This window comes from Burkholderia sp. MR1-5-21 (assembly GCF_053427715.1).
In genome coordinates this window covers 1-56140 of sequence record NZ_JBSAXD010000004.1, presented here as the reverse complement: position 1 = coordinate 56140, position 56140 = coordinate 1, and the positions used below count along the sequence as shown (strand labels likewise).

Genomic DNA, 56140 nt, shown 5'->3' with positions numbered 1-56140 from the left:
CGCGCCGTCGACGTGGATCGCCTGCATCTTCTTCCAGTCGGCGAACGCGTAGTTCTCGATCGGGTTCACGATCTGGATGCCCGCGTTCGACACGAGGATGTCGACCGAGCCGAACGTCTCGGCGACCTTGTCGATGCCGGCGTTGACCGCGTCCTCGTTCGTCACGTCCATCGCGACGCCGATCGCCTTGCCGCCCGCCTTGTTGATCTCTTCAGCGACCGCGTTCGCACCGTCCTGGTTCAGGTCGGCGATCGCGACTGCCGCGCCGGCCTTCGCCAGCTCCAGCGCGATTTCCTTGCCGATGCCGCTTGCGGCGCCCGTGACGACGGCGGTCTTGCCATTCAGATTGCTCATGTTCGATTTCCCGTAGTAAAGGGTTTGACAGGAGAAAAGGACTGCGGACGGTATTACTGAGCCAGGTAATCGTAGACGACTTCGCCGAGCCCGAGTGTCAAATCTGCGACGAGATGGCGGGCCTCGACAATCTCGAGCACCGGGAGGTCGGCCACCGGCGCGAGCGCATGCGGCGACAGCTCGAGCGACGCGGGGCCCGTCCATGCGCCCTTCATCACGATGTCCTGCATGTAATAGCGCACCAGCTCGCACACGCGCGCAGTACCGTCGACGTGCGGAATGATCTTCAGCAGGAAATTCGGGCCGGCGAGGCGCTTCGTCTGCTCGGCGATGTCGAGTTCCTTGTGCTTGTAGCCCATCGTGCCGGTCGCGACGCGCACCTTGCCGTAGTCGAGCGTGCCGAGGAGGTGATCGGTGTTCACGTGCAGCGTCGGCGACGCGAGTTTCTTCGGGAATCCCCACAGCTCGCGGCCGCCGGCGATCGGCGGGTGGTCGTCGAGGTACATCGCGAGCGTGTAGCCGCCGGGCTGGCCGTTGTATTCGACGGGAATCACCTGGCCGCTTTCCGTGTAGTCGCCGAAGCCGGTCGAATCGGCCATGCGGATGAATTCGTAATGCACGAGCGGCTCGGTGATCTGCAGGGGTTCCGGCACGATTTCGCGCAGACGGGCCGGATCGGTGCGGTACGTGATGATCAGGAACTCACGATCGACGAATCGGTAAGGGCCCATCGGGAAGGCGGGGCTGGTCAACGGCATTGCAAATGCTTTCGATCGGACATCGCTGGGTTTCATGCGGACTCCTAGTTGTTGATCGGCTTCGTTGATGAGTGCCTGTAATCGTATGCCTGTGCGCAGCCGTTGTGCGATGCCGCAACTGGAATAAATTGTTGCAACAACCGAAGGATTGACTGCGCAAATGTTGACCCGAACAGCGCCAATGGCCTCGATGGACGCTCAGCGCCTTGATCGTCGCAGGCGTCGATGACGTTGCGATGTGGTCAAAGGTGAGCGTTTACGGGAGCGTTGGTGAGGCTTTACGGGAGACGCTCCGCGCGGAATATTGCAATTGTGTGAACTTGTGTTGCAATGCAGGTTCTAAGAACGTCCTTGCGGACGGTTCGGGCGTCTTCCGCCCGTGGGCCGGACGCCCGCAAGGACGCCATTCCGGACGTCATTAAGCATCGCTTAAGCGAGCCGCTCCTAGCATCGTGTGTGACCGAATGGCCGTTCATGCACCCCCGCCCCAAATAATCCGATTCATGCAGAACCTCAATCTCACCCTTTTTTCCGCCATCAACGCCGGTCCGGCGCCGCAACCGGACGTCGTGAGGCTCGCGATCTTCGCCGCCGACTGGCTCGTTTACGCGATTCCGGCGATGCTGCTGCTGACCTGGATGTTCGGCGCGCGCCCGACGCGGCGCCAGGCGATCGAAGCCGGCGTCGGCGCGTGCGTGGCGCTCGGGCTCGCGCAGGTGCTGTCGCATTTCTGGTTCTCGCCGCGGCCGTTCATGATCGGCGTCGGCACGCAATTGATCCCGCATGCGACTGACGGCTCGTTCCCGAGCGATCACATGACGTTCGCGTGGAGCGTGGCTGCCGGCATGTTGCTCGCCGGCACGACGCGCATGACCGGCTTCGTGATGGTGGCGATGGCAGCGGCGATCGCGTGGGGGCGGATCTATGCGGGCGTGCATTGGCCGTTCGACATGGCGGGCGGCGTGCTGGTCGGCACCGCGGGTGCGCTGGCCGCGCACCTGTACGCACGGCCTGTCACGGCGATGCTCGAGCGCATCGGCGAGACCGTGCATGCGGTCGTGATGGGGCGCACGCACGCGCCGTAATCCACGGGAAGGACGAGGCCGGGCGTTCAGCCCGGCGTTTTGACCGCTTCAGCGGCTGTGGCCGGGCCGGCTGCGCCGTGCAGCTCCTCGGCGGTGTCTGCCGGTTGCTGCGCGGTATCGCGCTCCAGCGCGCTTTCCTTGAGGATCGCGCACATCGCGATGAACAGCGCAAGGGCGACGGCCGCGAGGCCGCAATAGCCGGCGATCTTCAGGTTGCGAAGGAAAGGCGAAGCGTGGCTTTCTTTTGTCATGTCCCGGCGCTCCTGGGTCGGACAGCATCGGCTGCCTGTTTGTGCTGACAGTTTTCAGCGCAAACGTAGGTATATACCAGCCGCCGTGCCGATGCCAAGCCGTCCGCGCGCCGGACGCCGCGATTCGCGTCAGTCGTCGAGCGCTTCGTGCACCGCGCTCGCGCCGCGCTTCCAGTACGCCGCCGCGCGAATCCGCCCCTTGTCGACGCCGCGTTCGCCGGTCAGATGCTGGCGCACCGCGCGCATCGAGATTGCTTCGCCGGCTGCCCATACATAGCCGTCGCCGGTCGGCAACGGCAGGTCGCGGACGGCGTCCAGCAGCGCGTCGTCGTTGCCATCGGCGGCTTGCGTTTCGTCGCGAAAACGCCAGATCTCGTGCACTTCCGCGCGCGTGTCGAACGCAATCTGCGCGCTGCGATCCGCGACTTCCAGCACGACCGCCGCGCGCGCGCCGGCCGGCAATTCCTCCAGACGCCGCGCGACGGCCGGCAACGCGGTATCGTCACCGATCAGCAGGTGCCAGTCGAAATCGGTCGGCACGACGAACGAACCGCGCGGGCCGCCGATCCCGAGCCATTGACCGACGCGCGCCTGCGCGGCCCATTGCGACGCCGGGCCCGGGTGGTTCAGCACGAATTCCAGATCCAGCTCGCATGCGGCGCGGTCGAAGCGGCGCGGCGTGAAGTCGCGCGCGACGGGCTTCGGCTCGCCTTCCGGGAACACGGGGCCGTTCGGGCCCATCTCCGGCAGCGCGGGGCGCTCGGCGCCGGGCGCCGGCAGGAACACTTTCACGTGGTCGTCGAACGACGCCGATTCGAAATCCGCCAGATCGGGGCCGCTCAGCGTGACGCGCAGCAGATGCGGCGTCACCGCGTGAAGGCGCACGACTTGCAGCAGGCGGAACTTGAGGGTGTGACGCACGCGGGTTACGGTGCGTTCGGGGGCTTGTTGCATCAATCGGTTCTCCTATGTCGGCCCGAGTTGGCGCTTCGGCGCTTACTCGGGCCCCATGCTTCGCGGTCGGCCCGAGTTTGCGCTTCGGCGCTGGGTCGGGCCCGATGCTTCGTGGTCGGCGGCGCGGGTTACTCGCCCGAGCGGCCTTCGATCTCGGCGGTCGCGCGGCGCAGGATCGCCGCGATGCGCCGCTGTTCGTCGGCCGACGCGCTGCTCTTGTGCAGCAGCGCGTGCTTCAGCGCGACGCGTGCTTCGACGAATTCGGGCAACCAGCCGCCTTGCGACTCGTCCGCCGCCTCGCCTGCCGCCTCACCTCCCGTCTCGCCCGCAAACGCGCGACGCATGAATTCCATCTTTCGCGCGAGGTGCGTGAGGCGCGCAAACAGCGTGTCGACGCGTTCGCGCTGCGTGTCGAGGTGCGTGCGGCCAGCATCCGTCAGTGCGTAGCGCTTGCGGTTGCCTTCCGCCTGCGACGCGACGAAGCCGACTTCTTCGAGATACGTCAGCGCCGGGTAGACCATGCCCGGACTCGGGCTGTAGAAGCCGCTCGAACGTGTATCGAGCGCCTTGATGAGTTCGTAGCCGTGGCTCGGCTGGTCGGCGAGCAGCGCAAGCAGCAGCAGTTGCAGGTCGTCGGAGCTGAACTGGCGGCCGCGCGGCATCGCCTCATCGTCGCCGAAGCCCCCGAAACCGCCTCGGCCGCCGAACGGGCCGCCCCCGAACGAATCGCGGCCGCGACGATGGCGGCCGATCGCATGCCAGAAACCGGTGACCCAGAACGGGGCGGATTGCGCACCATGACCGTCGCAACGGGCATGGCCGCGGAAGTGACTGTGTCGCATGATCGAGTCCTATATGTCGGAAAACATATCTAAAGATATATATCGAAAGATAGGTCGTCAAGGCGATTTATTTGGGGTTGGATGGCGGGTCATTGAAAGAGCACGGATCGGCCAAAGCCAATCCGTGCTCATATCTCCGCTACGACGAGTGGTCCGTTAGTGCACGGCCCGTGCCCGGGCTCACGCCTTCTTGATCAACTCGAGTTGCGTGAGTGCCGTCACACCGTCGTCGAGGCCGAGTTCTTCGACGATCAGACCGTCCTTCAGGCGAAGAATCGTGGTCCCGGTGAAGCGCATGCGGCGGCCGGTCGCTGCGGGCAGCGAACCGATCAGGAAGTCGCTGAAAGCCTGGCCGGTGTGCGTGCCGCCACCTTCCCACTGACCGACCACGTAGTCGCCTTCGGCGATCAGGTCCGTGACACCCCAGAAATTGAGATCCGGGAAGGCGGCACGGAAGTCGGTCATGAATGCCTTGATGTCTTCGCGACCGCGGCGCGGTTCATGCAGCGAGTACTTCAGCAGCATGTCCGGAGCCGCAATCTCGTCGACGATGCTGAGGTCGCACTTCTCGCCCCAGAAACGCGTGAACCAGCGCCCGACGATTTCCTTGTTATCGTCTTCCTTATACATGTTGGACTCCTTATTGATCGCAGTTGATGGAGAGACGGAGTGGATCCGCTCTGAACGAACAATAGCGGCTGATGTCGCTCGCTTCTACTCGTTTCTTGCGGTGCGATTCAAAGAATCTGCATCGGACTTTCTGCTCGCAATGCCTCTGGATTTGACCGCAAGAAACGGATCGAACGATATGTTCGCGATGGTTATCGTTCTTTGCGAGACGGCGCATCGCGCGCGCTGGATATCGCGTGTGTGTACTCGTACACGTGATGCCGATGACGTACTCGCTATTCGGAATCCATCGACGGATCCGATGCCGGAACTTGCTCAGAAAGATAGTGAATGTGAAGACATGAGTACCGACTCCGAACGCGTTGCCGCATCCGCATACGAGGACACTGCGGGCGTCGTAGATACGATCCTGCGTGCGTTGCACGCACAGACCAATATTGCGACGTCCGAGCACGAAACGCGGCTTGACCGACTCGTCGCGTGTTCGCTGGACCTTGACGAGAGCGACGCGCTGTTGCTCGAGGAACTGGCAAGCGGCGCACACGCGAGTTCGCTCAGAGCGCCCACACACTTTTTCGCGGCCTTGAACCAGGCGATTGTCGAACTGCGACTGCCCTCGCTGTTCTGTTCCAGCACCCAGGGCGAGTTCCATCGCAGTATCTGCCCGGCCGCCTATAACGAACGCTCCGGGGAGCATCACCCCGTAGAGATGGCTGAATGGCGGGCAACCTTTCGAGCGATGGCGCCGGAGCAGCAAATGATCGCTGCAACGATTGTCTGGATGTACCGATCAGGTGCCGACTCCATATGGTTGCGGCGTGTTCCATGTACTTGGCTTGCAAGCGAGGCCCTGCGGTACATGCACGACGCTGGTTGCTTGCACATCTGGCTCAGGCTGGTCGCGAGATTTCCAGGTTGGTGAAATGAACTGAGGCGCGTGAGTTTCACCACCGAAACGCGGTCGGCGTAGGCGTGTCCCTGGTTTTGCCTACCCTTGGAGTGGTGCCCGAGCAACTGCGCGGCGAATGCGACTAATTGCTGGTCGAGCGGCGCTCCGTGAGAATTTCCTGCTGAAAAATTCCGATTGAAGATGTCCGACTCATCGATTTCTATAGGGAGAAGAAAGCGGATTCGCTGAGACCCTGCAGTGTTGGAGGTCAGGATGGGAACTCCCGAGACTCATGCCGGCCTCGGGATGCTTTCAATGTTCCAAGTTGCGGGCCGTGGTTGTCGTGTTCTCCGATGAACTCATTGCGACTCAGAATCGATGTCGAATACCGACGCGAGCAACCAGTTGACGATCGTTCGACGAGGAGTCGCTCGATGCGGGGTTGTAGGCGTCGTCCAGTGCCGTGCCGGTCGATCGGCCTGCCTTCATGTAGCTGCCCTGAACATACACGTCGGTTCGCTTCGACAGGTTATAGTCGGCCGTCAGCCCGACCATTTGCCAATGCGGCCGGGATTTGCCGCCGGACGCGTCCAGCGATCCTTGCGTGTAGTAGTACATGGCGCCGAGCAGCAGCGCCGGCGTGGCCTGATAGGTCGCATTGACCTCGTAGTTGTCGAACTTCAGGTGCGACACGGTCTGCCCGGTCGGCACGATCGAACCGGTGATGTACTGGAACGACGTCGGGTTCTTCAAGTCGCTGTGCGTATAAACGAAGCCGAGCGTCGCTTTGCCGAGCTGGTAGTTGATGCCAGCGCCGAACACGCGCTGGCGTTCCGCGAGAAAGCCCGCGTCGTCCGGCGTCACCGCGCCGGCTTCGCTGGCGCCGCCGCGATTGACGTTCAGGTACCCGACGCCGATCGTCAGCGGCCCCCTCGAGTAACCAGCACCAACGCTCTGTGCGTTGTTCAGCGAGAACTGGCCCGCGCTGTTCGAGAACGCGTAGGTCGCGCTCATCTGGAAGCCCGAGAGATCGGTGCTGTAGAACTGCACCGCGTTGTCGAGGCGGAAGAAATTGTCCGTGTTGTCGTTCCCGTACGGGTGATCGAAGAGAAAGCCGCCCCAGCTTCCATTCGCGGTCAACGGTCCGAGAAATTCGACGAGCGAGTCGTACTGCCGGCCGAATGTCAACGTTCCGATCCCGCTCTTTGCCAGCCCGACATAGGCCTGGCGGCCGAATTCGCGTCCACCCTGCGCCAGTCGTCCGCTGCTGGCGTCGAAGCCGTTCTCGAGCCTGAATACCGCCTTCAGTCCGCTCCCCAGATCTTCGTCGCCTTTGATTCCCCAGCGACTTCCCTGCGCGATGCCGCTCACCATTTGCCAGGCAGCGTGGCCGTTGACGTTGCTCGTGTAGTCGATGCCTTGGTCGATCAAGCCGTAGAGCGTCACGGTGCTTTGCGCGTGGGCCGATAAAGCTGCGCTGCCTGCCAGCAGCAAGCCGATCGTTCGTTTCTTCATGTTCCAGTCTCCTCTGATTGCTCTGATCTGTCGGCCGGACACGGCGCGCAAGCGTGCGATGCGTCTGTCGCAGGCGCGCGCCGTCTCCGGCATGCCGCGATGGATGCCGTGAATCGAAACTTTGCTGAAGGCTCGCCCGGGGCTCGGGCGTCCCGCTTACTCGCCGTAGATGTCGAACGAGAAATACTTGTGCGCGAGCGTGTCGTACTCGCCGCTCTTGCGAATGGCGGCGATCGCCTTGTTGATCTTGTCCGCCAGCGGCTTGTCGTCCTTGCGGATCCCGATCGCGACGCCGTCTCCCGATGCGCGCCTGTCCTTGATCTCCGCGCCGGCGAACGCAAATGCCTTGCCGCGCGGCGTGCGCAGGAAGCCGACGTCCGCCTGGATCGCCGTCTGGAACGACGCGTCGAGACGGCCGGTCGCGAGGTCCTGGTAGATCTGGTCGGTGCCCGGGTAGGAAATCACCTGGACGCCCTTCGACGCCCATTCGGCCAGCGCATAGCTCTCCTGCACCGAACCTTGCTGGACGCCGATCTTGCGGCCCTTCAGGGATTCCGCGGTCGGTTGCAGCGTGGAACCCGCGCGCGCGATCAGCCGCGGCGCGCCGGAATAGAGACGGTCCGAGAAATCGATCTGCTGCCGGCGGGCCGGCGTCGCCGTCATCGCCGACAGGATCGCGTCGAATTTGCGCGCCTTCAGCGCGGGAATCATTGCGTCGAAGCTTTGTTCGACCCAGACGCAGCGAACCTGCAGGTTGGCGCAAATCGCATTGCCGAGATCGACGTCGAAACCGACGAACGAACCATCCGGCCGTTTCGACTCGAACGGCGGATAGGTCGGGTCGATGCCGAAGCGAAGCGTCTGGGGATCGGCGGCCGAAGCCACCAGCGGAATGGCGCAAAGCGCGAACTGACTGCGGCGAATCAGGGATTTCATGGTGTCTCCAGACCGGGGGCGCGTTGGCCCATGTTGCGAACGCGTTGCCGTCGATGGTTATCGGAACGGCGAACAGGCGACGGCGCCTGTCTGCCTTGGTCGTTGCGGGGCGCGCTAGCCGAGGAAGCGCTCGACCAGGCGAACCCAGTAGCTCGCGCCGATCGACAGGATGTCGTCGTTGAAGTCGTAGCCGGGGTTGTGCACCATGCATCCGCCCTTGCCTTCGCCGTTGCCGATCAGCAGATAGCAGCCGGGGCAGCGTTCAAGGACGTATGCGAAGTCCTCGCTGTTCGTGATGGGCTTCATGTCGCCGACGAGACCGCCTTCATGGAGCCAGTCGCGCGCGACCGATTCCGCCAGCCGGGTCGCGTCGGGATCGTTGACGAGAACCGGGTAGCCGCGTGCGTAGTCGACTTCCGCTCGCGCGCCGTAACTCTCCGCATGCGCATGCGCCAGCGCCGTGATACGCGCTTCCAGCAAGTCGCGCACGCCTGCGTCGAGCGCGCGCACCGACAGTTCGATGACGGCGGCGTCGGGAACGATGTTCGACGCGCTGCCCGCGTGGATCGATCCGACCGTCACGATGGCGGTTTCGAGCGGATCGACGTTGCGCGAGACGACCGTTTGCAGGGCCATGACCAGCGATGCGCTCGCGACGATCGGGTCGACCGTCTTGTGCGGAACGGCGCCGTGTCCGCCGTAGCCGACGATGCGAATCGTGACGGTATCGGCCGACGCCATGAACGCGCCGCTGCGGAATCCGAACTGCCCGGCCGGCAGTCCCGGCATGTTGTGCATCGCGAAAACCGCGTCGCACGGGAATCGTTCGAGCAAGCCGTCCTCGAGCATCCGCAGCGCGCCGCCCCCGCTTTCTTCCGCCGGTTGGAAGATCATGTGCACGGTGCCGGTGAAGTCGCGTTTGCGCGCAAGATACTGCGCGGCGGCGAGCAGCATCGCCGTATGGCCGTCGTGACCGCAGGCATGCATGACGCCGACATTCGTGCTCGCATAGGGCAGCCCGGTGGCCTCGACGATCGGCAGCGCATCCATGTCCGCCCGCAGGCCGATCGCGCGACCGGCGCCGTTCCTCAACGTGCCGACCACACCGGTGCTGCCGATCCCGACATGCACGTCGTAGCCCCAGCGCGTCAGGCATTCCGCGACCAGCCGGCTGGTATCGAATTCCTGGAAGCTCAATTCGGGATGCGAATGAATTTGTCTGCGAAGCGCGATCATCGCGCGCTCGATGTCGCGCATGCCTTGCGGCACGAATTCGTCGATCAAGGTAGGCATGGGGCTTCCGTATTCGTTTGAAAGTCGAGGCGGAGCCCATCATAGGCAGCGCATTTTTCTGCCGGAAGCCGCAGTTTTGTTATATTGACAACCAAAAGTTATCACGGTGCTCCAGTCGATTTCCGTATGAAAATTCACCAGATCCAGGCCTTGGTCGCGGTCGCCGACGCCGGCAGCATCCGGGCTTCTTCCCGGCTGCTCGGCGTGTCTCAGGCAGCGGTGACGAAGGCGCTGCGCGAACTCGAGAACGAACAAAAGCTGACGTTGCTCTCGCGAAGCTCGAGCGGCGTCACCTTCACCGATGCCGGACAGACGCTGCTGAGCCATGCGCGGTCGATCATCGGGCAGATCGAGCGGGCAAACGGCGATCTCGCCCGCCTGCGGGGCGACCAGTCAGGCAAGCTCACGATCGCGGTCACGCCACTGGTGATGCTGACGTTCATGTCGGAAGCGATCGCGCTGTTTCGTGCGCAAATGCCGCAGGTTCAGCTGGAGATGTTCGAAGGCCTGACGGCCGTCGCATTGCCGCGGCTTCGGGAAGGCACATTGGACCTCTCGGTCGTGCCGCTTACGTCGGTGGTGTCGAGCCGGGAGTTCGATCAGGAACCGCTGTTTTCGTACGAATCGTGCGTCGTCGCGCGACGCGGGCATCCGCTCGCGAACCGGCGGTCGATTCACGATCTGCTCGAGCAGGACTGGGCGGTCAATTACACGGCGAGCAGCTACGACGGAATGATGCACAACATCTTCTGGCAGCATGGCGCCGCGATCGATCGCTCCCGCCTGTATTGCGCGCATTCGAATTCGCTGCTGCTGCAGCTTGTCCGGCACAACGACATGCTCAGCCATTGCCCGAGGCCGTTGCTCCTCACCGATACGATGAGCGACTGGGCGCAGCCGCTCGATCTGGCGGAGCGCTTCGATGTCAATCAGGTCGCAGTCATTGGTCTGCATAACGCGATGCGAAGCAAGGCAAGCCAGTGTTTCGTCGACTGTCTTTCGCGAGCCATTCGCAAGCGCAGTCGTTCCGCGGCGCTTGAAAACCGAAAGCTCTTCGAGAATATCGAATTGCTCTTCTGAGTCGGTGCGCGAGCATCTGTTTCGACACGGCGAAGCATCTGAAATGGACCTTTCGGCTTTGGAAACCGGGCGCCAGGCGGGAGCAGGGCGCCTGTCCCGAGCGGGTCGAATGAGAGGCGGCCGCCCGCGCGACCGCTGCCGGAGCATCGGTCAAAACACGTGGCGAATGCCCGCGCGCCCGACCGCCTGCTTCTGGTTGCTCGACGGGTTGAAGCCGGCGATCTGCGCGACCGGCGCATCGCCCGCCGCCTTCTGGAACGCACCCATCACGTACACGCTGGTGCGCTTCGACAGCGCGTATTCCGCGCTCAGGTTGAACTGGTTGTACTTCGGCTCGGCGTTCGTCGCGTGATCGCGACCGGTCGTGTACGTATAGCCGACGCCGATCGTCACCGCGGGCGTCGGCGTGACGAGCGCCGACAGCTCGTAGTTCTGGAACGTCGCGTCGTGACCGGCGCTGCCCTGCTGGAAGTTCGTGTTCGTGAAATCGGCCAGCACCTTCAGCCACTGCACGACCTGATACGACGCACCAACGCCGAACACCTTCTGCGCGCGCGCCGCGCTCAGGTAATTGCCGTAGATCGCGTTCGTGAAGCCAGGGTAGTTCTGGTAGCCCTGCGTCGACACGCCGGGATCGTTGATGCGCAAATAACCGACGCCGAACCCGACAGGGCCCCACGCATAGTTCGCGCCGACGCTGAAGGTCGCGTTGTCCGAGAACCGGCCCGGTTGGCCGCCGAACGCATAGAGGCCGCCGAACGTGAGGCCCGCGATCGTCGGGCTGCGGTACTTGACCGCATTCGAGATCGGGAACCCGTTGTCGGTGTTGTCCATGTCGTTCGGGTGCGCGAAGTAGTAGCCGCCGATGTTGCCGTTCAGCGTGAACGGCTCGACGTAATCGACGATCGAATCCCATTGCCGGCCGAGCGTCAGCGTGCCGAGCCGCGCATCGCTCAACCCGACGTACGCGTTGCGCGAGAATGCGAGCCCGCTGCCGAGGCGGCCGGAGTTCAGGTCGAAGCCGCTTTCGAGCCGGAAGATCGCGCTGAGCCCGCCGCCGAGATCCTCGCTGCCGCGCACGCCCCAGCGGCTGCCGGCCGTCACGCCCGACGCGAGCTGCACGAGATGCTTGCCCTGCACGTTGGTGACGTAGTCGACGCCGTCCTCGACGATGCCGTACAAGGTAACGCTGCCTTGTGCGTGTGCGGACGCGGCTGCAACGATTTGCAGTGCGAACAGAATTTTCTTCATGATTATCCTCTGGTATCCGGTAAATGAAAGACGACGAACGGTGGAGCGGGCCGGCTATCGCCTGTGCGCGCTGCTCCGCGCCGCGATTACACGGGCGATCGCGGCGCGGCGTGTGAGACGAAGGGAGGGCGTCCGCTCAGTCGCGCTCAGTCACGATATGCGCGGAGCAGCGCGTCGGCTGCGCGGAAGTCGGCGGTGAGCGGGCGGTCGCGTTCGAGGAACGCGACGCGGCCGCGCAATGCGCTGTAGAGCGGGACCGTGGCCGGCGCGAGCGTGAAGGCCGGCTGCTTGCGCTGGCGCAGATCGATGGCTTGGCCCGCCTGCACGAGTTCGAGGCCTAGCAGCGCGTAGCTCGCATCGATCTGCCGCTGGACGCGTTGCACGACCTCGGGCGCGTTCGTCGCGACATCTTCGATGCCGCCGGCGACGGGCAGATAGTCGAGCGATACCGGCATCGCGAGCGACTTGACGGTCATCGCGAGCGCGGTCGGCGGCTTCTCCATCGCGCCGAACGCGTGAACCGTCTCGTCGGTGCCAAGGAAGCGGCTCAGGCCGGTCAGGTGCGGATCGTTAAGCTTGACGATGCGCTGCGCGGACGCAAGCGCGTTATGGCCAAGCGCAAGCCCGAGCTGCTCGAATGCGAGCACCCACGGCAGCGGCTCGAAGTTCGCGCTCGGCAACACCGCGCCGCCGCCGTCGACATAGCCCGCCGCATCCTGCGCGCGCGCGGATTTCGGCGTGACGCCGACCGCGACGCCGGGGTTGTCATCGCTCGAATTGAGCTGGATTCGCAGCAGTTCGCGCGCCTCGTCATAGGTCCGGTCCTCTTCGCCGAGCAGATAGACGCCGGAACGGAAGCTGAGCGGATCCTGCAGCGGCCGGTCGGGATCGCGGTTCCACAGGCTGCTGCCCGCGAGCAGCGTGCGCAGCGTCGCGCCCGTGCGCACGGTGGCCGGAAACGGGCGCAGCGCAAGCGTATCCTCGCGGAACGGCGACACGTTGCCGTTCAGACCCTGGAGGCTGAGCGCGAACACGAGCTTCGATACGCGCGCGAGGTGCGCCATGTCGGTGAGCGCCAGCGCCGCCATGCCGGCCGAATAGGCGTTCGAGCTCAGAATCGCGAGCGCATCCTTGCCGTACGGGCGAATCGGGGCGATGCCGGCCGCCTTCAGCGCATCGGCGGCAGGGAGCTTGCGGCCCTGGTAGTACACGTCACCCTCGCCGAGCATCGCGAGGCCGACGTGACTCAGGATCGTGATGTCCGCTTCGCCGATTGAGCCGTCCGCCGGCATCGCCGGCGTGATGCCGCGGTTGAGGAGCTGCGCGTAGGCATCGACGATCGCGGGTTGCACGCCGGCGCCGCCGTCGAGCATCGCGTTGAGGCGGGCTGCCATCGCGGCCCGCGCGACGCGGATGCTCATGTCCGGCCCGACGCTGCCTGAGTGCGCGTGGATCAGTCCGATGTTGAAACGCGAGGATGCGTCGATGACTTCGCTGGTCAGCTTGCCGTGCGCGTCGACCATCTCGCGATCCTTGTTCAGGCCGACGCCGACCGTCAGGCCATAGATCTGCTGGCCGGCCCCGGCGGCCTTCAGCAGCACGTCGTGCGCGGCGACGACCCGCTCGCGCGCGGCCGGTGCGATCGCGACGGCCTCGCCGTCGGCGATGCGGGCGATCGATTCGGGGGTGACCGACCGGCCGTCGAGCGTGACGTCGGCGAAAGCGGGAAGGGCGGCGAGCAGCCCGAGCGCGACCGCGCTTCGCGTAATGAAGCGTTGCATGAAAAGACTCTCCGTAATCAGGCGTGACGAGGTGTGGAAGGCAGTGCGGCGATGGACGCGAGCGCGATCGCGCAGGCTGCCATCACGTACCAGGCGGGGGCGAACGGGCTGCCGGTCTGTTGCGTGAGCCACGCGAGAATCGCGGGCGCGAATCCGCCGAAGATGGTCGCGGCGACGTTGTAGGACAGCGACATGCCGGTTGCGCGCACGCGCGTCGGAAACAGCTCGGACAACGCAGCCGGCGCGACGCCCGTGAAGATCGCGACCATCACGCAGAACGCGCTTTGCACCGTGATCAGCGCGGCGAGCGTATGGGCGTCGTTCAACCAGTTCAGCAGCGGGTAGACCGATACCAGCATCAGTGCGGCGCCGGCGGCCAGCACCGTGCGCCGACCGAAGCGATCCGACCAGCCGCCCGCGCACACGCAGGTGACGGCCATCAGGCAGTTGCCGACCAGCGATGCGATGAATGCGTCGCGCCCGTCGAAATGCAGCGCGCGCTGCGCGTGAGTCGGCATGTAGATGACGAGCGCGTACACGCACACCGCCCACAGCACGGAGAAGCCGGTGCCGATCGCGAGCTCGCGCGGATAATCGCGCACGACCTGCAGCAACGGCGTCTTGCGCGCCGTGTGCTCGCGCTGCGTGCGCGCCATTTCCGCCCGGAAATGCGGCGTCTCGTCGAGTGTCTTGCGCAGCCAGAGGCCGACCGGCGCGATCGCAAGCCCGAGGATGAACGGGATCCGCCATCCCCAGTCGCCGATCTGCTCGTGTGACAGCGTGAGCGTCACGCCGGTGGCGACCAGCGCGCCCAGGATGTTCGACACCGCCATGCTGGCCTGCAGCCAGGACGCATAGCGGCCCTTGCGCTTGGCCGGCGCATGCTCGATGAGGAACGCCGCCGCGCCGCCGACTTCGCCGCCGGCGGAGAACCCCTGCAGCAGGCGTCCGCACAGGATCAGCAACGGCGCGCCGATACCGATCGCCGTGAACGGCGGCGCGAACGCGATGACGGCCGTGCCTGCCGCCATCACGAGAATGGTCAGCGTGAGCGCGGCTTTCCGGCCCGCGCGGTCGCCGTAGACGCCGATCACGAGCGCGCCGAGCGGCCGTGCGATGAAGCCGATGCCGAACGCCATGAACGCCTCGACGAGCTGCGTGCCCGCATCGCCGCGATGGAAGAAGTTCTGCGCGATATAGACGGCAAAGAACGCGTAGACGGAAAAGTCATACCACTCGAGCGCGTTGCCGATCGTGGCGGCGGCGATCGCGCGCCCGGCAGGCGACGCGGAAGGCGACACGGGCGCGGCCGTGTCGAGGGGAACCGCGGATTGCTTCACTTCGATCTCCGGTCGTGCGGGGCGGCTCACAGCCGGATATGCGGAATCTGCTTGCGTGCGACCTCGTCGAGCGCGTCGTCGTAGCCGGCATCCGCATAGCGGATCACGCCGAGCGCCGTGTCGTTGGTCATCGACAGCGTCAGCCGCTCGTTGGCCGACGCGCTGCCGTCGGCGACGACGGTGACGCCCGCGCTCGTCATGTAGCCGCTGTAGCCGCCGCCGCCCGAATGGATCGCGACGAGGTCGGCCATCGACGAGCAGGTCACCATCGCATTCAGCAACGGCCAGTCGGCCACGGCGTCCGAACCGTCGCGCAGGTTCTCGGTCATGATGTTCGGATGCGCCATCGCGCCGGCGTCGAGGTGGTCGCGCGTGAAGGCGACCGGCCCGGCGAGCACGCGGTCGCGCACCATCGCGTTGACGGCGAGCGCGAGCTGCGTGCGCTCGCCGTGGCCGAGCCACGCGATGCGCGCGGGCAAGCCCTCGAACGGCACGCATTCACGCGCAAGCCGGATCCAGTTCGACACGATCCGGTTGTCCGGGAAGTGCTCGAGCAGGTAGTCGTCGATGATGCGGATGTCGTTCGGGTCGTTCGACAGCGCGATCCAGCGGAACGGCCCGATCGCGCGGCAGAACAGCGGGCGCAGGAAGGCCTCGGTGAAGACCGGAATCTCGAACGCGCGCGCGACGCCGCCGTCCTTCGCGTGCGTGCGGATCAGGTTGCCGTTGTCGAACACGACCGCGCCGCGGTCCTTGAAGCCGAGCATCGCCTCGACGTGGCGGACGATCGACGCGCGGCTCGCATCCATCAGCTTCGCGCGGTCGCTTTCGCGCAGCGCGCGCACCTCTTCCAGCGTGTATCCGGCCGGCACGTAGCCGTAGACGAGATCGTGCGCGGCGGTCTGGTCGGTGACGACATCGGGAACGATGCCGCGCGCGAGAATGGCCGGAAACACGTCGGCCGCATTGCCGAGCAGGCCGACCGAAATCGGCTCGCGTCGGACCTGGGCGTCGCGGATCAGCGCGAGCGCCTCGTCGAGATCGCGCGCCTGACGCTCCAGGAAGCCGATCTGCAGGCGCTTGTCGATGCGAGTCTGGTCGATCTCGACGACGAGCGTCGCCGCGTTGGCCATCCGTCCCGCGAGCGGTTGCGCGCCGCCCATGCCGCCGAGGCCGGCCGTCAGGATGAAGCGGCCGCGCAGGTTGTTGTCGAAATGGCGTTCGGCGATGCGCGAGAAGATCTCGTAGGTACCCTGGATCACGCCCTGCGACCCGATGTACTGCCAGTCGCCCGCTGTCAGCCCACCCCAGCAGATCAGGTTGCGCTGCTCCAGATCGTAGAAATGTTCCGCCTTCGCCCACTGGCCGACCAGGTTGCAGTTCGCCATCACGACGAGCGGCGCATGCGCGTGCGTGCGCAGCAGTGCGACCGGCTTGCCGGACTGGACGACGAGCGTCTGGTTCTCGTCCATTGTCTTCAGCGCGTGGACGATCGCGTCGTGCGACGGCCAGTCTCGTGCGGCGCGGCCGAGTGCCGCGTAGACGATCAGTTGTTCGGGATTCTCGCCGACGGCGAGCACGTTCTCGAGCAGGCGCAGCAGCGCTTCCTGACGCCATCCCTTGCAGCGCAGCGTGTGGCCCGAGGTCACCTGGAATGCATGATTCATCGTCGTGCCTCCGGTTCAGCGCGCAAGCGCGTAGTCGGCGATCGAGATGCCGAGCGCCGCTTCGACGGGCGGATAGACGGCCGGATCGAACACCGACGACGACAGCGGAATGTGCGCTTTCGCGATCCGCAGCACATGGATCTCCATCCCTTCCTTCAACTGCCCCGCGCTGACGGGGCGGCCGTCGGCGTCGAGTGTCGTGATCACGTCGGGGTAGGTCGCGATCCGTTCGCCGTGTGCGTCGTCAACCGCCATGTGCTCGTTCATCACATGAATGACCACGCGCTTCGCGCCGCTGCCGAGATGGACGAGGCCGACGTCGAACGCTTCGCGCGTGTATTCGAGCGTATTGCGCTCGACCTTGCCGCTCGCGATGATCTCGCCGTGCGTGGACGCGCAGATCGCGTCGATGACCGCACTGCCGCCGCGCCGCTCGGCGTCGATGATCGCTTCGCCGAGCGCCAGCGCGCGGCTGATGCCGCCGAGTGCCGCATGCTGGCGCACGTAGGATGCGCGAATCGGGTTGCGGCAGCTCGCGATGAATCCGCCCGTCATGTCGGCGGCCTTGCGCAGCACCGGCGACACCTTCGCGGTCGCGCCGCGCACGACGACTTCCATATACGCGTGCTTGTCGCGGTTGCCGCCCGCCGCGGCCTGGATCATCGGCGCCGCGCTCGATGCGAGCCCGAGCGAGCCCATGTCGCCGGTCGGATGCGCACGGATGTCGCCCACAGCGTCGACGACCTTGGTGCCGAGCAGCGCCGACGGCAGCCAGCCGTTCAGCGTGCTGGACATGCCGTTCTGCCCGATGATGAGCCCCGCGAGCGGTGCGCCGAGCGCATCCTGCACGAGTTGCGCGGCCTTCACGTAGTCGGCGCCGAGCATCTGCCAGTCGGTGAGGCCGCCCGGCGCGCCGATCGCGGCGGCCGTGGCGACCCAGGCGTCGTCCGCCAGCTCGTCGATCGAAACCAGCTCGGGGCGGCCGATCGTGACCGCGAGGGTGCCGAGCTCGCGGCCGTGATCGGCCCAGCCGCCGCCGCCGCACGCGAAAACCGAGCCGCCTTTGACAGCGGCTTCGACGTCTTTCAAAGACAGGATGCGTCCCATGTGTCGTTTGTCCTGAGAGGGAGAAAGGGAGGTACGCGCCACGCGGAAAGCCTTGTGCAGCGGTACTGTCCAAACGATTCTAGGGACGCCGAATATTGAGCGTTATTGCTATTTTATGGAGACTTCATAACGCGATGTTAAGGCTAGGGTTATCCCGCGATGCCGTTCCGGCAGGCGATTTCACGCGCTGACGGCGAGCGTGCGCAGCGTCTCGATGAACTCGTGCGCGAGACGCGACATCGGCGCGAGCACCGGGTGCAGCACGCTGACCGGCGCGGTGATGGTCGGCACGATCGGCTTCACGACCATCTGCGGCCACACGGGGCCCGCGACGGTCAACTCGTCGATCAGCGCGATGCCGGTGCCGGCCTGCACGAGCGCGCACGCGACGTGCGCCTGCTGGACCTCGATCTTCACCTGCGGGACCAGGCCCTCGTCGCTGAACAGCTTGCGCACCAGTTGGCCGAGCGGAATGTCGCTCCCATAGCCGATCAGCGGCGTATCCGCGAGGTCGCGCACGGCAAGGGACTTGCGGCGCGCGAACGGGTGCGAGGCCGGCACGGCGGCCACCATCCGGTTTTCGTAGAGCGGCAGGATTTCGACGTTCGGGTGCGTGTCCTGCAGGAACGCGATGCCGAGTTCGACCTGCTGCGTCAGGACGGCCTGCAGCAGCACGCTCGGAATCATCGTGTGCAGGATGATGCGCACGTCGGGGAAGCGCTCGTAGAACGCCGCGATCGCGCGCGGCAGCAACGATTGCCCGAGATTGGGGCTGCACGCGATGCGCAGATGGCCCATCCGGTTTTCGATCAGGTCTTCGGCGATTTCGTTGACGCGTTGCACCCCCTGGTACACGGCATTGACTTCGACGAAGAGACGCTGCGCTTCCGGTGTCGGATAGAGGCGCCCCTTGATGCGCTCGAACAGCGCGAGGCCGAGCCGTTGTTCCGCATACGAAATGAGACGCGACACGGCGGGCTGCGACACATGCAGCAGCTTGGCCGCGCCGCTGATCGAGCCGGTCAGCATGATCGCGCGAAACACTTCGATCTGCCGCAGGTTGAGACGCACAGCCTTAACTCCGTGTTATGTGAGGACGATAAATCGGCATAAGACATTCTGGCAGAACGCTGCCTAAACTGCTCGTGATCAAAAATGCAGGAGGTCGAGGTGAGCGATTTCGAGCAGGTGGTACGCGGCCGGCTGGTGGATGCGCGGCAGATCGTCGACGACGGGTGGCTCGCGATACGCGAGGGCATGATCGTCGCGCGCGGCGCGGGCGCGCCGCCGGCGGCGCGCGACGTGATCGACGCGCGCGGGCAGTGGGTGCTCCCGGGTGTTGTCGATGGGCAGGTGCACGCCGGCAGCCAGGCGAATCAGGAAGGGCTCGGTCATGCGTCCCGCGCGGCGGCGGCGGGCGGCGTGACGGTGATGGTCGACATGCCGTACGACGATCCGGAGCCCGTCGCGTGTCGCGCGCAGCTCGATCGCAAGATCGCCGAAGTTGAGCGCGACTGCCACGTCGACGTCGCGCTGTTCGGCACGCTCAACGCGCAGCACGGGCTCGATGCCGCGGCAGGGCTGATCGACGGCGGCGTGTGCGCGTTCAAGTTCTCGACGTTCGAGGCGACGCCCGGCCGCTTTCCGCGCGTGGACGAGGACGTGCTGTACGAAGCGTTCCGTTTGATCGCGCCGTCGGGTCTGGCCTGCGGGGTGCACAACCAGATGCAGGAGCTGACCCGCAAGAACATCGCGCGCATGACTGACGCGGGCGACACGGGCTGGGATGCATTCCTGCGCGCGCATCCGCCGTTGATCGAAAATCTCGCGACCGCGCTGATCTACGAGATCGGCGCCGAGACGGGCGCGCGCGCACATGCGGTTCACGTGTCGACGTCGCGCGGGTTCGAGCTGTGCAACATGTATCGGCGCGCCGGTCATCGCGTGAGCATCGAAACCTGCGTGCAATACCTGCTGCTGGACCATGAAACGCATACCCGGCGCTTCGGCGCGAAGACGAAGCACTATCCGCCGATCCGGCCGAAGGCCGAGCAGGACCTGCTGTGGACGCACATCGCGCGTGGCGAATGCACGTTCGTGTCGTCGGACCACGTGAGCTGGGGACTCGAACGCAAGGGCGATCCCAACGTATTCCGGAACGCGTCGGGCGGGCCGGGACTCGAGACCTTGCTGCCCGCATTCTGGACGGGTTGCGAACAGCACGGCGTCGCGCGGACGCGCGTGGCGGAATTGCTGGCGACGAATCCGGCCCGGCACTTCCTGCTCGACGACCGCAAGGGGTCGCTCGACGTCGGCGCGGATGCGGATTTCGTCATCCTCGCGCCGGAGCGCTACCGGTTCGATCCGTCACGCAGCCTGTCGGCCGTGCAATGGAGCACGTTCGAGGGCATGGAATTCACGGTACGCGTTGCGGCCACCTATTGCCGGGGCGCGCTCGTGTACGACGGCGCGCGGATCGTCAATCGCGCGGGCGCGGGCCGCTTCCTGCGGCCGCATGACGGCCGGCCGGCCGCGAAGCAACGGGAGGAGGCATGAGCACGATCGCTTTTCCGCCGCTGAATGCGGAGCGTCTCAATGCGCGCGTCGAGCAGCTCGCGCGTTTCACCCGGCCGGACGTGCCGTGGACGCGCCGTGCGTTTTCGCCGTTGTTCGCCGACGCGCGTGCGTGGCTCGCCGGCCAGTTCGCCGAGGCCGGCCTGTCGGTCTCGCTGGATGCGGGCGGCAACCTGATCGGCCGTCGCGACGGCAGCGGCCGCCGCGCGAAGCCGTTGATCACGGGTTCGCATTGCGACACGGTGGTCGGCGGCGGCCGATTCGATGGCATCATCGGCGTGCTGGCCGGGATCGAGGTCGCCCATACGCTGAACGAGCAGGGGATCGTGCTCGACCATCCGCTGGAAGTGATCGACTTCCTGTCCGAGGAGCCGAGCGACTACGGCATTTCGTGCGTCGGCAGCCGCGCGTTTTCCGGCCTGCTCGACGCGGGGATGCTGCGTGCGAAGAACGCCGAAGGCGAAACGCTCGGCGAAGCGTTGCGGCGCATCGGCGGCGATCCGGACGCATTGCATGCGCCGCTGCGCGCGCCGCACAGCACGGCGGCGTTCGTGGAACTGCATATCGAACAGGGGCCGGTGCTGGAAACGCGCGGCCTGCCCGTCGGCGTCGTGACCAATATCGTCGGCATCCGGCGCGTGCTGATCACCGTGACCGGGCAGCCGGACCATGCCGGCACGACGCCGATGGACATTCGTCGCGATGCGCTCGTCGGTGCCGCGCATCTGATCGAGGCCGCGCATGCACAGGCGTCGGCCATGTCCGGCAACCCGCATTACGTGGTGGCGACGGTCGGACGGATTGCGATGACGCCGAACGTGCCGAATGCCGTGCCCGGACAGGTCGAGCTGATGCTGGAGGTGCGCAGCGACAGCGACGCGGTGCTCGACGGCTTCCCCGAAGCGCTGCTGTCAGGCGCGGCCGAGCGGCTGGACGCGCTCCGCTTGAGCGCGCGTGCGGAGCATGTGAGCCGCGCCCGCCCGACGGATTGCCAGCCGCTCGTGATGGATGCGGTCGAGCAGGCTGCCGGTCAGCTCGGCTACCCTAGCATGAGATTGCCGAGCGGCGCGGGGCACGATGCCGTGTATGTCGCGCCGACCGGGCCGATCGGGATGATCTTCATTCCATGCCTGGGTGGCCGCAGCCATTGTCCCGAGGAATGGATCGAGCCGCAGCAGTTGCTCGATGGCACGCGCGTGCTGTATCAGACGCTCATCGCACTCGATCGCACGCTGGCCGCGCATGACACCGGCCGTTGATCTGCGCGGCGAGCGCGGCGCGCGTGCGGCCGATTTTGGCTGGAATCTGTCGGAGACCTGAATTCATGGGCGAACCCACCATGCAGGGCGGCGGAGCCGCAACCCGGCTCGGCCTGAAGGCGAACTGGCGCCAGTTCGCGCTGCTCGTGCTGATCAATGCGTTCGTCGGCGGCATGGTCGGGATCGAGCGGACCGTCGTGCCGTTGATCGGCTCCGAGACGTTTCACATCCAGTCCACGACGCTCATCACGTCGTTCATCGTCAGCTTCGGGCTGGTGAAAGCGGTCGCGAACCTGGTTTCCGGTCAGCTCGCGGACACTTGGGGCCGCAAGCGCGTGCTCGTGATCGGCTGGCTGCTGGGGCTGCCGGTGCCGTTCATGATCATCGCCGCGCCGAACTGGGAATGGGTGATCGCGGCCAATGTGTTGCTGGGTCTCAGCCAGGGCTTTGCGTGGTCGATGACCGTGATCATGAAGGTGGACCTCGTGGGGCCGAAGGGGCGCGGCCTCGCGGTGGGGCTCAACGAGTTCGCGGGCTATTTCGCGGTCGGCCTGACCGCATTCCTGACCGGCTTTCTGGCTAGCCGCTACGGCCTGCGGCCGATGCCGATCTATCTGGGCATCGTCTATGCGGTCGCCGGACTGACGCTGTCGGTGCTCGTCGTCCGCGATACGCGCGACCACGTACGCCTGGAGGTCGGCAAGCCGAAGGAAGCGTCGTCGCTATCGTTTCGCGACGTGTTCCTGCTCACGTCGCTGAAGGATCGCAACCTGTTCGCGGCGTCGCAGGCCGGATTGATCAACAACCTGAACGACGGGATGAGCTGGGGCATCTTCCCGCTGTTTTTCACGGGACTCGGGCTCGGCGTCGAGCGGATCGGCATTCTCAAGGCCGTCTATCCGATCGTGTGGGGCGTGTGTCAGGTCGTCACCGGGCCGCTGAGCGACCGCTGGGGACGCAAGGGCCTGATCGTCGCCGGGATGTGGGTGCAGGCCGCGGGACTGCTGCTGACCGCGCTGACGGGGCAGTTCCGGTGGTGGCTGGTCGCGAGCGTGCTGCTCGGCCTCGGCACCGCGATGGTGTACCCGAGCCTGATCGCGGCGGTTTCCGATGCGTCGGACCCGCGCTGGCGCGCGCGGTCGCTGAGCGTGTACCGGTTCTGGCGCGACCTCGGGTATGCAATCGGTGCGCTGTCGGCGGGGCTCATCGCGGACCGCTTCGGGTTCGCCGACGCGATCCTCTCGATTGCGGCCGTCACGTTCCTGTCAGGCATCGTGGTGGCGATTGCGATGCGTGAGCGTCGTTGACGGATTCAGCGGCGAAAACGCTCTGCAGAACGTATTTCGTCGGAGTACTTTCCAACTCCGAACGGAGCCTGGCGCGGTCGGTGGTGTCGGTTCGGTCGATTGTTGAAAGGAAAAGGCATTTTAGGGCACGGACTCAGGCTGCATGACACTTTGCAAAGCTCCAGACATCGCTGTATAGCGGTTTGGTTTCGACTGCCACTGGATTCATCATGGCGTCGCGAGCCTGGCGCACCTGACGTGCCGCTTCGATGTCGGTTATGCCGCGCGCCCGCTGGAGCAACTGGTCGAACGTGATTCACTGGCGTAAGAAGCGGTTGGCGTGCGCAAGACTGGCGAGCTTTTCGAGCGGCATCTGGACGTCCTGATGCCGGTGTATCCGTCGCAGCCGGCCCGGCCTTCGCGGTGCCGGCACTTCGGTGCCGAATAGACACGGCCGATGGAAAATCAGGAACGGGTTCAACAGGTCTTCGCAGAACGCGTTGAACTGCGCGGCCCGCTCGGCGGGCACATAGGCATAACCCGAATTGCCGACATACCGCTGCGTCGTTCTTGGCTTCGGCCAGCGCATTGTCGTTGCAGCACCGAGGCCGCGAGCGTGTGAAGTCGGTGCGCGCCTGCTCAAGCATGGCGGCCACCTCGTAGTTGATGTGTTCGGAACCGCCGTCCGAATGAAATCACAGGATCTCGAGCGGGAGTTGCGCCAGCATCGCGCGCTGTGTCGGTAGCATGTGTTCGCGCCAGGGTGTTGGTACGATCGCTACCACCTGCCATTGCGTGACGCAGTCGACCGCATTGATGTGATAGACGCTCCAGCGACCGCGGAAGTCGCCCCTGACGCACGCTATCGATGCGGATGAAGCCGGGCCGTTTCTCGGGCGTCGGAGCCCGTCGAACCGCGATGGCGGCGGCCCTCAGATAGGCTCGCGTCCGCGTGCGAATCGTGTGGCGGCCCTGATACTTGGCCGCGCGGCGCAGGTTGTAGAGATGCGATGACGACAGGTGCTGCAGTCGCACGAACCGTTCGTCGCCATAGACCTGATACATGCGTCGCAACACGGCCACCATGGTGGATTCCGAGAAGTTGGCCGTACTCGCGCTCGGCCTCTGCCAGCGCGTCCAGATCCGCCTCCGTATAGTGCCCCTGGCAAAGGCATTCGAAGGTGCGCCTTTGGGGCGGGTTAGCGCCTTGACATGTAACCAGCGCCACACCAGCCTCGTGACATGCGTATGGCTGAAGCAATTGAAGCAGCGCAAATAGCGCAGCACCCCCGGTCATCACGTTTGAGTTCGCGGTAACTGTGAAGCGCACCAGAACCGACACGATCCGCGCACAACGCGCTTGCGCGCCGGCCGCGGGCGTGAAATCCGTACCTGCATGCCGTCGAGCGCGGTGCGCACCTGCTCAACGGTGCGGATTCTTGTTTCGTCCAAGTCGATGATCATCCGTCAGATGATCAACTATCCCGATAGCCCGCAGTTCATCGGCTGTCAACACCCCGGCGAATTTCCTTCGCTCCAGGCTCATCGCCCGGTGGAAACGCGTGGCTACAGGCTCATTTGCCGTTGGACAGTGCTTGGGGTTGTGAAGCCTCAAAAATTCAGACACGTCCAATTGTTCCCGAATAGGCCTGCATGATTACATGCCCCTTTTGACAATGGCGGCCGCATGCGGATCGCCAGCGAGTTCAGTGAGGGTCATGAATAGCAAGATCGACGGTGACGGCGAAACTGCGCGTGCCTCAGGCGAGTCGGAAACGTCACGCGGTGTACTCAATGACGTCGCCGTTCTGATTCCCGTATACAACTCGCCGAGTAGGTTGGTTCGTACTCTCGAGTCATTCGAGGAATTTGGCGCTGTGCACGTGTTGGTGGTCGATGACGGAAGCACTCCCCCAGCGGTTCCGCCACACGTGCCCGGACTTTCGATCACCGTTCTGCGACTTCCCTTAAACGTGGGTATTGAGAGGGCTCTGGAGGCAGGAATCGAGGAGTTGGCGCGGCGTGGGTTTCGATTCGCGGCGCGGATCGACGCCGGCGATCGAGCGGTTGCGGGCCGACTCGCGAAACAAAAAGCATTCCTGGCGGCACGCCCGAACGTAGCCGCGGTCGGAGCGTGGGTAGAAATGGTGTCGGCCGATGGACGTAGGCGCTTCTCGATCAGACCTCCGAGCGCGCCCGATGAACTGCGCCGGAAGAGATTCTATAGGACGCCCTTGGTACACCCGGCCGTAATGCTTCGAGTCGATGTGGCGCGGGAGGTTGGGAGTTATCGTCAGCAGTTCCCCGCTGCCGAGGATCTCGATTTGTTTCTGCGCCTCATGGGGCGCTTCGACTGTGCAAACCTGTCGGAGGTAGGGCTCTATTGCGAGCTGAATGACGGCGGGATAAGTTCGACAAAGCGCCGTCGGCAGTTGTTGTCGACGCTGCAGTTGATCGTGCGTTATGGGAACCCACTGAATCCATACGACTGGCTGGGTCTGTTCAAGACAGCGGCTCACGCAGTCATCCCGTACCGTGCGCTACAGCGCATCAAGTCTGCGCTTCTCTGCACGCGCCAATCACAAAGCAAAGCGAAGAACAATGTCAAAAGTTGACCACGGGCCGGTCCGCATTGCGCTGGTCGCAAACACCACGTGGAGTATCTACACATACCGCCTCGGCCTTGTCAGCATGCTGCTCGAGAACGGCGCGGAGGTCGTTGTCATGGCTCCACACGACGACACCGTTGCGACGCTAGAAAGTATGGGGTGTCGACACCTGCCGCTGCGCATCTCGCCGAAGGGAACAAATCCGATCAACGATCTGCGCACGATGCAGCAGCTCCGCCTCTACTACGAAGATCTGCGGCCTCACTTAGTCTTTCACTACACGATCAAGCCGAACATTTACGGGTCCATTGCAGCGAAACTCGTCGGCGTGCCGTCCGTTGCGGTGACGACAGGTCTCGGCCATGTCTTTACGAAGCTAAGTCCCGCCGCGTTGATTGCGAAGGTGCTCTATCGCGTAGCCTTTCGATTTCCGGAGGAGGTATGGTTTCTCAACGAAGACGATCTCAGGACATTCAAGGCCGCGCGGCTGCTTGCACGTCCCGAAAGAGGGCGTGTGCTGTATGGCGAAGGGGTGAACCTGGCCCATTTTGACGCGGATCCGCTGCCGAAGCGTGACACCTTCACCTTTATCCTGGTCGCGCGGATGCTCTGGGACAAGGGCGTCAAGGAATTCGTCAACGCCGCGCGCATCTTGCGCTGGCGTTACCCATACGCGCGTTTTCAACTGCTCGGGCCGCTCGGCGTCGATAACCCCAGCGCGATTGCTAAGGCCGACATCGACAAATGGACCGACGAAGGGCTGGTCGAGTATCTGGGGCAGGTCAAGGATGTACGTGCGCGCATCGAGGCGGCGGATTGCGTGGTTCTCCCGTCCTTTTACCGTGAAGGAGTGCCACGGTCGTTGATGGAGGCATCGGCGATGCGGCGCCCAATCATTACGACCGACAATACCGGGTGTCGTGAGGTCGTCGAAGACGGGGTAACTGGATATCTCTGTCGCCCGAGAGACAGCATGAGCTTGGCCGTCAAGATGGTGGACTTGCTTGACCTGGGCCATTCGGCCCGAAGGGAAATGGGGCGGCGGGGACGCGATCGAATGTCTCAGCGGTTCAACGAGGAACGGGTCGTCGACGTTTATCGGAGCGCGATCAGTAGCCTGACCGGGGTTACGCTCACCAGATCCCGCGCAGAAAGTAGCGATCTAAGCGATCGCATAGCCACTACGGGGCGGGGCGCAAAATAGGGGTCGGAAATTGAAAAAACCCGCACGAGGCGGGTTTCTTCATTACTATCGTCTGTCCACGGGGGGAGGCTCGCGCCAACAAGTCCCATAGCTAGTAAAAGCGATACTAACGTTTCTCAAATGTGATGTCAAACAACAAAGTTGTCATCGACGCTGTAACCAAGGCCTTGTCGCGGCCACGGATGGCGACATTCGACGCGATCGCGCGCCCGGCGGATGATCACGATCTCGCCTCGCTGCAACTATACGCTTGGAATGCGGCAGTGTCTGGCGCACTGCTGCCCGTGCTCCACGTGTGCGAGGTGGTAATTCGCAATGCGGTGTCCGATGTCTTGGACACGGTATACGGAGCAAACTGGCCCTGGTCGGCTTCATTTGAGCGAAGCCTTCCGGCACCGCGAGTTGGCTACAATCCCCAGGCAGACCTGCAGGCTGCACGCCGGAACGTGAGAACGGTGGGGAAGGTGATTCCCGAACTGAAGTTCGTGTTTTGGCAGCGCATGTTCACGGCGCGTAACGACGCACGGTTGTGGAATGGACACCTGCAGCGCGTATTTCCGAATCTTGATCCCGGTGTTGCGGTGGCCGTACATAGGCAGACGATCTACAACCACCTCGAGGACATCAGAAAACTGCGTAACCGGATCGCTCACCACGAACCGATCTTCAATCGTAGCCTTGCGCATGACTATGCAGCGATCATGACGCTCGTCGACTTCCGTTGCAATTTCACCGCGATGTGGCTGAGCCAGTCGCAAACAGCACTGGCGGTTATCAAGGCCAAGCCATAGCAAAGACTGGTGGCAACGGGATCGCCGTGTCAATTCATCGCAGCGACTCGCGTCTGCACTTCTGGCGCGCCTGAACTTGGGTCGGATCGTGTGCGGTGTCGAGCCAAAGCCTGTGAAAAAACAAAGGCTGCGGACCAGTCGTACGTTCGCGCATTTTCGTCTTTGTCCGATTTCCTTGTTCACCGCGAGGGCATAGAGTCGTGCGGTGGATCGCTGGCGACGGCCGGTGGGCGCGGCCGTAGCAGAACCCTGTCGTGCTGAAGCAAGTTGTGAGCAACGCTGCCTTATGCGAGCGTCAACGGTCCACACCTTCCACTGCCATATTTCCTCGGCGTCATTCCCTCATCGCATGTCCCACGAGCACAGTACGTCGCGCATCTGCCGCGCGGCGGCTTGTGTCGGACAGATGGTCCGATTCAGGTCTCGCATCGAGGGTCACGGGTTGAAGTGACGTTTCATCGTGTCCTTCAGTCGAGCCGCAGTCATTTCGCCCATGTGCGATTCGACCAGCCGCCCTTTTGCATCGAAGAACAGCGTCGTCGGAAGCCCGCGCGAACCGTAGGCCTGCATCGTGTGGAGGGTCGGGTCGAGCAGCACGTGACTGAACTGCAGCCCTTGCCGTTCGAGGAACGCACGGACCGTCTGTGCATCTTCCCCCTGATTGACCATCAGCACGGCAGCATTGGGGTAGTCGTGCTGCGCCTGCGCGAGTATCGGCATTTCGCGTCGACAGGGCGGACACCAGCTTGCCCACAGGTTCACGACGACGGGTTTGCCTGCGTAAGCGCCCGGCGACACGGGCGCCGCGTCGACGGTCGTCAGCTGCAACGCGGACAGCGGCGGCGCGGCGTTCTGGAACGACGCGAGCACGCCCTGCGCCGCGCCCCACGCCAGCATGCCGGCAACGATACCGGTCAGCGCGGGCCGGCCCAGCTCGCGCATGCGACGCAACCGCCACCCGACGCAGGCGAGCGCAACGGGCAGGCCGACCCACCAGTAGAAGCCGCCGTCGCCGAGGGCCACGATGGACATCGGTGCGGCGAAGTAATCCGGCCACCAGCGCGCGACGTAGCCGACGCGCGCAGCGATCAGGCCGATCAGCAGCGCGTCGAGGATCAGGCTCGATGCGGTCTTGTGCCGACCGTTCGACTGGCCGCGTTGCATGAAACGTGCGACGAGCCACGCGAGGAGCGCGGCGATGGCGACTGCCACCACGCGCGCCGAGAAAGGGCCAACGCTCAACATGCGGAAACTTCCGTTTTGATTGAATGGGATTGGGCGATCAGCACGATTATCGATCGGGAGAGGTGAGGCGCTCAAGCGGCGATCATCGGCCTGCGCGGCCACACGCAAGCGCGCCGCCGGCACCGCCGTTTCAACGGTTGCCCGTGCAATGTGCATGCGGGCGTTTGCGAGGTGCTTATCCGGGTATCTGTTTCATTTATCGGTGGAGACGCGCATCGGGCGGAGGATGGTTCGAATGCGGACCGTGTGCGATGCGAGGCGACCCGCGTCCGGCTGACGTTGCGGGCGCGTGCCGATGCGGCGGGCTGTTCGGAAATCCGCTGATCCAGCGCACATCGAGAGCGACATGTCGATGTTAACCCTGACTTTCGGCATCCGACACCGAGTCCGTACTGTCGGGATCCGTTGCGGCCCGCATCGACGACCGGCGATACGGGAGGCCATCTGATCGGCTGTCCGGAGGCCGCCACGCTGACCGAACCGATGTTGCGGCGGGCTCGTCGCAACGCGTCGGTCGACAGAATCATCCAGACAGGACGCGGCAATTCACGGAGATCAATAAGGAATGCAAAGAACAGATTTTCGATTCCGGCAAGCAATCATCAAGGAGACAAGCATGAGAGTCCTGCACGTTTTCGGGCTGCTGGCGCGCAAGCGCGCCCATGCGTCGTCGCTGCTCAGCCTGTTTGCGATCTGCGCCGCGGCCGCTGTCGTGGCGGCGTGCGGCGGCAGCGAGAGCAGCGCCGACCCAGGCGCGAGCACAACGTCGACGACGCTGGCTGTCGTTGCCCCGGTCGTCGATTGTTCGAAGCTGACGTCGGTCGACATCACCGATATCGGCGGCCAGGGCAGTTCGATTACGTCGGCGACCGTCACGACCGCGACGGTGAATGGCACCACCATCAGCTACTGCGCGGTGAAGGGGACGCTTGCGCCTTCCAACACGTTCGAGGTCGCGCTGCCCGTCAATACGTGGACGCAGCGCTTCGCGGCCCTCGGCTGCGGTGGCCTGTGCGGTAACGTCAGCGACCCGACCAAGCAGAGTTCGTTCAGCTTCAGCTATCAGTGCCCGCTGGTCCAGCAGGGCGGCTTCGTGACGGCCGCAACCGACATGGGCCACTCGGGCCAGGATGCGACCTGGACCACGGACCCGCAGAAGCAGGCCGACTTCGCGTACCGCGGCCAGCACATCACGACGCTTGCGGCAAAGAAGCTGATCCAGGTCTACTACGGGCAGTCGCAAAAATTCTCGTACTTCATTGGCTGCTCCGACGGCGGCCGGGAAGGGCTGATGGCCGCGCAACGCTATCCGGCCGACTACAACGGCATCGTCGTCGGCGCGCCGGCTGCCCACTTCCAGATCCAGAATTCGCTGTATCACGGCTGGAACGTGACGGCGAACAGCACGACCGGCAACAGCACCGGCAACGCGATCCTCTATGCGGACACGATCGCGATCCTGCACAAGGCCGTGGTCGCCGCGTGCGGCGGCGACAGCGGAGCGCCCGACGGCCTGCTCAGCGATCCGCGCGCGTGCAACTTCAATCCGGCATCGATCGCGTGCGCGGCCGGCGCGGCGAGCTCCGGCAACTGCCTGACCGCGGCGCAGGTCACCGCAGCCAGCAGAATCTACAGCGGGCCGCTCGACGCGACGACCGACGAGCGCATGCTGGGCGGTTCGCCGCAGTTGGGCTCGGAGGTCAACTGGCCGGGTGTCGAGACGCCGACCACGGCGTCGACGGCCGGTGCGGTGCCTGTCACGAACCTGTTCAGCTACAACATCGTGACCGGCGCGTACACGCTGATCTTCACGGGATCGCCGAGCATGCCGACCATCGACAGCTTCGGCTATCAGGACGCCAGCTTCTATTCAACCTATCTGCAGGCCAACCACCCGCTGAACGACGCGACGAACCCCGATCTGTCCGCGTTCCGCAATGCGGGCGGCAAGCTGATCCTGTGGCACGGTTGGGCGGACCAGCATATCTCGCCGCTGTTCACGATCCGCTATTACGAAGCGATGCAGAACACGATGGGCAGCTCGAACGTCGGCCAGTTCGCCCGCCTGTACCTGGTGCCCGGCGTCGGCCACTGCGGCGGCGGTGAAGGCTTCCCGAACATCGATCTCGTGTCGAAGATCACGGGCTGGGTCGAGCAGGGTACGGCGCCGGACGCGGTCACGGCCTACCAGACCGATTCGTCGAACAACGTGACTGCTTCGCGGCCGGTCTACCCGTATCCGGCCGTGGCGAAATACGCCGGTTCCGGTGACTGGCACGTGGCAGCGAATTATGTCGAAGGTGCGCCGCTGTATGACGCGCCGGCGCCTGCGTGGGCCGGCGCAAGCTTCTACACGCCCTATACGCCCAGGACGCAAGGCGTCGCCGCGCCGTAAGGCGGGTCCCGGCCCAGCGTTTGTGTGACCGGCTCCTCGGAGCCGGTTTCCGGATGCGCGCGGCGGTTCAGTCGCAACGGGAAGCGACGATCGAAACGCCGCGATCAGCCGTGCGGCCGAAACGGTCCGCCTGCAGCGGGCGGGATGTGGGGCGACGCCGAATGCTTCCCGTGACTTTCCGCAGCATCTCGCGCCTCGAAGTCCGCAAACAGCCGGCATACGTCGCGCGCATTGCCGCAGGCATGAAGCTGGTCGCGAAACCGCTGATCGCAAAACCGCTCCGCGACCTCGGCCAGCAGGTACAGGTGCGTCATGTTCGCCCACTCGGGCACGAACAGCGCGACGAGGTCGGACACGGGCAAGCCGTCCGGCGCATCGAACGGGATCGGCTTCGCCGGGCGCACGTACAGCGCCAGCGCCGTCTGCAGCCCCTTGATCTGGCCGTGAGGCACCGCGACGCCTTGTCCGAGCGCGGTCGAACCCAGTGCTTCGCGCGCAACGAGACCCGCGACAACGGCCGACGCCTCCAACCCGTAGCGCTGCTCGAGGCATTCCGCGAGTCGAGCGAACAGCGCGTCCCGATCGGCCACGTCGAGCCCGAGCAGGACATGGTCTTCGACGAGCAGCTCGGCGAGCGACGCTTCGCCGGCCGGCACTGCCTTGCGCAGTGCGGGGGAAACGGTTTGCGGCGTTTCCGCCTGCATCAGCCTGCGCCACGCGGCGGTCGGCGCTTCCGGCACTTCCAGCAGCTGCGACACCTCGGCCGTCGGCGCGAGACGCGTTACATGCTGCATCGCGCCCTTCAGCGCGGACCTCGGCAGATAGAGGGCGAGTGTCACGCGATCCGTTCCGTGCAGCGGCGTCACGCGTATCGTCCAGGGCTGGCCGGCGCAGTCGCGGATCAGCGCCTGGCGCAACGGCGTCGCATGCCGCGCATCGAGCGTGACGCGCATCACGACGTTGCGCGCCGTTTCCGCACGCGGGCCGTGGAGGGGCACGATCTTGCGCGAGCCGATCAGGGCCTGCAGGTCTTCCAGGATGTGCTTCATGGGGCTCCCCAGGATGTCTGTTGCGTACGGCAATGCGGATTCCGGCCGTGCCGTTCGCGTGCGGATCACGTGCTGTTCATCAGGACGGACACGCGCAGTCAACTTATAAAACGATCCGGATAGAAATGGCGTAAATCCCGCAAGCGCCCGTGTAAACGCGCGATATATACGCGTTCGCCGCGCGATTCTTTACGACATTTTTCCTTGTGACGCCTATGGGCCGACCCTAGACTTCGGGTAACTCAGGAACCCTGGAGTGATGTCATGTCGAAGCGACGTGCGACTACCGCACCGCACACGCCTCTCTCGAGCGTCAAGCGACGCATCGGCAACGTGGTGCTGAGGCGTTTCGATCCGGCGCACGATTCGTACGAGCAGCTCACGGCGATGCTGCATCGCGCGTTCGCGCGACTCGGCATGATGGGGTTGAATTGCACTTGCGTCGATCAGGACGAGGCAGTCACGCGGCGGCGCGCGCAGGCGGGCGACTGTTACGTGGTGGTCAGCGACGGCAACATCATCGGCACGATGACGCTCTATGCGCAGGACGCCGCATCGGCCTGCGGCCATTACCATCGGCACGATGTCGCGTCGATCCGCCAGCTCGCGATCGATCCGTCGTGGCAGAAACGCGGCATCGGCAAATCGCTGCTGGCATTCGCCGAGCACTGGGCGTCGACGCGTGGCTATACGGAGCTCGCACTCGATACGCCGTATCCGGCCGCGCACCTCGTCGCGTTCTATCGGCGGCAGGGATTCCGCATCGTCGACATCGTGCACTTTGCCGGCAAGCGCTACGACAGTGCGATTCTCAGCAAGGCGCCGGTCGTCGCCCGGACGCTGGCCGCGTGGACGCACCAGATCGCGCTGCCGAGCGCGCGTTTCGTCCGCTTTGCCGCATGAGGCACGACCGTATGCGCGACGCACCGCGTGGTGACGACAGATCGGGGTCCGGCGGCCCGCAGGACGACGCACGCCGCAAGGCGGCGATGCGGGTGCGCGGCTGGATGAAGGTCGTGCTGATCACGATCGCGATCAACGAGCTCCTTACCTTCGCATTTGCGTATGTGGCAGAGCAGGTCGGGGCCGACCTGACGATGCTGGAGACGCTCGTCTTCAGCTCGGTGACCTGTGCGCTCGTCAGCTATTGGCTGCTCATCGACGCGCGCAATGCGTGGCGCCACGCGGTCGACACGGGGTGCATCGGCTCGCTGCGCGCAGGAGACGACGAAGACCTGCCGAAGATCGCCGACACCTGTCCACGACGCTGGCTCGTGGTTCTGCACATCGAGCTGAATCCCGACCTTGTGCGTACCGTCTGACGCTGCATGTCTCCTGGCGGCGTTCCCGGCCCCGCGTTGACGGCATGTTTACGCGGCGTACCGCAGTCTTTCCATCGAATTGACTTCCGACGAACTGAAATACCAATGAGGCGCCCGCTTTTGCGATGTGTGGCTGCTGCGGGAGGATGACATGTTGGCAAGCGCCGGGTTTCAGGTAGGCCTGTTCATGGTCGTGTTGATTGCGCTCGCGAAGCCGCTCGGGCTTTACATGGCGCGTGCGGCGGAAGGCGGCGCGCCGTTCCTGTCGGCGATCGGGCGGCCTGTCGAGCGGCTGATCTATCGTGCCGCCGGCATCGATCCGGATGCCGAAATGAACTGGAAGACCTACGCGCTCGCGCTGATCCTGTTCAGCGCCGCGGGCACGCTGTTCCTGTATGTGCTGCAGCGCGTGCAGCAGTGGCTGCCGCTCAATCCGCAGGCGCTGCCGGCCGTGAGCCCCGATTCCGCATTCAACACGGCGGTGAGTTTCGCGACGAACACGAGCTGGCAAGGCTACGCGGGCGAGACGACGCTGAGCTACCTGAGCCAGATGCTCGGCATCACGGTGCAGAGCTTCCTGTCCGCTGCCAGCGGGATGGCCGTGATGTTCGCACTGATGCGAGGCATCGCGCGACGCGGCGCGCAGACGGTCGGCAACCTGTGGGTCGACCTGACGCGCTCGACGCTCTATGTGCTGCTGCCGCTTTCGATTCTGTTCGCGCTCGCATTCATCGGACAAGGCGTGATCCAGAACTTCGCGTCGACCCGCGACGTGCATACGGTGCAGGCCGTCACGTGGCAGCAGCCGAAACTGGATGCGCAGGGCCAGCCGGTGCACGACGCCGCCGGCAACGTCATGCAGCAGTCGATGACGTCGCAGCAACAGCAGCTGCCGATGGGCCCCGTTGCATCGCAGGAATCGATCAAGCTGCTGAGCGGCGACGGCGGCGGCTTCTTCAACGCGAATTCCGCGCATCCGTACGAAAACCCGACGCCGTTGACCAATTTCCTGCAGATGCTCGCGATCCTGCTGATCCCGGCTGCGCTCTGCTACACGTTCGGCGTCGTCGTCGGCGACCGCCGGCAGGGCTGGGCGCTGCTGGCGGCGATGTCCGCGATGTTCGTCGTCGCGGCCGCCTTCGCGATTCATGCGGAGCAGCAAGGCATCGGACCCGTCGCCGGGCCGCACGCGGGCGTCGTGACCCTGCCGGTCGCGCCGGGCGGCAACATGGAGGGCAAGGAGACGCGCTTCGGCGTCGTGTCGTCGGCGCTCTACGCGACCGTGACGACGAGCGGCGGCGACGGCGCCGTCAACGCGATGCACGATTCGTTCACGCCCGTCGGCGGCCTCGTGCCGATGGTGCTGATGCAGACGGGCGAAGTCGTGTTCGGCGGACCCGGCTCCGGCTTGTTCAGCATGGTGATCGTCGCGATGCTGGCCGTGTTCGTGGCCGGGCTGATGATCGGCCGTGCGCCGGAATATCTCGGCAAGAAGATCGACGCGTACGAGATGAAGATGGTCGCCATCGTGGTGCTCGCGACGCCGCTGCTCGTGCTGGTCGGCACCGCGATCGCCGTGCTCGCGCCGGCCGGCGTCGCGGGGATCGCGAATCCGGGCGCGCACGGGTTCAGCGAGATCCTCTATGCATTTTCGTCGGCGGCCAACAACAACGGCAGTGCGTTCGCGGGCCTGTCGGCCAACACGCCGTTCTACAACTGGATGCTCGCCATTGCGATGTGGTTCGGCCGCTTCGTCGTCATCGTGCCGGTGCTGGCGATCGCCGGCTCGCTCGCGGGCAAGGTGCGGCGGGAAGCAGGCCCGGGCACGCTGCCGACGCACGGCCCGCTCTTCATCGGGCTGCTGATCGGCACCGTCGTGATGATCGCGTCGCTGACGTACTTGCCGGCGCTGGCGCTCGGGCCGCTTGCGGAGCAGCTGAGCATGCTGGCCGGCCGTTAGGCGGCCGCTAACTGAGCGATAACCGGCCGCCCGGGGGCTGGCGCGCGCGCCTGTGCCAGCCGTCCGCCGCGCGCGGAAGCCGGTGCGCACCGTGCTACAACAAGGATGTCGATCGGCCGCGCAATGGGGGTGGATCGTGTCTGTCCTGAATCGATTCGCGCACTGGATCGTAGGCCCCCCTCGCGATCCCGCGGATCCGTCCACCCGCCGCGGCATCCTGCTGACCGCCGTGCTTGCATCGGCGGGACTGGGCGCGAACGGGCTGTCGGCGGCGTGCTACGGGCCGGAGAAGGCGTTTCTCGCGCTTGGCGGCCACCCCGAACTCGGGACGTTCCTTGCGCTGGCGATCGCGGCGACCGTCGTGGTCCTCGCGCTGGCCTATACGCAGATCATCGCGCTGTTTCCGTCCGGCGGCGGCAACTACAAGATCGTGTCGCAACTGCTCGGGCCGCGCATGGGGCTCGTCGCCGGCTCGGCGCTGCTGGTCGACTACATGCTGACGATTGCCGTGTCGCTCGCAAGCGGCACCGACACGCTGTTCAGCTTCCTGTCGCCGCACGCCCAGCCGTACAAGCTGGCGGTGGAAGTCGGCCTGCTGCTGCTCCTGATCGTGCTGAACCTGCGCGGGGTGAGCGCCGGCATCCGGTTCCTGCTGCCGATCGTGATGGCGTTCCTGCTCAGTCATGGCGTGCTGATCGTCTACGGGATCGCCGCGTCCGCACACGGTGGGCCGCCTGTCCTGATGCACGCCGCGAGCGGCGCGCATCGCCTGTCGCAGCAGATGGGCTGGCTGCTGCTCGCCGCGGTGCTGGTGCGCGCGTATGCGCTTGGCGGCAGTTCGTTCACCGGCATCGAGGCGATTGCGAACAACGTCAACCTGCTGACGCGGCCGCGCTACAGGACCGGCAAGACGGTGCTGCTGTCCGTCGCGCTGACGCTCGGGTTCATCGCCGGCGGCATTCTCGTGCTCTATACGCTGTCCGGCGTGCGGCCGGTTGCCGGAAAGACGCTCAATGCCGTCGCATTCGGCGCCGTGATCGGAACGCTGCCGGTCGTCCCGCTCGCGAAAGACGCGCTGCTGCTCGCCGTGCTTGCGCTGGAAGGCGCCGTCCTGTTCGTGGCGGCGAATTCGATCCTGATCTTTGCGCCGTCGCTGCTCGGCAACATGGCGACGGACTCGTGGCTGCCCCATGCGTTCGCCCATCTGTCGAGCCGACTCGTGCGGCAGAACGGCGTGCTGTTCATCGGAGGCAGCGCGCTCGCCATTCTCGTCGCGAGCCGCGGCGAATTGAACGTGCTTGTCGTGCTGTACAGCATCAACGTGTTCCTGAGTCTCGCGCTCGCGAAGGCCGGCTTGTGCCGCTACTGGTGGATGCGCAGACAGGCGGTGCGCGCGTGGCCGCTGCGCGTGAGCGTTGCCGGGACAGGATTTCTGATCGCGGCGGTCATCCTCGTCATGACCCTGACCCAGAAGTTCTTCGCGGGCGGCTGGATCACGCTGTGCGTGACGCTGGCCGTCATCGGCGGTTGCGTCGCGGTGCGGCGCCACTACGCGTGGGTCGACGAACGGCGGGGCGAGATCGACGCGCTTTTTGCGTTGCCGGCGCCGGAGTCCGCACCGGCCGGTGCGGTCGGACACGCGGCAGGCGAACAGGTGGCCGTGCTGCTGGTCACCGAACATTGCGGCCCCGCGATCCACACCTTGCTGTGGGTGCAGCGGCTTTTTCCGGCGCGCTTCCGCCGCGTCGTGCTGGTTGGCGTCGTGAAAGTCGAGGCGGAAGCGCTGGGTGCTGCCGGGGCGATCCGGCGCCGGCGCGAGCGCCTGGAGCGGTCGCTGCGGCAACTCGAGGGATACTGCCGGATGGCCGGCCTCGAGACCGGCCGCATGATCGGGCACGGCACCGATACCGTCGCGGAACTGGAGCGGCTCGTCAACGCGGCGGTGTCGGGCTTTCCCGGATGCGTGTGCTTCACGAATCAGCTCGTGCTGCCGGAAGGGCGGCGCTTCAGCGACTGGATGCACAACCAGACGGCGCTCGGGCTCCAGAGCCGCCTGCATCGGCTCGGGATTCCGCTGGTCGTGCTGCCGATCCTGTTGGGGCAAGGGGAATCCGGCACACGGCGCATGCACGGAGCCGGCGACCGGACGCCGGACGCAGGCCGGCCTTCGTCCGCTGGAACCGCGTACTGAACCCGACCCGCGCGATCGACGGCATCGCGCTGCTCGATGCGCCGTCGGGATCCATCACGCCGTTGATCTGCGTTGTCGTGATTCGCCCGCTGCAACGCGCCGGCCATGCAGAGAAGTCAGATCGCGCTGGCCTCGTCGATCTGCCGGATGTCGTCCTGATCGAGCCGGATGCGGATCGCGTCGCCGAGCAGCGCCAGTTGCGCGAGCGACGTCGCGCTGGCGATCGGCGCGGTGATGCTGGGCCGCGCGATCTGCCACGCGAGCGCGATCGCGGCCGGCTGCGTGCCGTGCCTGGCCGAAACGGCGTCGAGCGCCGCCAGGATCCGCAGGCCGCGATCGTCGAGATAGCCGGCGACGCGGTCGCCACGCACGCTCTTCTTCAGATCCGCTTCGGAGCGGTACTTGCCCGACAGGAAGCCGCTCGCGAGCGCGTAGTAGTTGACGACGCCGAGTTTCAGGTCACGCACCACCGGCTCGAGGTCGCGCTCGTATTCCGCGCGATCGTACAGGTTGTATTCGGGCTGGATCACCTGGTACGCGGGCAGGCCGTCGCGACGGCTGATGTCGGCCGCTTCGCGCAGGCGCTGGCCGCTGTAGTTCGATGCGCCGATGATGCGCACCTTGCCCGCGTCGATCAGTGCCTGGTATGCACCGAGCGTTTCTTCCAGCGGCGCCGAGTCGGACAGGTCGCGATGCGAAAAATAGAGATCGATGTAATCGGTCTGCAGACGGCGCAGCGAATCGTCGGCCGCCTTCAGGATGTTCTCTTTCGACAGGCCCGGCCGTGCGCCGAGCAGGCCTACCTTCGTTGCGATCACGACCTGTTCGCGCTTGCCGGAACGCTTGAGCCACTTGCCGATGATCGTTTCCGATTCGCCGCCGCTGTTGCCGGGCGCCCAGGCGGAATAGACGTCCGCCGTGTCGATGAAATTGATGCCGGCGTCGGCGAGCGCGTCGAGCAGCGAGAACGATGCGTCCTCATCGACGGTCCAGCCGAATACGTTGCCGCCGAACGCGAGTGGCGATACCTGGATGTCTGACGTGCCGAGTGAGCGTAGTGCCATCTTCATCTCCGAAAACTGCGTTGGGAAAAAATCAGGATACGTCGGTTCGGTTCAGACGGTGGCTGGCGCGCGGTGGTTCCGCGGAGGATGCGTTTTTGCCGGCGCGGCCGGCGTGATTCTCGGGATGGGGGCCCGATCGTCGCTGCCGCGCGTCGCAATGGTGGACATTGCGTACAGGATGACGGACGGGCGGTCACCTGCCGGCGATGCTGACTGCGCAATCGATCGGCGATGGGCCGCCGGCCGGTGAATGGCGTGGTTGTCGGGGAAAGACGGTCTCGCGCACCGGCGCCCGCAGCCATGCAGAGCGCCGGGACGGATCACGCGTGCCTGTCACCGCAGTTGCACGGCCGCCATGAACAGCACCATGCTGCCGATCGCGCCGTCGAGCACGCGCCAGGCGACCGCGCGGCGGAACCACGGCGCGAGCATCCGCGCGCCGTAGCCGAGGCCGAGAAACCACACGATGCTGACCGTCATCGCGCCGATCGCGAACGCGAGCCGCGCGCCTTCCGGTTCGCGTGCGCCGGCCGTGCCGATCAGCAGGAACGTATCGAGATAGACGTGCGGGTTGAGCCACGTGAACGCGAGCGTCATCAGCACGATTGCGAGCGCGCCTTGCTGCGGCGGCGCGACCGCGTCGCCGCGGACGTCGAGCGTTGCATGGCCGGGCTTCAGCGCGCGGCGCAGCGCACTGAGACCGAACCATGCGAGATACGCGAGGCCGACGTACAGCACCGCGTGGACGAAGGTCGGATAGCGTTCGACGAGCACCGACGCGCCGCCGACGCCGGCGCCGATCAGGATCATGTCGGACAGCGCGCAGAGCAGCACGACCTTGCCGACGTGCGAGCGCATGATGCCCTGGCGCAGCACAAAGGCGTTCTGCGCGCCGATGGTGACGATGAGCGACGCGCAAAGTGCCGCGCCGTGCGAAAAAGCGATCCAGTTCATGATGATTGCGAGCAGTAGACGGATGATTCGGGTAGCGCTAGTCTGCAGGGTCGGCGGAGCTAAGAAAAGCTAAATCGCCTAATGTGGATTAAGGAAAACTGATGCTCGACTATGCATTGCTCGATGCGCTCGCGGCCGTGATCCGGCACGGCTCGTTCGAGCGCGCAGCGAAGGAGCTGAACGTCACGCCGTCGGCGGTGTCGCAGCGCGTGAAGCTGCTCGAGGAGCGGGTCGGCAGCGTGCTCGTCAAGCGCGGGCAGCCGTGCGTCGCGACGACGTCCGGCGCGCTGCTGTGCCGCCACACCGAGCGCGTGCAGTTCCTCGAGGCGGAGCTGTCCGGTCGGATGCCCGCATTGCCCGGCGCGCTCGCGGCGGACTGGCCGACGCTGCGCGTCGCGGTCAACGACGACAGCGTCGCGACGTGGTTCATCGACGCGGTGGGGCCGTTCTGCGCGGAGCGCGAGACGCTGCTCGATCTCGTGATCGACGACCAGGACTACACGGCGGCGCGGATCCGGGACGGCAGCGTGCAGGGGGCGGTGACCGCGCAGGCGGAGCCGATCCAGGGCTGCCGCTCGACGCGGCTCGGGTGCATCCGCTATCGCGCCGTGTGTTCGCCGGAGTTTCATGCGCGCTATTTCAGCGCGGGGATCAATCGCGAGTCGCTGCGCCGCGCGCCGTGCGTGATGTTCAATCCGAAGGACGGGTTGCAGGCGCGCTTCATCCGGCGCGTGACGCGCGCGGACCTCGATCCGCCGCAACACTGGATACCGCACGTCGCCGGCTATCTGCGCGCGTGCGAGACGGGGTTGGGATGGGGGATGTGCCCGGACCGGATGGTCGACCGCCAGCTGGCGGCGGGCGAACTCGTCGACATGTCGGCGGGACGCACCGTCGACATCGAGCTGTACTGGCAGAGCTGGCGCCTGTCGATCGGCTGGCTCGACGATTTCAGCGCGGCGCTCAAGGCGCGCGCCGCGCTGTTTCTCGATTGAGGCGGGCGGCCGGGCGAGGGCACCGCGTTGCGGGCGGGGGACATGGCCCGCAACGCGGGGCCGATTTGGCGTGGCCGGCGGCACGCGTGTCGCGCGCGCCGGACTGCGCATCAGAGGTGATGCAGGCCGTCGAAATCGACGATATGCACGAGACGCCCGTGCATCTCGATCAGGCCGCGCTTCTGGAACTTCGACAGCGTGCGGCTGACCGTCTCGAGTGTCATGCCGAGGTAGCTGCCGATATCCTCGCGCGTCATCCGCAGGTTGAATTCCGTCGGCGAATAGCCGCGCTTCAGGTACCGCGACGACACGTCGAGCAGGAACGCGGCTACGCGCTCTTCGGCGTTCAGCGAACCGAGCAGCATCGTCTGCGACGTTTCGCGCACGATCTGCTCGCTCATCAGCTTGTGCATGCGCAACTGCATCGAGCCAGCTTCGGAACACAGCGCCTTGAGTGCGCTGTACGGGATCACGCAAACGGAGCTGTCTTCGAGCGCGACCGCGGTGCGCGGATGCGTGTCGTCGCAGATGCCGTCGAGGCCGAGCGCTTCGCCCGCGAGATGCAGGCCGGTGACCTGCTCGCGGCCGTCGTGGCGCGTTGCGACGGTCTTCAGCGAACCTGAACGCACTGCATACAGGTTGTCGAATGCGTCGCCTTCGCGGAACAGCGCTTCGCCGCGCTTCACGGCGCGCGCGGCGCAGATGACGGATTCGAGGCGGCTGAGCGCTTCGGGTGCCAGGCCCTGCGGCATGCACAGGTGGCGCATCGCACACGACGAGCAGTGCGCAGCCTGGCGGGGAGCCCAACTGCCGACGTGAGGCGAAGTGGCAGTGCGAGTGGCGACGGGCGTCAACATGGTTATCTTCTCCGGCGTTGAATCGACGGAATCATTGTCCCACCGCAAGTTGCCGCTGTCGGGTGACAAAACGTCGCGATCCGCCGCACCCTCGTCGCTCGCCGTCGCGCACTTTTCCGGCGGCCGGCGCCGCCTGCTGCGTGCGCCCGCCGCCCGCCGGTCAGCTCGCTTGCTCGTCGGTGTGCGCGGCTGCCGGAATCAGCAGCACGGGCAGCGATGCGTGCCGCACGCATTGCTCGGCGATGCTGCCGAGCACGAGCCGGCGGAAGCCGCGGCGGCCGTGCGTGCCGAGCACGAGCAGGTCGGCGCCGAATGCGTTCGCGCCGTCGAGGATCAGCGACGAGACATCGGCGAGCGACGATGCTTCGGCGAGCTTGGCTTCACCCTTCACGCCGGCCGCCTGCATGCGCTGCGCGAATTCCTTGGCGAGGTCGTTGCCCTGCGCGAGGAGCTGGTCGCGCAGCACGGAGGGATCGTAACCGGGCACGTTGTAGTAGATCGCGGCATTCTCGACGACGTAGAACGGCTGCAGCTCCGCGCCATGCGATTGCGCGAGCGCAAGCGCGGCATCGAACGCGTGGCGGGAAGTGTCGCTGCCGTCGACGGCAACCAGGATACGCTTGTACATAGTGTCTCCGAGAGGCGGGTTGAAGAGAAGCTGGCCGAATGGCCGGTTGAGCGGCGTACTGCTGCGAGGCAGAGTAAACGAATGCCGGCGACTTTGCAGTGCGGACAAGGCATGCGTCGCAATGTGGGCATCGGTTGCGGCCGAGCAGGCGGTGCATCGCGCGGCGCTACGTGCATGGCGCACACGCGTTCGTGCGACAGTCCGGTCGGCGAAGACTGCTCTTCGTCATTTAAGCGAAATCGATGAAACGTGCTGTGATTTCGGTCAAGCGATGTATGGATTTCGATCGCTGAGCGGCGCGCAGGTCGAATGGTTGCGGCAGGGAACGGATGCGGAAAGCCACGGCCGGAAGGAACGGTCAATGCAGTGCAGTGTCGCGTGGGGCGGCATGGTGTGACGCGTCTCGGCGCACGTCACGATACCTGGACGGTGGCTTCGTGACACGAGGCGAGCGACACGCAACGCCGGTCGAACCGCTGCCCGATATTGCAAAGCGTCTGCTGTGGCGGACGAAGCTGCGATCACGCGCGCTTGCGTTCGCGCGTTGCCTGTGCACGGCAACGCGCGAACGCCGCCTCGCAAACGATCGCTTCAAACGCCGCGGCTAGCGCGGCACAGTCGTCAGTTCGATCACGCGTTCGGGCCGTCGTGCGTGGCCGGGCCAATGTTCTCTGCCGTACATCCGATGCACGATGCCGAGCATTTCGTCGCCGACCGGGGGCGGCGCGTCGAATCCTTTTTCGATCATCACGTAGCCGGTGCGCAGCGCGAACGCCGGATGATTGCCGCCCGGCCGGCTGTCGTAGCCGGCGAGGCCGTCCTTGGATTCGGGCATCGCGTTGTCGAGCGTCGCATTGCTGGTCGTCACCTGATCGGGCGAGATCGGTTCGCCGCGCGCGAGGCGTGCTGCTTCGCGGTTCTTGCCGTCGGTGTCGACCGTGCTGTCGTGCGTGTCCTCGTTGTACAACTCGATGCTGCGCGGATGCGCGGACCGCGTTTGTGCAGACGATTCCATCGCGAATCTCCTGGCGGCGAAGCTCTCCGGATCGAAGCAAGTCCCGTTCCGGACACGACGGGAAAAGGCGCGCGGGCGGTCGCCGCGGCCGCGCCGCGCGCGCTGATTTGTCGTGATTTATTTCAGCTAGAAGAGGCGTTTTCTACAGAGTATGATTCTTTTCCTACGAAGCGGCGACAGGGGACGCAGTATCGCCGCTTCCGCCCGCACCAGGGCGCCAGCACCCTTACAGACGTGACGTCGACAAGAAACAAGGGACTTAAGGTGGCGGACTCATGCAAGCGACAACTGCATTCACGCATCGCGGTTATCTGTTGAATTGCGCGCCTGCGCGCGCCGACGGCGGTTTGTTCAAACCCTACGTCGTGATCTCGCGATCGAGCGACGGGGAACTCGTCGCGAATCGTTTCTTTCCGTCGGAACTCCAGTTCAACGACGAAGGCGCCGCGATCGCGCACGCGCGCGACTGGGCGGTGCGCTGGATCGACGCGAGCAGCGTCACGATCTGACGCGGACGGCGTACGCCGATGTTGGCCCGACGTTGACCGTTCGGCCGATCCGCCGCACACGGCCCCCGGTTGAAAAACGCGGTAATCTTGGCAAACCCGTCACTTTTATTCGCGGTCGTGCGCCGGTTGCGCAGGCCGCCTGCTTTGCATATGTCGAAATCGTTTTCGCGTCATTGGGGCCTCGAAGAGATCGTTGCCGGTTTGCGCGAGTCGCGCGAGGAACTGCACCGTACGCGCCATCCGCGCGGCATCCGTGAACTTCCGTCCCGGGATGCGATATGCAAGATCGTCACCGGCCTGCGCGCGTCGATGTTCCCGACGCACTACGGCGCGCCGGATCTGACTGACGAAAGCGTCGACTATTACGTCGGCCATACGCTCGAAAGCACGCTGCGCATCCTGTCCGAACAGATCCGCCGCGCATTGCCGTTCCTGCCGGAACATGCGGACACGCCGCTTCCCGAACTCGACGAACGCGCGTTCGACATCGCGCGTGAATTCGGCACCCAGTTGCCGGCGATCCGCGCGCTGCTCGTCAGCGACATCCAGGCCGCGTACGCGGGCGACCCGGCCGCGCAGCACATCACCGAAATCCTGCTGTGCTACCCCGGCGTGCTGGCGATGATGCACCATCGGCTCGCGCATGCGCTGCACCGGCTCGGCGTGCCGCTGCTCGCGCGCTTCATCAACGAAATCGCGCATTCGGCCACCGGCATCGACATCCACCCCGGCGCGCAGATCGGGCCGAGCTTCTTCATCGACCACGGCACCGGCGTGGTGATCGGCGAAACGGCGATCATCGGCGAGCGCGTGCGCGTCTACCAGGCCGTCACGCTCGGGGCGAAGAGCTTCCCGGCCGACGGCGACGGCGCGCTCGTGAAGGGCAACGCGCGCCACCCGATCGTCGAGGACGACGTGGTGATCTACGCAGGCGCGACGATTCTCGGCCGCGTGACGATCGGCCGCGGCTCGGTGATCGGCGGCAACGTGTGGCTCACGCACAGCGTGCCGCCGGGCACCAGCGTCGCGCAGAGCAAGGCGCGCGAAGGTGACCGTGCGGAGAAACCGTAACGCTGGAGCAGGTGGATACGGCGCGTGATGCGCGCCGCATTGCGATCGTGCTGTTGTTGCCCGAAGCCCGAAGCCCGAAGCCCGAAGCCCGAAGCCCGAAGCCCGAAGCCCGAAGCCCGAAGCCCGAAGCCCGAAGCCCGAAGCCCGAAGCCCGAAGCCCGAAGCCCGAAGCGCAGTCGTCAGCGGCTGCCCGTCGGCGAACGGTGCTTGTACAGCACGTCCTGATCGACGCGGATCAGGTTCTGCCCCGCGTCGACGACGAAATCCACGCCGTTGTAGGCGCCACCCGTCAGCAGCAGGATCGCGCGTGCGACGTCGTCGGGGCCGGCGATGCGCGCGAGCGGCGTCGACGCGCGGCTCGCATGTTCGAAGTCGGCCTGGGTCTGGTCGTCGCTCGGCAGCATCAGGCCCGGAAACACCGCGTTCACGCGCAGCACCGGCGCGGCCGACAGCGCGAGCATCTGCGTCAGGTTGCCGAGCGCCGCCTTCGCGACCGTGTAGCTGAAGTGGTCGCGGTGGAAGTTCTCCTTGATCTTCTGGTCGACCACGTTCACGACGACGCCTTGCTTGCCCGCCGCCCGCGCCCGTTCGTAGAACGCGCGCGTGAGCAGGATCGGCGCGCGGCAATTGACGGCCCACGCCTGGTCGAACGCCGCGAGATCGAAGCTCGGGAAGTGGTCCTGCCAGAACACCGATGCATTGTTGACCAGCACGTCGAGGCGGCCGAAGCGCGCAAAGACGGCGTCGATCAGCGCGGTGATCTGCGCAGCGTCGGACAGGTCCGCCTGCAGCGCGGCCGAATCCGGCCCGCGTTCGGCGATCGCGTCGGCGGCCGCGTGCGCGGCATCGGCCGAGCGGTCGTAGTGAATCGCGGTGCGATAGCCCTGTGCGGCGAAATACTCGGCGAATGCGCGCCCTGCCCGGCGTGCGGCGCCGGTCACGAGTACCACGGGCGCATCCGCCGTTTGCTTCGTAGACACCATTTACGTATTCGTCAGGTTCACTGAAGAAGGATTCGCGACGATCGACAGGAATTCGCGACGCGTCGACGGATCGGTGCGGAACGAGCCGAGCATGCGCGACGTGACCATCTCGACGCCGGGCTTGTGGATGCCGCGCGTCGAGATGCATTGATGCGCGGCTTCGAGAATCACGCCGACACCTTTCGGCTGCAGCACGTCGAACAGCGTGTCGGCGATCTGCACAGTCATCTTTTCCTGGATCTGCAGGCGCTTCGCGAATGCATCGACGAGTCGCGCGAGCTTCGAGATGCCGACGACGCGGTGATTCGGCAGGTACGCGACGTGCGCGCGGCCGATGATCGGCACCATGTGGTGTTCGCAGTAGCTCTCGAAGCGGATGTCCTTCAGCACGATCATCTCGTCGTAGCCGTCGACCTCGCTGAACGTGCGCGCGAGGATGTCGCGCGGTTCGATCGTGTAGCCGGAGAAGAACTCCTCGTACGCGCGCACGACGCGCGCCGGCGTGTCGACGAGGCCTTCGCGCGCCGGATCGTCGCCGGCCCAGCGCAGCAGCACCCGGACGGCTTCTTCGGCCTCCGAGCGGCTCGGCCGGGACGCGGCCGGTTCGGGCCGCGAGGATTTTTTACCCATGTATTCGCTCCATCGAGTACGGCCGCCTGCGGCGGCACGGATCGGAAGCATTGTTTCATGCTTTCGCGGGGCGTGCGTGGCGCGCGGCCGGGGCCGCCGCGCGCCAGCGCGTCACTTCGGCCACTCATCCGCCTCGTCGTTGAACAGCGACGCGACGACGCCCCTCAGCCACGCGGTGCGCGGATCGTTATGAAACTTGCGATGCCAATGCTGCTTCAGATCGAAGCGCGGCAGCTGCAATGGCGGTTCGACGGGCGTGATGAACGCGTGCTCGGCCGCGTACGCATAGCCGATCGCGTGCGGCACGGTCGCGATCAGGTCGGTGCGGCTCAGGATGAACGGCAAGCTCATGAAGTGCGGCGTCTCGAGCACCGCGCGGCGATGCATCCGCTGCTTCGCGAGATACTTCTCGAGCACTTCCTGGCTGCGTCCCTCGGCGCGCACGACCGCGTGCCCGCACGCGAGGAACTGCTCGACCGTGAACGGCCGCGACGCTTCGAGCGGATGGCCGCGCCGCATCAGGCACACGAAGCGGTGCGTGAAGAGCCGCTGCTGGAAGAAGTTGTTGCCGTCCAGGTCGGGGAAGTAGCCGATCGCGAGATCGATGCTGCCCGCTTCGAGGCCGCGTCCGACTTCGTCGTGCGACAGCGACACCGAGCGCAGGTTCGCGTGCGGCGCGAGCGTCGTGAACGCCTGCAGCAGCTTCGGCAGGAACACGATCTCGCCGACGTCCGACAGCGCGATCGAGAACGTATGCGTGCTCGCGGCCGGATCGAAATCGTGCGGCGCGACGAGCCCGCGTTCGATCTGCGCGAGCGCGTCGCGCGCGGCGGGCAACAGGGCCAGCGCACGCGGCGTCGGCTCCATCCCGCGCGACGTGCGCACGAACAGCGGATCGCCGAAATACTCGCGCAGCCGGCCGAGCGCCGCGCTCACGCGCGGCTGGCTCACGCCGAGCTGGTCGCCGGCGCGGCTCACATTGCGGGTGTCGTCCAGCGCGACAAGGTAGGGAATCAGGTTCAGATCGAGCGCTTCCATCACGGCACCAATATTCGCGAAACGTATACAACTTATCTCTGGAATCGCGTTGCCGCATAGTCGGGAAAGCGCTGAAATTCGTTTCAATACTCGAATTAATGTTCAGGAGACGAACAATGCGCACCCAGGTCGCCATCATCGGCGCCGGTCCGTCCGGCCTTCTGCTTTCCCATCTGCTGCGCCTGCAGGGCGTCGATTCCATCCTCGTCGAAGCGCGTTCGCGCGAATACTGCGAGAACCGGATCCGCGCCGGCGTGCTCGAGCAGGGCACGGTCGACACGCTGAACGCGGCCGGCCTCGGCGACCGGATGCGCCGCGAAGGGCTCGAACATCACGGCATCGAACTGCTGTTCGCGGGCCAGCGGCACCGGATCGACCTGACCGGGCTCACCGGCGGGCGCGCAATCACCGTCTACAGCCAGCACGAAGTGGTGCGCGACCTGATCGCGGCCGGTGTCGAGCACGGCCATCCAATGCATTTCGAGGTGAGCGACGTCGCGCTGCACGACGTCGACGGCGACCGGCCGTTCGTGACCTTCAAGCACGCGGACGGCCGTGCGGACCGCATCGACTGCGACTACATCGCCGGCTGCGACGGCTTTCACGGGATCGCGCGGCAGACCATTCCGGCCGAACACCAGCGCACGTTCGAGCGCGTGTACCCGTACGCGTGGCTCGGCATCCTCGCCGACGCGGCGCCTTCGCTCGACGAGCTCGTCTATGCACACCACGAACGCGGCTTCGCGCTGTTCTCGATGCGTTCGCCGACCGTCACGCGGCTCTATCTGCAATGCGAGCCCGAGGAGAACCTCGACGAATGGTCCGACGCACGGATCTGGGACGAGCTGCACACGCGCTTCTCGAACGACACCGGTTGGACGCCCGCCGAGGGCCGGATCACGCAGAAGAGCGTGACGCCGATGCGCAGCTTCGTGTCGGAGACGATGCAGTACGGGCGCCTGTTCCTCGCCGGCGACGCCGCGCACATCGTGCCGCCGACCGGCGCGAAGGGGATGAACCTGGCGGTCGCCGACGTCCGCGTGCTGGCCCGCGCGCTCGGCGCACGCTACCGGCACGGCGACGCGGCGCCGCTCGACGCGTATTCGGCGACCTGCCTCGAGCGCGTGTGGCGCGCCGAGCATTTCTCGTACTTCATGACGAACATGCTGCACGAGTCTTCGGCCGACACGCCGTTCGTCAACCGCCTGAAGCTCGCCGAACTCAAGTACGTGACGCGCTCGCGGGCCGCCGCGCAGGCGCTCGCCGAGAACTACGTCGGCCTGCCGTTCGACGACGAGGCGTTCCCCGACGGATCCCGCCTTGACAACGCGCTGAGCACGACTCTATGATCGGCCCATCGTTCGCTAATCGAATCTAGGTTCGTGTATCGAACAAATGCCGGGTGCGGAGACGGGCCCGGCGCGGCACGCGACCCACGCGTGTTCCATCGACAGGCCGCGCATCGTGCCGCGGGTACGGATCAGGAAGAGACATGGTCAACAAGATATTCGATTCGCTTCAGTCGGCAGTCGCCGACGTTCACGACGGCGCGACGATCATGATCGGCGGCTTCGGCACGGCCGGCATGCCGTCCGAGCTGATCGACGCGCTGATCGAGCAGGGCGCGCGCGACCTGACGATCGTCAACAACAACGCGGGCAACGGCGAGACGGGTCTCGCCGCGCTGCTGAAGGCGAAGCGGGTGCGCAAGATCATCTGCTCGTTCCCGCGCCAGAGCGATTCGCAGGTGTTCGACGCGCTGTACCGCGCGGGCGAGATCGAGCTCGAACTCGTGCCGCAGGGCAATCTCGCCGAGCGCATCCGCGCGGCGGGCGCGGGCATCGGCGGGTTCTTCACGCCGACCGGCTACGGCACCAAGCTCGCCGAAGGCAAGGAAACGCGCGAGATCGACGGCAAGCGCTATGTGTTCGAGAAGCCGATCCACGCCGATTTCGCGCTCGTGAAGGCGTACAAGGGCGACCGCTGGGGCAATCTCGTGTACCGCAAGACCGCGCGCAACTTCGGGCCGATCATGGCCAGCGCGGCGAAGGTGTCGATCATCCAGGTGTCGGAAGTCGTGCCGCTCGGCGGGCTGAACCCGGAACACATCGTGACGCCGGGCATTTTCGTGCAGCGCATCGTCGAAGTGCCGCAGGCCGCGCATGCGGCCGAGCTGGCCGCCGAACGCGCCGCGTCCCAAGCCGCCTGACCGGAGAGAACCCAAATGAAACGACTGACCCGCGATGAAATGGCCAAGCGCGTCGCACTGGATATTCCCGAAGGCGCGTACGTGAACCTCGGCATCGGCGTGCCGACGCTGGTGGGCAACCACCTCGATCCGAGCAAGGAAATCTTCCTGCACAGCGAGAACGGGCTGCTCGGCATGGGCCCGGCGCCCGCGCCCGGCGACGAAGACGACGAACTGATCAACGCCGGCAAGCAGCACGTGACGCTGCTGACGGGCGGCGCGTATTTCCACCATGCCGATTCGTTCGCGATGATGCGCGGCGGCCATCTCGACTACTGCGTGCTCGGCGCGTTCCAGGTATCCGCGACGGGCGACCTCGCGAACTGGCATACCGGCGCGCCCGACGCGATTCCGGCGGTCGGCGGTGCGATGGACCTCGCGATCGGCGCGAAGCAGGTGTTCGTGATGATGGAGCACCTGACGAAGCAGGGCGAGAGCAAGATCGTCGCGCAATGCTCGTATCCGGTCACGGGTATCAACTGCGTGAGCCGCATCTATACGGACCTGGCCGTGCTCGACGTGACGCGCGACGGCCTCGCGGTGACCGAGATCTTCACCGACCTGTCGTTCGACGAGCTGCAGAAGCTGACCGGCGTGCCGCTGATCGACGCAACGCAAAAGGCCGCCGCCTGAACCGGAAGCAGCCGGCGTGCGCGCCCGAGCGCACGCCGGCGTGCTTCGGTGGACAATAGGCGCACGCCGTTTCCCATCCTGACGCCATGCTCGAAGACAGCGCCCGCCTGACCTCCCTCATCTGCGGCACCGAGCCGCTCAACCGGATCTGGTCGCCTCGCGCGACCGTCCAGCGCATGCTCGACGTCGAGGCGGCGCTTGCGCGCGCGCTCGCCGCGCAGCAGGTGATTCCCGCCGCCGCCGTCGCGCCGATCGAGCGCGCGTGCAACGCGGACCAGCTCGATGCCGACGCGCTCGCGCGCGACGCTGCGCTCGGCGGCAATCTCGCGATTCCGCTGGTCAAGCAGCTCACCGCGCGCGTGAAGGCCGACGATCCCGAAGCCGCGAAGTTCGTGCATTGGGGCGCGACGAGCCAGGACATCATCGATACCGCGACGGTCCTGCAGTTGCGCGACACGCTCGACGTGCTCGAACCGATGCTCGACGGCGCGTGCGCATCGCTGGCCGAACTGGCCCGCACGCATCGCTCGACGCCGACGATCGGCCGCACGTGGCTGCAGCAGGCGCTGCCGATCACGCTCGGCCTGAAATTCGCACAATGGCTCGACGCGCTGCTGCGTCATCGCGCACGCTTCGCCGAATTGCGCGCACGCACGCTCGTGCTGCAGTTCGGCGGCGCGGCGGGCACGCTCGCGAGCCTGCGCGAGCACGCGCGCGGCGTGTCGGCGGCGCTCGCCGACGACCTGAAGCTCGCGCTGCCGGCCGTGCCGTGGCACACGCAGCGCGACCGCATCGCCGAAGCGGCCGCGTGCTTCGGCATGCTGACCGGCACGCTCGGCAAGATCGCGCGCGACGTGTCGCTGCAGATGCAGACCGAAGTCGGCGAGCTCGGCGAACCGGCTGCAGCCGGCAAGGGCGGCTCGTCGACGATGCCGCACAAGCGCAACCCGGTCGGCTGCGCGGCCGTGCTGACCGCGGCGGTGCGCGCGCCGGGCCTCGTCGCGACGGTATTCGCGGGAATGGTCCAGGAGCACGAGCGCGCGCTCGGCGGCTGGCAGGCCGAATGGGACGCGCTGCCCGACCTCGCGCGCCTGACCGGCGGCGCGCTCGCGCAGATCGCGCAGATCGTCGCCGGTCTCGACGTCAACGCCGAACGCCTCGCCGCCAATCTCGACCTGACGCGCGGCCTGATCCTCGGCGAAGCGGTGATGCTCGCGCTCGGCGACAAGATCGGCCGGCTCGATGCGCACCACGTCGTCGAGCACGCGTCGAAGCAAGCGGTGCGCACCGGTGCGACGCTGTTCGACGTGCTGGCCGCCGACGCAACCGTATCCGCCCACCTGTCGCGCGACGCGCTCGCGCGTCTGCTCGATCCCGCACATTACGTCGGCGAGGCGCAGGCCTACGTCGACGCCGTGCTCGCCGCGTATGCGGGCCCGAATCCTCAAGGAGAACACTGATGCCTTTCGCCACTGTCAACGGCGTGCAACTGCATTACCGGATCGATCGCGCCGTGCGCGACGACGCGCCGTGGCTCGTCTTCTCGAACTCGCTCGGCGCCGACCTGCAGATGTGGGCGCCGCAGATCCGCCCGCTCACGCAGCACTTCAACATCCTGCGCTACGACACGCGCGGCCACGGCCACTCGGCCGCGCCGGCCGGCTCGTACACGGTCGACCAGCTCGCAGGTGACGTGATCGGCCTGCTGGATCACGTCGGCATCGCGCGCGCGCATTTCTGCGGGATCTCGATGGGCGGCCTGACGGGCGCCGCGCTGGCCGCGCGCTTCCCGACGCGGATCGGTCGCGCGGTGCTCGCGAACACGTCCGCGAAGATCGGCTCGCCGGAAGTGTGGGAGCCGCGCGCGCAGAAGGCGCGCACCGAAGGGATGGCTGCGCTCGCCGACGCGGTGCTGCCGCGCTGGTTCACGAACGCGTTCGTCGAGCGCGAGCCGCGCCTCGTCGACGCGATCCGCGACACGTTCGTGCATACCGACAAGGACGGCTATGCGGCGAACTGCGACGCGCTGAACGCGGCGGACCTGCGCGACGAAGTGAAGGGCATCGCGGTGCCGGTGCTCGTCGTGACGGGCGCGCACGACATGTCGACGCCGCCCGACCAGGGCCGCGCGCTTGCGGCCGCGATTCCCGGCGCGCGTCACGTCGAATTCGACGCCGCGCACATCTCGAACATCGAATGCACGGACGGTTTCAACCGCGCGGTGCTCGATTTCCTGACCGCCTGAGGAGGCCGCAATGGACGACCGGCAACGTTACGAAGCAGGGATGAAGGTGCGCCGCGCGGTGCTCGGCGACGCGCACGTCGATCGTTCGATCGAGAATCGCACCGAGGTGACCGAGGAATTCCAGGACTTCATCACGCGCTACGCGTGGGGCGAGATCTGGACGCGCGACGGGCTGCCGCGCCACACGCGCAGCCTGCTGACGATCGCGATGATGGTTGCGCTGAACCGCGGCGAGGAGCTCGCGCTGCATCTGCGCGCGGCGCGCAACAACGGCGTGTCGCGCGACGAGATCAAGGAAGTGCTGCTGCAGACCGCGATCTATTGCGGCGTGCCGGCGGCGAACTCGGCGTTCCATCTCGCCGACAAGATCTTCAAGGAACAGGACGGGGCCGCCTAGAACGGCCGGTCAGGGGCGGTGGGCTGACGCCCCCGGCCCGGCATCGGTCGCGAGGTTCGCGGCCGCGGGCCATCGATGACGAACAGACGCGCCGGCAGTGTATCGGCGCGCAAGCGCATCGCCCTCGATGCGCGAACAAAGGAAGGACGCGGCGCCAAGTGCCGCGCCGCTTATATATCAGGAGACAGGCGATGAATCGCACCCCGGTCGTCAACGTACAGACTTTCATCAACGAGCAGCCGTTCGGCGGCTTTCAGTGGCTCATTTTCCTCATGTGTTTCGTGATCGTCCTGCTGGACGGTTTCGATACGGCCGCGATCGGCTTCATCGCGCCGTCGCTGCTCACCGAATGGCATCTGGCGAAACCCGATCTCGCGCCGGTGCTGAGCGCCGCGCTGTTCGGTCTTGCGTGCGGCGCGCTCGTGTCGGGCCCGCTGTCCGATCGCCTCGGGCGCCGCTCGCTGCTGCTCGGCTCGGTGTTCCTGTTCGGCATTGCCTGTCTCGTGTCCGCGTTCTCGTCGAGCATCGGGCAGCTCACGGTCCTGCGCTTCATTACCGGCGTCGGGCTCGGCGCGGCGATGCCGAACGCGGTCACGATGATGGGCGAATTCTGCCCGGACAAGCGCCGCGCGACCTTGATCAACCTGATGTTCTGCGGCTTTCCGCTCGGCGCGGCGTTCGGCGGCTTCCTCGCCGCATGGATGATTCCGCACTTCGGCTGGCGCAGCGTGCTGATGCTCGGCGGCGTGACGCCGCTGGTGCTCGGCGTGCTGCTGCTCGTGAAGATGCCTGAATCGGTGCGCTTCATGGTCGCGAACAGCCAGCCCGTCGACCGGATCCGCGAGACGCTCGCGCGCATTTCGCGCGACGCGCTGAACGCGGGTTCGTTCGTGATGACCGAGACCGCCCCGCAGACGGGCAGCAAGGGGCTCGGCGTCGTGCTGTCGCGGTCGTACATCGTGGGTTCGGTGATGCTGTGGCTCGCGTACTTCATGGGCCTCGTGATCTTCTACGCGTCGATCAACTGGATGCCGATCCTGCTGAAGGATGCGGGCCTGTCGCCGCAGCGCGCGACGCTGATCTCGGCGCTGTTCCCGCTTGGCGGTGTGGGCGCCGTGCTGTGCGGCGTGCTGATGGACCGCTTCAACGCGAACCGCGTGATCGCCGTGTGCTATGCGCTGACGGCCGTCAGCGTCTATGCGATCGGGCAGGCGGCCGGCAACGTCGGGCTGCTCGTGCTGGTCGTGTTCGTCGCCGGTGTGCTGATGAATACCGCGCAATCGTCGATGCCGGCGCTGGCTGCGGCGTTCTATCCGACGGAAGGGCGCGGCACGGGTGTCGCGTGGATGCTCGGCGTCGGGCGTTTCGGCGGGATCGCGGGTTCGTTCCTGGTCGCGGAGCTGACGCGCCGGCATTTCACGTTCGCGGGCGTGTTCGCGACGATCGCGGTGGCCGGCGTGCTGGCGTGCGTCGCGTTGCTGATCAAGCAGATTGCGCGACCGCATGAAGCCGTGCCGTCGTCGACCCATGCGGAGCCGCTCGGGCACTAGGCACTAGAGAGGATGATGCGGCGGCGTCGAGTTCGCGCTGCCGCGCATCGACGTCATGACATCGCGCCGAACGTCGCGCGTGCCGCAGCGCGGATCGCGATGCACGCTGCGGTCCGCGTAATCCGATATGCGCGCGGCCGGACGGCGCACGTCGGACGCGTGCGAAGACGGATGAAGGAACGCGGCGTGTGCGCCGCTATTCTTCCGCGTCGTGTTCCTTGACGAAGTGACGCAGATACGCGTGGAGCGCGGCATCGCGGCTGCGATGGTCGGCGAGGTTGGGCGCGCCCACGTCTTCCTCTTCGCCGAACAGGGTCGGCGGCGCGCTATACGTGCCAACCTCGATGTCTTCGCGCAGTACCCGGATATCGTGCGTCTGCTGGTGATATTCGGCGATCCAGTGCATTCCTTCGATATGCTCGCCCGCCCTCAGCATTGGCTTCATCGGTAGTCTCCCGACAGTAGCGGCTCGACCGGCGTAGCGGTTTCGCGCGCCTGGAAGACTAGCGTACGCCTGCGCACGGCGAATCTCAACGTGCGGAAGTGAGCGGGCACTTACTGCGGCAGCAGGTGCGCGACGAGCGGATACAGGGACAGAATCAGCAGTACCGCCATCGTCACGTTGAACACGCGCAACGCGCGGCGGTTCGACAGGAAGCGCCGCAGGCCGAGGCCGAACGCCGCCCACAGGCTGATGCACGGGAAGCCGATCAGGATGAACACGACGGCCATCCACGCGGCGTTCATCCCGTAGTCGGCGGACAGCTGGATCGTCGTCGCGGCGGTCAGCACCATCATCCATGCCTTCGGATTGACCCACTGGAACGCGGCGGCTTCGACGAACGTCATCGGCCGCGCCTTGCCGCCGTTCGCCTTGACCTCGCCCGACGTGCCGATCCGGTAGGCGAGATACAGCAGGTAGGCGACGCTCGCGATCTCGAGGATCGTGTACAGCACCGGGACGCGCTTGAACGCTTCGCCGAGGCCGAAGCCGACGCACAGCATCAGGATCGCGACGCCGATGCTGATGCCGAACAGGTGCGGCATCGTGCGGCGGAAGCCGAAATTGACGCCGGACGCGAGCAGCATCGTGTTGTTGGGGCCGGGCGTGATCGACGTGACGAGCGCGAACAGCATGCCGGCGGGCAGCGCGCTCAGGGTGAGGAATTCCATGTCGGTGTTCTCCATCGGTGAAGCGGGGGGATGGAGGCAGTTTAGCGACAGCTGGCGGTACAGTACCGGTACAGTTTGTTTGACGATTGCCGGTACGGGAGGAGGTGGGTATATGGCGTTGAGAGGAGTTGCTTGTTTGCTCTCGGAAAGATGTCCGTGGTCTCCGGATGTTGAGGGCGTAATTGCGGTCCGGAGCCAGGGCTTGCTCGTGCAGGACCTCAGGAGTCGACTTGAGCACTCGCGTTCCTCGCAGGTTTGCTGCCGGGTATCGTCACATACTGGCCGCAAGCAAAGACATGAACTGGATTGCAGCGCCGGTGACGTTGTGTTGGTGCAGTAGGGTGGTGCAGGCGCAGCTGAAGTTCGACGTCACGCCTGAGCACGGCACATACATATATAGAAGAGTCTATAAAGCCGAATTAACGAGCGTGTGTGAACGCCGCCGACCAATGCAGCGAGATTGGCTTCATCAGTTTAAAAGCCCCCGTGCGCGGCAGCGCACGGGGGCTTCTAAATTTATTTCACCAACCCT

Annotated in this window: 53 protein-coding genes (1 of these 53 cut by a window edge); 25 read left to right on the top strand and 28 right to left on the bottom strand. The window is 65.7% G+C overall.

Annotated elements, in window-relative coordinates; genetic code table 11:
• Together ACV229_RS06880 and ACV229_RS06875 are read right to left on the bottom strand one after the other, a co-directional pair.
• Positions 1 to 354, bottom strand: the 5' end (the start) of a protein-coding gene (locus tag ACV229_RS06880) for a 3-hydroxybutyrate dehydrogenase (RefSeq protein ID WP_448082369.1). It extends 432 nt beyond the left edge of the window; only the first 354 of its 786 coding nucleotides appear in the window; the start codon lies at positions 352 to 354; its stop codon lies beyond the left edge, outside the window.
• Between the two features lie 53 nt (positions 355 to 407).
• On the bottom strand, positions 408 to 1148 hold the full coding sequence (locus ACV229_RS06875; RefSeq protein ID WP_448082368.1) for an acetoacetate decarboxylase: 741 nt from the start codon (positions 1146 to 1148) through the stop codon (positions 408 to 410).
• Between the two features lie 467 nt (positions 1149 to 1615).
• On the opposite strand from ACV229_RS06875, the gene ACV229_RS06870 reads away from it, so the two are divergent.
• Entirely contained in the window at positions 1616 to 2197 is a 582-nt protein-coding gene (locus ACV229_RS06870; RefSeq protein ID WP_448082367.1) for an undecaprenyl-diphosphatase, read from the top strand.
• 26 nt (positions 2198 to 2223) lie between these two features.
• Here ACV229_RS06870 and ACV229_RS06865 read toward each other — a convergent pair whose 3' ends face one another.
• From ACV229_RS06865 to ACV229_RS06850, 4 genes are all read right to left on the bottom strand, one after another.
• Entirely contained in the window at positions 2224 to 2448 is a 225-nt protein-coding gene (locus tag ACV229_RS06865; RefSeq protein WP_448082366.1) for a hypothetical protein, read from the bottom strand.
• Positions 2449 to 2577: 129 nt separating this feature from the next.
• Positions 2578 to 3402 (bottom strand): siderophore-interacting protein, encoded by an 825-nt coding sequence (locus ACV229_RS06860; protein ID WP_448082365.1) that lies wholly within the window; start codon positions 3400 to 3402, stop codon positions 2578 to 2580.
• A 128-nt stretch (positions 3403 to 3530) separates the two neighbouring features.
• Positions 3531 to 4244, bottom strand: coding sequence for a PadR family transcriptional regulator (locus ACV229_RS06855; protein WP_448082364.1), 714 nt, complete (start codon positions 4242 to 4244; stop codon positions 3531 to 3533).
• A 180-nt stretch (positions 4245 to 4424) separates the two neighbouring features.
• Positions 4425 to 4874 carry an ester cyclase gene (locus tag ACV229_RS06850; protein ID WP_448082363.1) on the bottom strand — a complete coding sequence of 150 codons (450 nt, stop codon included), beginning with the start codon at positions 4872 to 4874 and terminating at the stop codon, positions 4425 to 4427.
• A gap of 13 nt (positions 4875 to 4887) precedes the next feature.
• Between ACV229_RS06850 and ACV229_RS06845 the strand changes: the two genes are divergently transcribed.
• Positions 4888 to 5796: a hypothetical protein gene (locus ACV229_RS06845; protein WP_448082362.1), complete on the top strand. Its 909-nt coding sequence runs from the start codon at positions 4888 to 4890 to the stop codon at positions 5794 to 5796.
• Between the two features lie 336 nt (positions 5797 to 6132).
• On the opposite strand, the gene ACV229_RS06840 is transcribed toward ACV229_RS06845, so the two are convergent.
• From ACV229_RS06840 to ACV229_RS06830, 3 genes are all read right to left on the bottom strand, one after another.
• The gene (locus tag ACV229_RS06840) at positions 6133 to 7278 is read right to left on the bottom strand and encodes a porin (RefSeq protein WP_448082361.1); all 1146 of its coding nucleotides are present in this window, start codon (positions 7276 to 7278) and stop codon (positions 6133 to 6135) included.
• Positions 7279 to 7434: 156 nt separating this feature from the next.
• The gene (locus ACV229_RS06835; protein WP_448082360.1) at positions 7435 to 8214 is read right to left on the bottom strand and encodes an ABC transporter substrate-binding protein; all 780 of its coding nucleotides are present in this window, start codon (positions 8212 to 8214) and stop codon (positions 7435 to 7437) included.
• Between the two features lie 114 nt (positions 8215 to 8328).
• Complete coding sequence (locus ACV229_RS06830) at positions 8329 to 9507, bottom strand: M20 aminoacylase family protein (RefSeq protein WP_448082359.1); 1179 nt, start codon at positions 9505 to 9507, stop codon at positions 8329 to 8331.
• Between the two features lie 126 nt (positions 9508 to 9633).
• Between ACV229_RS06830 and ACV229_RS06825 the strand changes: the two genes are divergently transcribed.
• The gene (locus ACV229_RS06825; RefSeq protein WP_448082358.1) at positions 9634 to 10587 is read left to right on the top strand and encodes a LysR family transcriptional regulator; all 954 of its coding nucleotides are present in this window, start codon (positions 9634 to 9636) and stop codon (positions 10585 to 10587) included.
• A gap of 150 nt (positions 10588 to 10737) precedes the next feature.
• On the opposite strand, the gene ACV229_RS06820 is transcribed toward ACV229_RS06825, so the two are convergent.
• From ACV229_RS06820 to ACV229_RS06795, 6 genes are all read right to left on the bottom strand, one after another.
• Entirely contained in the window at positions 10738 to 11838 is a 1101-nt protein-coding gene (locus ACV229_RS06820) for a porin (RefSeq protein WP_448082357.1), read from the bottom strand.
• A 146-nt stretch (positions 11839 to 11984) separates the two neighbouring features.
• A complete protein-coding gene (locus tag ACV229_RS06815) occupies positions 11985 to 13619 on the bottom strand; it encodes an HAL/PAL/TAL family ammonia-lyase (RefSeq protein WP_448082356.1) in 1635 nt (544 codons plus the stop codon).
• A 17-nt stretch (positions 13620 to 13636) separates the two neighbouring features.
• Positions 13637 to 14959, bottom strand: a complete 1323-nt coding sequence (locus ACV229_RS06810) for an MFS transporter (protein WP_448082355.1) — start codon at positions 14957 to 14959, stop codon at positions 13637 to 13639.
• Positions 14960 to 14985: 26 nt separating this feature from the next.
• The gene (locus ACV229_RS06805; protein ID WP_448082354.1) at positions 14986 to 16626 is read right to left on the bottom strand and encodes a urocanate hydratase; all 1641 of its coding nucleotides are present in this window, start codon (positions 16624 to 16626) and stop codon (positions 14986 to 14988) included.
• A 15-nt stretch (positions 16627 to 16641) separates the two neighbouring features.
• Positions 16642 to 17733, bottom strand: a complete 1092-nt coding sequence (locus tag ACV229_RS06800) for a DUF917 domain-containing protein (RefSeq protein ID WP_448082353.1) — start codon at positions 17731 to 17733, stop codon at positions 16642 to 16644.
• A gap of 180 nt (positions 17734 to 17913) precedes the next feature.
• Positions 17914 to 18804, bottom strand: a complete 891-nt coding sequence (locus ACV229_RS06795; protein WP_448082352.1) for a LysR family transcriptional regulator — start codon at positions 18802 to 18804, stop codon at positions 17914 to 17916.
• 99 nt (positions 18805 to 18903) lie between these two features.
• Between ACV229_RS06795 and ACV229_RS06790 the strand changes: the two genes are divergently transcribed.
• The 3 genes from ACV229_RS06790 to ACV229_RS06780 all read left to right on the top strand — a co-directional run bounded on the left by ACV229_RS06790 (position 18904) and on the right by ACV229_RS06780 (position 22873).
• The gene (locus tag ACV229_RS06790; protein WP_448082351.1) at positions 18904 to 20289 is read left to right on the top strand and encodes a dihydroorotase; all 1386 of its coding nucleotides are present in this window, start codon (positions 18904 to 18906) and stop codon (positions 20287 to 20289) included.
• On the top strand, positions 20286 to 21566 hold the full coding sequence (locus tag ACV229_RS06785) for an allantoate amidohydrolase (RefSeq protein ID WP_448082350.1): 1281 nt from the start codon (positions 20286 to 20288) through the stop codon (positions 21564 to 21566). The genes ACV229_RS06790 and ACV229_RS06785 overlap by 4 nt, the downstream gene beginning before the upstream one ends.
• Positions 21567 to 21646: 80 nt before the next feature.
• Positions 21647 to 22873: an MFS transporter gene (locus ACV229_RS06780; RefSeq protein WP_448082686.1), complete on the top strand. Its 1227-nt coding sequence runs from the start codon at positions 21647 to 21649 to the stop codon at positions 22871 to 22873.
• A gap of 295 nt (positions 22874 to 23168) precedes the next feature.
• On the opposite strand, the gene ACV229_RS06775 is transcribed toward ACV229_RS06780, so the two are convergent.
• Complete coding sequence (locus ACV229_RS06775; RefSeq protein ID WP_448082349.1) at positions 23169 to 23441, bottom strand: hypothetical protein; 273 nt, start codon at positions 23439 to 23441, stop codon at positions 23169 to 23171.
• A 1129-nt stretch (positions 23442 to 24570) separates the two neighbouring features.
• On the opposite strand from ACV229_RS06775, the gene ACV229_RS06770 reads away from it, so the two are divergent.
• The 3 genes from ACV229_RS06770 to ACV229_RS06760 all read left to right on the top strand — a co-directional run bounded on the left by ACV229_RS06770 (position 24571) and on the right by ACV229_RS06760 (position 27456).
• Positions 24571 to 25467 carry a glycosyltransferase gene (locus ACV229_RS06770; protein WP_448082348.1) on the top strand — a complete coding sequence of 299 codons (897 nt, stop codon included), beginning with the start codon at positions 24571 to 24573 and terminating at the stop codon, positions 25465 to 25467.
• Positions 25454 to 26665 (top strand): glycosyltransferase family 4 protein, encoded by a 1212-nt coding sequence (locus ACV229_RS06765; protein WP_448082347.1) that lies wholly within the window; start codon positions 25454 to 25456, stop codon positions 26663 to 26665. Before ACV229_RS06770 ends, ACV229_RS06765 begins: the two co-directional genes overlap by 14 nt.
• A gap of 125 nt (positions 26666 to 26790) precedes the next feature.
• Complete coding sequence (locus tag ACV229_RS06760) at positions 26791 to 27456, top strand: hypothetical protein (RefSeq protein ID WP_448082346.1); 666 nt, start codon at positions 26791 to 26793, stop codon at positions 27454 to 27456.
• 435 nt (positions 27457 to 27891) lie between these two features.
• Here ACV229_RS06760 and ACV229_RS06755 read toward each other — a convergent pair whose 3' ends face one another.
• A complete protein-coding gene (locus tag ACV229_RS06755) occupies positions 27892 to 28701 on the bottom strand; it encodes a prolipoprotein diacylglyceryl transferase family protein (protein WP_448082685.1) in 810 nt (269 codons plus the stop codon).
• Positions 28702 to 29317: 616 nt separating this feature from the next.
• On the opposite strand from ACV229_RS06755, the gene ACV229_RS06750 reads away from it, so the two are divergent.
• The gene (locus ACV229_RS06750; RefSeq protein WP_448082345.1) at positions 29318 to 31096 is read left to right on the top strand and encodes a tannase/feruloyl esterase family alpha/beta hydrolase; all 1779 of its coding nucleotides are present in this window, start codon (positions 29318 to 29320) and stop codon (positions 31094 to 31096) included.
• Positions 31097 to 31200: 104 nt separating this feature from the next.
• On the opposite strand, the gene ACV229_RS06745 is transcribed toward ACV229_RS06750, so the two are convergent.
• Entirely contained in the window at positions 31201 to 32145 is a 945-nt protein-coding gene (locus ACV229_RS06745; RefSeq protein WP_448082344.1) for a PTS sugar transporter subunit IIA, read from the bottom strand.
• 264 nt (positions 32146 to 32409) lie between these two features.
• On the opposite strand from ACV229_RS06745, the gene ACV229_RS06740 reads away from it, so the two are divergent.
• From ACV229_RS06740 to ACV229_RS06725, 4 genes are all read left to right on the top strand, one after another.
• Complete coding sequence (locus ACV229_RS06740; RefSeq protein ID WP_448082343.1) at positions 32410 to 33048, top strand: GNAT family N-acetyltransferase; 639 nt, start codon at positions 32410 to 32412, stop codon at positions 33046 to 33048.
• Positions 33045 to 33467: a hypothetical protein gene (locus ACV229_RS06735; protein WP_448082342.1), complete on the top strand. Its 423-nt coding sequence runs from the start codon at positions 33045 to 33047 to the stop codon at positions 33465 to 33467. Before ACV229_RS06740 ends, ACV229_RS06735 begins: the two co-directional genes overlap by 4 nt.
• A 151-nt stretch (positions 33468 to 33618) precedes the next feature.
• Positions 33619 to 35427: a potassium-transporting ATPase subunit KdpA gene (kdpA, locus tag ACV229_RS06730; protein WP_448082341.1), complete on the top strand. Its 1809-nt coding sequence runs from the start codon at positions 33619 to 33621 to the stop codon at positions 35425 to 35427.
• 136 nt (positions 35428 to 35563) lie between these two features.
• Positions 35564 to 37618: an APC family permease gene (locus ACV229_RS06725; RefSeq protein ID WP_448082340.1), complete on the top strand. Its 2055-nt coding sequence runs from the start codon at positions 35564 to 35566 to the stop codon at positions 37616 to 37618.
• 116 nt (positions 37619 to 37734) lie between these two features.
• Here ACV229_RS06725 and ACV229_RS06720 read toward each other — a convergent pair whose 3' ends face one another.
• Positions 37735 to 38682, bottom strand: a complete 948-nt coding sequence (locus ACV229_RS06720) for an aldo/keto reductase (RefSeq protein WP_448082339.1) — start codon at positions 38680 to 38682, stop codon at positions 37735 to 37737.
• A 333-nt stretch (positions 38683 to 39015) separates the two neighbouring features.
• A complete protein-coding gene (locus ACV229_RS06715) occupies positions 39016 to 39636 on the bottom strand; it encodes a LysE/ArgO family amino acid transporter (protein ID WP_448082338.1) in 621 nt (206 codons plus the stop codon).
• A 101-nt stretch (positions 39637 to 39737) separates the two neighbouring features.
• Between ACV229_RS06715 and ACV229_RS06710 the strand changes: the two genes are divergently transcribed.
• Positions 39738 to 40631, top strand: coding sequence for a LysR family transcriptional regulator ArgP (locus ACV229_RS06710; RefSeq protein ID WP_448082337.1), 894 nt, complete (start codon positions 39738 to 39740; stop codon positions 40629 to 40631).
• Positions 40632 to 40741: 110 nt separating this feature from the next.
• Here ACV229_RS06710 and fnr read toward each other — a convergent pair whose 3' ends face one another.
• Positions 40742 to 41488 (bottom strand): fumarate/nitrate reduction transcriptional regulator Fnr, encoded by a 747-nt coding sequence (gene fnr / locus ACV229_RS06705; RefSeq protein WP_448082336.1) that lies wholly within the window; start codon positions 41486 to 41488, stop codon positions 40742 to 40744.
• Between the two features lie 160 nt (positions 41489 to 41648).
• Entirely contained in the window at positions 41649 to 42116 is a 468-nt protein-coding gene (locus ACV229_RS06700; protein ID WP_448082335.1) for a universal stress protein, read from the bottom strand.
• 121 nt (positions 42117 to 42237) lie between these two features.
• Here ACV229_RS06700 and ACV229_RS06695 point away from each other — a divergent pair, with 121 nt between their 5' ends.
• Positions 42238 to 42513 (top strand): hypothetical protein, encoded by a 276-nt coding sequence (locus ACV229_RS06695; RefSeq protein ID WP_448082334.1) that lies wholly within the window; start codon positions 42238 to 42240, stop codon positions 42511 to 42513.
• Positions 42514 to 42720: 207 nt separating this feature from the next.
• Here ACV229_RS06695 and ACV229_RS06690 read toward each other — a convergent pair whose 3' ends face one another.
• Positions 42721 to 43131 carry a DUF3005 domain-containing protein gene (locus ACV229_RS06690; RefSeq protein ID WP_448082333.1) on the bottom strand — a complete coding sequence of 137 codons (411 nt, stop codon included), beginning with the start codon at positions 43129 to 43131 and terminating at the stop codon, positions 42721 to 42723.
• 275 nt (positions 43132 to 43406) lie between these two features.
• Between ACV229_RS06690 and ACV229_RS06685 the strand changes: the two genes are divergently transcribed.
• The gene (locus ACV229_RS06685; RefSeq protein ID WP_448082332.1) at positions 43407 to 43640 is read left to right on the top strand and encodes a hypothetical protein; all 234 of its coding nucleotides are present in this window, start codon (positions 43407 to 43409) and stop codon (positions 43638 to 43640) included.
• Between the two features lie 150 nt (positions 43641 to 43790).
• Positions 43791 to 44711: a serine O-acetyltransferase EpsC gene (epsC, locus tag ACV229_RS06680; RefSeq protein ID WP_448082331.1), complete on the top strand. Its 921-nt coding sequence runs from the start codon at positions 43791 to 43793 to the stop codon at positions 44709 to 44711.
• Between the two features lie 179 nt (positions 44712 to 44890).
• On the opposite strand, the gene ACV229_RS06675 is transcribed toward epsC, so the two are convergent.
• The 3 genes from ACV229_RS06675 to ACV229_RS06665 form a co-directional block, all read right to left on the bottom strand.
• Positions 44891 to 45694, bottom strand: coding sequence for an SDR family oxidoreductase (locus ACV229_RS06675; RefSeq protein ID WP_448082330.1), 804 nt, complete (start codon positions 45692 to 45694; stop codon positions 44891 to 44893).
• Positions 45695 to 46324 carry a GTP cyclohydrolase I FolE gene (gene folE, locus ACV229_RS06670; protein ID WP_448082329.1) on the bottom strand — a complete coding sequence of 210 codons (630 nt, stop codon included), beginning with the start codon at positions 46322 to 46324 and terminating at the stop codon, positions 45695 to 45697.
• A 111-nt stretch (positions 46325 to 46435) separates the two neighbouring features.
• Positions 46436 to 47362, bottom strand: a complete 927-nt coding sequence (locus ACV229_RS06665) for a LysR family transcriptional regulator (protein ID WP_448082328.1) — start codon at positions 47360 to 47362, stop codon at positions 46436 to 46438.
• 116 nt (positions 47363 to 47478) lie between these two features.
• Here ACV229_RS06665 and ACV229_RS06660 point away from each other — a divergent pair, with 116 nt between their 5' ends.
• The 7 genes from ACV229_RS06660 to ACV229_RS06630 all read left to right on the top strand — a co-directional run bounded on the left by ACV229_RS06660 (position 47479) and on the right by ACV229_RS06630 (position 54435).
• On the top strand, positions 47479 to 48711 hold the full coding sequence (locus tag ACV229_RS06660) for a 4-hydroxybenzoate 3-monooxygenase (protein ID WP_448082327.1): 1233 nt from the start codon (positions 47479 to 47481) through the stop codon (positions 48709 to 48711).
• A gap of 143 nt (positions 48712 to 48854) precedes the next feature.
• On the top strand, positions 48855 to 49571 hold the full coding sequence (locus ACV229_RS06655) for a 3-oxoacid CoA-transferase subunit A (RefSeq protein ID WP_448082326.1): 717 nt from the start codon (positions 48855 to 48857) through the stop codon (positions 49569 to 49571).
• A gap of 15 nt (positions 49572 to 49586) precedes the next feature.
• Positions 49587 to 50243, top strand: a complete 657-nt coding sequence (locus tag ACV229_RS06650; protein ID WP_448082325.1) for a 3-oxoacid CoA-transferase subunit B — start codon at positions 49587 to 49589, stop codon at positions 50241 to 50243.
• An 86-nt stretch (positions 50244 to 50329) separates the two neighbouring features.
• Positions 50330 to 51703, top strand: a complete 1374-nt coding sequence (locus tag ACV229_RS06645; RefSeq protein ID WP_448082324.1) for a 3-carboxy-cis,cis-muconate cycloisomerase — start codon at positions 50330 to 50332, stop codon at positions 51701 to 51703.
• On the top strand, positions 51703 to 52488 hold the full coding sequence (pcaD, locus tag ACV229_RS06640; protein ID WP_448082323.1) for a 3-oxoadipate enol-lactonase: 786 nt from the start codon (positions 51703 to 51705) through the stop codon (positions 52486 to 52488). The genes ACV229_RS06645 and pcaD overlap by 1 nt, the downstream gene beginning before the upstream one ends.
• Before the next feature lie 10 nt (positions 52489 to 52498).
• Complete coding sequence (gene pcaC, locus ACV229_RS06635) at positions 52499 to 52885, top strand: 4-carboxymuconolactone decarboxylase (RefSeq protein WP_448082322.1); 387 nt, start codon at positions 52499 to 52501, stop codon at positions 52883 to 52885.
• 191 nt (positions 52886 to 53076) lie between these two features.
• Positions 53077 to 54435, top strand: coding sequence for an MFS transporter (locus ACV229_RS06630; protein ID WP_448082321.1), 1359 nt, complete (start codon positions 53077 to 53079; stop codon positions 54433 to 54435).
• 196 nt (positions 54436 to 54631) lie between these two features.
• Here ACV229_RS06630 and ACV229_RS06625 read toward each other — a convergent pair whose 3' ends face one another.
• Both ACV229_RS06625 and ACV229_RS06620 read right to left on the bottom strand, forming a co-directional pair.
• Complete coding sequence (locus tag ACV229_RS06625; RefSeq protein ID WP_448082320.1) at positions 54632 to 54880, bottom strand: hypothetical protein; 249 nt, start codon at positions 54878 to 54880, stop codon at positions 54632 to 54634.
• 110 nt (positions 54881 to 54990) lie between these two features.
• Positions 54991 to 55608 carry a LysE family translocator gene (locus ACV229_RS06620; protein ID WP_448082319.1) on the bottom strand — a complete coding sequence of 206 codons (618 nt, stop codon included), beginning with the start codon at positions 55606 to 55608 and terminating at the stop codon, positions 54991 to 54993.
• Between the last annotated feature and the right edge of the window lie 532 nt (positions 55609 to 56140).

Bases quoted from the DNA above. Each gene is read 5' to 3' on its own strand.
- ACV229_RS06675 (WP_448082330.1), bottom strand. From the start codon at position 45,694: ATGGTGTCTACGAAGCAAACGGCGGATGCGCCCGTGGTACTCGTGACC.
- pcaC (WP_448082322.1), top strand. From the start codon at position 52,499: ATGGACGACCGGCAACGTTACGAAGCAGGGATGAAGGTGCGCCGCGCG.
- ACV229_RS06855 (WP_448082364.1), bottom strand. From the start codon at position 4,244: ATGCGACACAGTCACTTCCGCGGCCATGCCCGTTGCGACGGTCATGGT.
- ACV229_RS06775 (WP_448082349.1), bottom strand. From the start codon at position 23,441: ATGCGCTGGCCGAAGCCAAGAACGACGCAGCGGTATGTCGGCAATTCG.
- ACV229_RS06820 (WP_448082357.1), bottom strand. From the start codon at position 11,838: ATGAAGAAAATTCTGTTCGCACTGCAAATCGTTGCAGCCGCGTCCGCA.
- ACV229_RS06740 (WP_448082343.1), top strand. From the start codon at position 32,410: ATGTCGAAGCGACGTGCGACTACCGCACCGCACACGCCTCTCTCGAGC.
- ACV229_RS06800 (WP_448082353.1), bottom strand. From the start codon at position 17,733: ATGGGACGCATCCTGTCTTTGAAAGACGTCGAAGCCGCTGTCAAAGGC.
- ACV229_RS06780 (WP_448082686.1), top strand. From the start codon at position 21,647: ATGCAGGGCGGCGGAGCCGCAACCCGGCTCGGCCTGAAGGCGAACTGG.
- ACV229_RS06870 (WP_448082367.1), top strand. From the start codon at position 1,616: ATGCAGAACCTCAATCTCACCCTTTTTTCCGCCATCAACGCCGGTCCG.
- ACV229_RS06745 (WP_448082344.1), bottom strand. From the start codon at position 32,145: ATGAAGCACATCCTGGAAGACCTGCAGGCCCTGATCGGCTCGCGCAAG.
- ACV229_RS06760 (WP_448082346.1), top strand. From the start codon at position 26,791: ATGTCAAACAACAAAGTTGTCATCGACGCTGTAACCAAGGCCTTGTCG.
- ACV229_RS06620 (WP_448082319.1), bottom strand. From the start codon at position 55,608: ATGGAATTCCTCACCCTGAGCGCGCTGCCCGCCGGCATGCTGTTCGCG.
- folE (WP_448082329.1), bottom strand. From the start codon at position 46,324: ATGGGTAAAAAATCCTCGCGGCCCGAACCGGCCGCGTCCCGGCCGAGC.
- ACV229_RS06720 (WP_448082339.1), bottom strand. From the start codon at position 38,682: ATGGCACTACGCTCACTCGGCACGTCAGACATCCAGGTATCGCCACTC.
- ACV229_RS06875 (WP_448082368.1), bottom strand. From the start codon at position 1,148: ATGAAACCCAGCGATGTCCGATCGAAAGCATTTGCAATGCCGTTGACC.
- ACV229_RS06825 (WP_448082358.1), top strand. From the start codon at position 9,634: ATGAAAATTCACCAGATCCAGGCCTTGGTCGCGGTCGCCGACGCCGGC.
- ACV229_RS06685 (WP_448082332.1), top strand. From the start codon at position 43,407: ATGCAAGCGACAACTGCATTCACGCATCGCGGTTATCTGTTGAATTGC.
- epsC (WP_448082331.1), top strand. From the start codon at position 43,791: ATGTCGAAATCGTTTTCGCGTCATTGGGGCCTCGAAGAGATCGTTGCC.
- ACV229_RS06735 (WP_448082342.1), top strand. From the start codon at position 33,045: ATGAGGCACGACCGTATGCGCGACGCACCGCGTGGTGACGACAGATCG.
- ACV229_RS06650 (WP_448082325.1), top strand. From the start codon at position 49,587: ATGAAACGACTGACCCGCGATGAAATGGCCAAGCGCGTCGCACTGGAT.
- ACV229_RS06700 (WP_448082335.1), bottom strand. From the start codon at position 42,116: ATGTACAAGCGTATCCTGGTTGCCGTCGACGGCAGCGACACTTCCCGC.
- ACV229_RS06805 (WP_448082354.1), bottom strand. From the start codon at position 16,626: ATGAATCATGCATTCCAGGTGACCTCGGGCCACACGCTGCGCTGCAAG.
- ACV229_RS06860 (WP_448082365.1), bottom strand. From the start codon at position 3,402: ATGCAACAAGCCCCCGAACGCACCGTAACCCGCGTGCGTCACACCCTC.
- ACV229_RS06770 (WP_448082348.1), top strand. From the start codon at position 24,571: ATGAATAGCAAGATCGACGGTGACGGCGAAACTGCGCGTGCCTCAGGC.
- pcaD (WP_448082323.1), top strand. From the start codon at position 51,703: ATGCCTTTCGCCACTGTCAACGGCGTGCAACTGCATTACCGGATCGAT.
- ACV229_RS06840 (WP_448082361.1), bottom strand. From the start codon at position 7,278: ATGAAGAAACGAACGATCGGCTTGCTGCTGGCAGGCAGCGCAGCTTTA.
- ACV229_RS06765 (WP_448082347.1), top strand. From the start codon at position 25,454: ATGTCAAAAGTTGACCACGGGCCGGTCCGCATTGCGCTGGTCGCAAAC.
- ACV229_RS06865 (WP_448082366.1), bottom strand. From the start codon at position 2,448: ATGACAAAAGAAAGCCACGCTTCGCCTTTCCTTCGCAACCTGAAGATC.
- ACV229_RS06755 (WP_448082685.1), bottom strand. From the start codon at position 28,701: ATGTTGAGCGTTGGCCCTTTCTCGGCGCGCGTGGTGGCAGTCGCCATC.
- ACV229_RS06625 (WP_448082320.1), bottom strand. From the start codon at position 54,880: ATGAAGCCAATGCTGAGGGCGGGCGAGCATATCGAAGGAATGCACTGG.
- ACV229_RS06665 (WP_448082328.1), bottom strand. From the start codon at position 47,362: ATGGAAGCGCTCGATCTGAACCTGATTCCCTACCTTGTCGCGCTGGAC.
- ACV229_RS06695 (WP_448082334.1), top strand. From the start codon at position 42,238: ATGTGGGCATCGGTTGCGGCCGAGCAGGCGGTGCATCGCGCGGCGCTA.
- ACV229_RS06815 (WP_448082356.1), bottom strand. From the start codon at position 13,619: ATGCAACGCTTCATTACGCGAAGCGCGGTCGCGCTCGGGCTGCTCGCC.
- ACV229_RS06750 (WP_448082345.1), top strand. From the start codon at position 29,318: ATGAGAGTCCTGCACGTTTTCGGGCTGCTGGCGCGCAAGCGCGCCCAT.
- ACV229_RS06850 (WP_448082363.1), bottom strand. From the start codon at position 4,874: ATGTATAAGGAAGACGATAACAAGGAAATCGTCGGGCGCTGGTTCACG.
- ACV229_RS06655 (WP_448082326.1), top strand. From the start codon at position 48,855: ATGGTCAACAAGATATTCGATTCGCTTCAGTCGGCAGTCGCCGACGTT.
- ACV229_RS06710 (WP_448082337.1), top strand. From the start codon at position 39,738: ATGCTCGACTATGCATTGCTCGATGCGCTCGCGGCCGTGATCCGGCAC.
- fnr (WP_448082336.1), bottom strand. From the start codon at position 41,488: ATGTTGACGCCCGTCGCCACTCGCACTGCCACTTCGCCTCACGTCGGC.
- ACV229_RS06645 (WP_448082324.1), top strand. From the start codon at position 50,330: ATGCTCGAAGACAGCGCCCGCCTGACCTCCCTCATCTGCGGCACCGAG.
- ACV229_RS06630 (WP_448082321.1), top strand. From the start codon at position 53,077: ATGAATCGCACCCCGGTCGTCAACGTACAGACTTTCATCAACGAGCAG.
- ACV229_RS06715 (WP_448082338.1), bottom strand. From the start codon at position 39,636: ATGAACTGGATCGCTTTTTCGCACGGCGCGGCACTTTGCGCGTCGCTC.
- ACV229_RS06830 (WP_448082359.1), bottom strand. From the start codon at position 9,507: ATGCCTACCTTGATCGACGAATTCGTGCCGCAAGGCATGCGCGACATC.
- ACV229_RS06660 (WP_448082327.1), top strand. From the start codon at position 47,479: ATGCGCACCCAGGTCGCCATCATCGGCGCCGGTCCGTCCGGCCTTCTG.
- kdpA (WP_448082341.1), top strand. From the start codon at position 33,619: ATGTTGGCAAGCGCCGGGTTTCAGGTAGGCCTGTTCATGGTCGTGTTG.
- ACV229_RS06690 (WP_448082333.1), bottom strand. From the start codon at position 43,131: ATGGAATCGTCTGCACAAACGCGGTCCGCGCATCCGCGCAGCATCGAG.
- ACV229_RS06785 (WP_448082350.1), top strand. From the start codon at position 20,286: ATGAGCACGATCGCTTTTCCGCCGCTGAATGCGGAGCGTCTCAATGCG.
- ACV229_RS06835 (WP_448082360.1), bottom strand. From the start codon at position 8,214: ATGAAATCCCTGATTCGCCGCAGTCAGTTCGCGCTTTGCGCCATTCCG.